General features: G+C 62.2%; 40 protein-coding genes and 1 pseudogene. 30 read left to right on the forward strand and 11 right to left on the reverse strand.

Features of this window, described 5'->3' with window-relative positions; translation table 11 throughout:
• Positions 1 to 110: 110 nt before the first annotated feature.
• Complete coding sequence (locus VFF99_RS02650; RefSeq protein WP_325014735.1) at positions 111 to 590, forward strand: TlpA disulfide reductase family protein; 480 nt, start codon at positions 111 to 113, stop codon at positions 588 to 590.
• A gap of 59 nt (positions 591 to 649) precedes the next feature.
• On the opposite strand, the gene VFF99_RS02655 is transcribed toward VFF99_RS02650, so the two are convergent.
• Positions 650 to 970, reverse strand: a complete 321-nt coding sequence (locus VFF99_RS02655) for a hypothetical protein (protein ID WP_325014737.1) — start codon at positions 968 to 970, stop codon at positions 650 to 652.
• A 229-nt stretch (positions 971 to 1,199) separates the two neighbouring features.
• Here VFF99_RS02655 and VFF99_RS02660 point away from each other — a divergent pair, with 229 nt between their 5' ends.
• The 3 genes from VFF99_RS02660 (at position 1,200) to VFF99_RS02670 (ending at position 4,622) form a co-directional block, all read left to right on the forward strand.
• Positions 1,200 to 2,345 carry a HAMP domain-containing sensor histidine kinase gene (locus VFF99_RS02660; RefSeq protein WP_325014739.1) on the forward strand — a complete coding sequence of 382 codons (1,146 nt, stop codon included), beginning with the start codon at positions 1,200 to 1,202 and terminating at the stop codon, positions 2,343 to 2,345.
• A gap of 133 nt (positions 2,346 to 2,478) precedes the next feature.
• On the forward strand, positions 2,479 to 3,987 hold the full coding sequence (locus tag VFF99_RS02665) for an ATP-binding protein (protein ID WP_325014741.1): 1,509 nt from the start codon (positions 2,479 to 2,481) through the stop codon (positions 3,985 to 3,987).
• Positions 3,988 to 4,175: 188 nt separating this feature from the next.
• A complete protein-coding gene (locus VFF99_RS02670) occupies positions 4,176 to 4,622 on the forward strand; it encodes a hypothetical protein (protein WP_325014743.1) in 447 nt (148 codons plus the stop codon).
• A 236-nt stretch (positions 4,623 to 4,858) separates the two neighbouring features.
• Here the strand turns inward: VFF99_RS02670 and VFF99_RS02675 are convergent, their stop codons facing one another.
• On the reverse strand, positions 4,859 to 5,290 hold the full coding sequence (locus VFF99_RS02675) for a helix-turn-helix domain-containing protein (RefSeq protein WP_325014745.1): 432 nt from the start codon (positions 5,288 to 5,290) through the stop codon (positions 4,859 to 4,861).
• Between the two features lie 85 nt (positions 5,291 to 5,375).
• Between VFF99_RS02675 and VFF99_RS02680 the strand changes: the two genes are divergently transcribed.
• From VFF99_RS02680 to VFF99_RS02695, 4 genes are read left to right on the forward strand one after another with little or no spacing between them, the layout of a single operon-like run.
• Complete coding sequence (locus VFF99_RS02680; protein WP_325014747.1) at positions 5,376 to 5,894, forward strand: DUF2938 domain-containing protein; 519 nt, start codon at positions 5,376 to 5,378, stop codon at positions 5,892 to 5,894.
• 49 nt (positions 5,895 to 5,943) lie between these two features.
• Positions 5,944 to 6,540, forward strand: a complete 597-nt coding sequence (locus VFF99_RS02685; RefSeq protein ID WP_325014748.1) for a flavodoxin family protein — start codon at positions 5,944 to 5,946, stop codon at positions 6,538 to 6,540.
• Complete coding sequence (locus VFF99_RS02690) at positions 6,537 to 6,764, forward strand: DUF2798 domain-containing protein (RefSeq protein ID WP_325014750.1); 228 nt, start codon at positions 6,537 to 6,539, stop codon at positions 6,762 to 6,764. The genes VFF99_RS02685 and VFF99_RS02690 overlap by 4 nt, the downstream gene beginning before the upstream one ends.
• A gap of 22 nt (positions 6,765 to 6,786) precedes the next feature.
• Complete coding sequence (locus tag VFF99_RS02695; RefSeq protein WP_325014752.1) at positions 6,787 to 6,975, forward strand: hypothetical protein; 189 nt, start codon at positions 6,787 to 6,789, stop codon at positions 6,973 to 6,975.
• Positions 6,976 to 7,003: 28 nt separating this feature from the next.
• Here the strand turns inward: VFF99_RS02695 and VFF99_RS02700 are convergent, their stop codons facing one another.
• Positions 7,004 to 8,083 (reverse strand): tartrate dehydrogenase, encoded by a 1,080-nt coding sequence (locus VFF99_RS02700; protein WP_325014754.1) that lies wholly within the window; start codon positions 8,081 to 8,083, stop codon positions 7,004 to 7,006.
• A gap of 108 nt (positions 8,084 to 8,191) precedes the next feature.
• On the opposite strand from VFF99_RS02700, the gene VFF99_RS02705 reads away from it, so the two are divergent.
• The 7 genes from VFF99_RS02705 to VFF99_RS02735 all read left to right on the forward strand — a co-directional run bounded on the left by VFF99_RS02705 (position 8,192) and on the right by VFF99_RS02735 (position 15,332).
• Positions 8,192 to 9,091, forward strand: coding sequence for a LysR substrate-binding domain-containing protein (locus tag VFF99_RS02705; RefSeq protein WP_325014756.1), 900 nt, complete (start codon positions 8,192 to 8,194; stop codon positions 9,089 to 9,091).
• A gap of 160 nt (positions 9,092 to 9,251) precedes the next feature.
• Entirely contained in the window at positions 9,252 to 10,115 is an 864-nt protein-coding gene (locus VFF99_RS02710) for an STAS domain-containing protein (RefSeq protein ID WP_325014758.1), read from the forward strand.
• 10 nt (positions 10,116 to 10,125) lie between these two features.
• Entirely contained in the window at positions 10,126 to 10,482 is a 357-nt protein-coding gene (locus VFF99_RS02715) for an STAS domain-containing protein (RefSeq protein WP_325014759.1), read from the forward strand.
• A gap of 126 nt (positions 10,483 to 10,608) precedes the next feature.
• The gene (locus VFF99_RS02720) at positions 10,609 to 11,010 is read left to right on the forward strand and encodes an anti-sigma regulatory factor (RefSeq protein WP_325014761.1); all 402 of its coding nucleotides are present in this window, start codon (positions 10,609 to 10,611) and stop codon (positions 11,008 to 11,010) included.
• Positions 10,995 to 12,020: an ATP-binding SpoIIE family protein phosphatase gene (locus VFF99_RS02725; RefSeq protein ID WP_325014763.1), complete on the forward strand. Its 1,026-nt coding sequence runs from the start codon at positions 10,995 to 10,997 to the stop codon at positions 12,018 to 12,020. Before VFF99_RS02720 ends, VFF99_RS02725 begins: the two co-directional genes overlap by 16 nt.
• A gap of 16 nt (positions 12,021 to 12,036) precedes the next feature.
• Positions 12,037 to 13,809, forward strand: coding sequence for an ATP-binding protein (locus VFF99_RS02730; RefSeq protein WP_325014766.1), 1,773 nt, complete (start codon positions 12,037 to 12,039; stop codon positions 13,807 to 13,809).
• A 17-nt stretch (positions 13,810 to 13,826) separates the two neighbouring features.
• Positions 13,827 to 15,332: a response regulator gene (locus VFF99_RS02735; protein ID WP_325014768.1), complete on the forward strand. Its 1,506-nt coding sequence runs from the start codon at positions 13,827 to 13,829 to the stop codon at positions 15,330 to 15,332.
• A 61-nt stretch (positions 15,333 to 15,393) separates the two neighbouring features.
• Here VFF99_RS02735 and VFF99_RS02740 read toward each other — a convergent pair whose 3' ends face one another.
• Positions 15,394 to 17,670: a DUF4214 domain-containing protein gene (locus VFF99_RS02740; RefSeq protein WP_325014770.1), complete on the reverse strand. Its 2,277-nt coding sequence runs from the start codon at positions 17,668 to 17,670 to the stop codon at positions 15,394 to 15,396.
• 323 nt (positions 17,671 to 17,993) lie between these two features.
• Between VFF99_RS02740 and VFF99_RS02745 the strand changes: the two genes are divergently transcribed.
• Both VFF99_RS02745 and VFF99_RS02750 read left to right on the forward strand, forming a co-directional pair.
• The gene (locus VFF99_RS02745; protein ID WP_325014771.1) at positions 17,994 to 19,949 is read left to right on the forward strand and encodes a hypothetical protein; all 1,956 of its coding nucleotides are present in this window, start codon (positions 17,994 to 17,996) and stop codon (positions 19,947 to 19,949) included.
• A 90-nt stretch (positions 19,950 to 20,039) separates the two neighbouring features.
• The gene (locus tag VFF99_RS02750; protein ID WP_325014773.1) at positions 20,040 to 20,435 is read left to right on the forward strand and encodes a VOC family protein; all 396 of its coding nucleotides are present in this window, start codon (positions 20,040 to 20,042) and stop codon (positions 20,433 to 20,435) included.
• Between the two features lie 13 nt (positions 20,436 to 20,448).
• Here the strand turns inward: VFF99_RS02750 and VFF99_RS02755 are convergent, their stop codons facing one another.
• Entirely contained in the window at positions 20,449 to 22,017 is a 1,569-nt protein-coding gene (locus VFF99_RS02755) for a winged helix-turn-helix domain-containing tetratricopeptide repeat protein (RefSeq protein ID WP_325014775.1), read from the reverse strand.
• Positions 22,018 to 22,168: 151 nt separating this feature from the next.
• Between VFF99_RS02755 and VFF99_RS02760 the strand changes: the two genes are divergently transcribed.
• The 5 genes from VFF99_RS02760 to VFF99_RS02780 are packed head-to-tail and all read left to right on the forward strand — an operon-like array spanning position 22,169 to position 27,199.
• Positions 22,169 to 22,927, forward strand: coding sequence for an SDR family oxidoreductase (locus VFF99_RS02760; protein ID WP_325014777.1), 759 nt, complete (start codon positions 22,169 to 22,171; stop codon positions 22,925 to 22,927).
• A gap of 4 nt (positions 22,928 to 22,931) precedes the next feature.
• Complete coding sequence (locus VFF99_RS02765; protein ID WP_325014779.1) at positions 22,932 to 24,416, forward strand: efflux transporter outer membrane subunit; 1,485 nt, start codon at positions 22,932 to 22,934, stop codon at positions 24,414 to 24,416.
• Positions 24,413 to 25,909: an MFS transporter gene (locus VFF99_RS02770; RefSeq protein WP_325014781.1), complete on the forward strand. Its 1,497-nt coding sequence runs from the start codon at positions 24,413 to 24,415 to the stop codon at positions 25,907 to 25,909. The genes VFF99_RS02765 and VFF99_RS02770 overlap by 4 nt, the downstream gene beginning before the upstream one ends.
• A gap of 6 nt (positions 25,910 to 25,915) precedes the next feature.
• Positions 25,916 to 26,950 (forward strand): HlyD family secretion protein, encoded by a 1,035-nt coding sequence (locus tag VFF99_RS02775; protein WP_325014783.1) that lies wholly within the window; start codon positions 25,916 to 25,918, stop codon positions 26,948 to 26,950.
• Positions 26,951 to 26,986: 36 nt separating this feature from the next.
• Complete coding sequence (locus VFF99_RS02780) at positions 26,987 to 27,199, forward strand: hypothetical protein (protein ID WP_325014785.1); 213 nt, start codon at positions 26,987 to 26,989, stop codon at positions 27,197 to 27,199.
• A gap of 49 nt (positions 27,200 to 27,248) precedes the next feature.
• Here the strand turns inward: VFF99_RS02780 and VFF99_RS02785 are convergent, their stop codons facing one another.
• On the reverse strand, positions 27,249 to 27,992 hold the full coding sequence (locus tag VFF99_RS02785) for a nidogen-like domain-containing protein (protein WP_325014787.1): 744 nt from the start codon (positions 27,990 to 27,992) through the stop codon (positions 27,249 to 27,251).
• 446 nt (positions 27,993 to 28,438) lie between these two features.
• On the opposite strand from VFF99_RS02785, the gene VFF99_RS02790 reads away from it, so the two are divergent.
• Positions 28,439 to 28,909 carry a nickel-binding protein gene (locus VFF99_RS02790; RefSeq protein WP_325014789.1) on the forward strand — a complete coding sequence of 157 codons (471 nt, stop codon included), beginning with the start codon at positions 28,439 to 28,441 and terminating at the stop codon, positions 28,907 to 28,909.
• Positions 28,910 to 28,969: 60 nt separating this feature from the next.
• Here VFF99_RS02790 and VFF99_RS02795 read toward each other — a convergent pair whose 3' ends face one another.
• Positions 28,970 to 29,407, reverse strand: a complete 438-nt coding sequence (locus VFF99_RS02795; protein ID WP_325014791.1) for an Ig domain-containing protein — start codon at positions 29,405 to 29,407, stop codon at positions 28,970 to 28,972.
• A gap of 61 nt (positions 29,408 to 29,468) precedes the next feature.
• Positions 29,469 to 30,104, reverse strand: a complete 636-nt coding sequence (locus tag VFF99_RS02800; RefSeq protein ID WP_325014793.1) for a cysteine hydrolase family protein — start codon at positions 30,102 to 30,104, stop codon at positions 29,469 to 29,471.
• A gap of 152 nt (positions 30,105 to 30,256) precedes the next feature.
• Here VFF99_RS02800 and VFF99_RS02805 point away from each other — a divergent pair, with 152 nt between their 5' ends.
• Positions 30,257 to 31,225: a GlxA family transcriptional regulator gene (locus tag VFF99_RS02805; RefSeq protein ID WP_414691494.1), complete on the forward strand. Its 969-nt coding sequence runs from the start codon at positions 30,257 to 30,259 to the stop codon at positions 31,223 to 31,225.
• A 4-nt stretch (positions 31,226 to 31,229) separates the two neighbouring features.
• Here VFF99_RS02805 and VFF99_RS02810 read toward each other — a convergent pair whose 3' ends face one another.
• Positions 31,230 to 32,027, reverse strand: coding sequence for an alpha/beta hydrolase (locus tag VFF99_RS02810; RefSeq protein ID WP_325014798.1), 798 nt, complete (start codon positions 32,025 to 32,027; stop codon positions 31,230 to 31,232).
• 160 nt (positions 32,028 to 32,187) lie between these two features.
• On the opposite strand from VFF99_RS02810, the gene VFF99_RS02815 reads away from it, so the two are divergent.
• The 6 genes from VFF99_RS02815 to VFF99_RS02840 all read left to right on the forward strand — a co-directional run bounded on the left by VFF99_RS02815 (position 32,188) and on the right by VFF99_RS02840 (position 40,436).
• Positions 32,188 to 32,694: an N-acetyltransferase gene (locus VFF99_RS02815; RefSeq protein WP_325014799.1), complete on the forward strand. Its 507-nt coding sequence runs from the start codon at positions 32,188 to 32,190 to the stop codon at positions 32,692 to 32,694.
• 76 nt (positions 32,695 to 32,770) lie between these two features.
• Positions 32,771 to 33,241: a (2Fe-2S)-binding protein gene (locus VFF99_RS02820; RefSeq protein ID WP_325014801.1), complete on the forward strand. Its 471-nt coding sequence runs from the start codon at positions 32,771 to 32,773 to the stop codon at positions 33,239 to 33,241.
• Positions 33,238 to 35,493, forward strand: a complete 2,256-nt coding sequence (locus VFF99_RS02825; protein ID WP_325014803.1) for a xanthine dehydrogenase family protein molybdopterin-binding subunit — start codon at positions 33,238 to 33,240, stop codon at positions 35,491 to 35,493. Before VFF99_RS02820 ends, VFF99_RS02825 begins: the two co-directional genes overlap by 4 nt.
• A gap of 287 nt (positions 35,494 to 35,780) precedes the next feature.
• Positions 35,781 to 37,019, forward strand: a complete 1,239-nt coding sequence (locus VFF99_RS02830; RefSeq protein WP_325014805.1) for an MFS transporter — start codon at positions 35,781 to 35,783, stop codon at positions 37,017 to 37,019.
• 373 nt (positions 37,020 to 37,392) lie between these two features.
• Positions 37,393 to 39,645, forward strand: coding sequence for a catecholate siderophore receptor Fiu (locus VFF99_RS02835; protein WP_325014807.1), 2,253 nt, complete (start codon positions 37,393 to 37,395; stop codon positions 39,643 to 39,645).
• Between the two features lie 110 nt (positions 39,646 to 39,755).
• The gene (locus VFF99_RS02840) at positions 39,756 to 40,436 is read left to right on the forward strand and encodes a Fe2+-dependent dioxygenase (protein ID WP_325014809.1); all 681 of its coding nucleotides are present in this window, start codon (positions 39,756 to 39,758) and stop codon (positions 40,434 to 40,436) included.
• Here VFF99_RS02840 and bfr read toward each other — a convergent pair.
• Positions 40,431 to 40,916 carry a bacterioferritin gene (gene bfr / locus VFF99_RS02845; RefSeq protein WP_325014811.1) on the reverse strand — a complete coding sequence of 162 codons (486 nt, stop codon included), beginning with the start codon at positions 40,914 to 40,916 and terminating at the stop codon, positions 40,431 to 40,433. The two genes, VFF99_RS02840 and bfr, sit on opposite strands and share 6 nt — an antisense overlap.
• A 117-nt stretch (positions 40,917 to 41,033) precedes the next feature.
• A pseudogene (locus VFF99_RS02850) lies at positions 41,034 to 41,346 on the reverse strand (iron permease); the annotation flags it as partial.

Raw genomic sequence — 41,346 nt, forward strand, 5'->3', positions numbered from 1 at the left:
CTGCGCTTTATCAAATCCGGTTTCTGCCGGGCATTCCACGGCAAGCCGGCAGGCAGACCGGGCGGGCAAGGCACATAATGGCGTCATGTCCCGACTCATCGATCATGCCCATGGAAAGATACTATCCCCCGGCGCCGGAACTGCAGGTTGCGGAATGGCTCAATGCGCCGGCCGACATCACGCTCGCCTCCCTGCGCGGCCGCGTGGTGCTGCTGCATGCATTCCAGATGCTATGTCCGGCCTGCGTGAGCCACGGTGTGCCGCAGGCGCAGCGCGCATGGGAAACCTTCGGGCAAAGGGATGTCGTGGTGCTCGGGCTGCATACGGTATTCGAGAATCACGCAGCGATGCACCCGGGTGCGCTGCGCATTTTCGTGCAGCAGAACAAGCTCGGTTTTCCGGTGGGGATCGACAGCCCGCGTCCTGCCGAATCCATCCCGGCCACCATGCATGCGTACCAGCTGCAGGGCACGCCGAGCACCGTTCTCATCGATGCTCGCGGACGCATCCGGCTGCATCACCTCGGTTACATCGATGATCTGCGGCTCGGCATGCTGATCGGCCGCCTCGTTGCGGAGATCGAGGTGTGAGCGAATGCACTCGCGTCAATTTTCATCAACGCTGATGCTTCGAATGGTGCACCTATGTGTTACTGAGGGATTCTCACTGTTCCGTGAACCGTTATCCCGGGCTCGACGACAACAGGCGGAGGTGCCGGCGCGTACACCGGCGCCTGCTCGTAGTACCCGTGGCGCGGGCCTTTGCATTTGCGCTCCTCCTTGTACTCGCCGCTCTTTTCCCACTTGCGTTCGACTTTGCAGTTGCCATCCCAATATTCTTCCTTGTACTCCCTGCGGTCGTGCTTGCGTCCTTTGCCGTGGCCGCTTTCATCTTTCCACGGGTCGGCCAGGACGGTGAGGGGCAAGGTCAGCAATATTGCTGGAAGCAAAAGTGTTCGGATGCTTTTCATTCGCATACCTCGGATTCATATCTCATTCTGAAATTTTACCGGCGAGCCCGCAGCCTTTTAGTTGAAAACCTGGAAAAGGTGTGAGAATTTGTTTCAGCGAAGATCTCAAGCCGGGAGATGCAAGAAGCAAGTACGGCCGCATCAATCCGGCGCCCCGGATGACTTGTCCACAAGGAGCAACTGCACTACGTTGTATGAGCGTCGCGGCACATCTTGAATCGGAGACCATATGACCTTGGCAAGTGACCAGAATCTCGACCCCGACAAGCTGTCGCCGATCAGCAGAAAGATGCTGGAGCTTCGGGATGCCGTCTTTTCCGAATGGGAAAGAAGAGTGCGCTCGTCGGTGAAGGGCGCCGGCACACTGTCCCATCCCATTCTTATCAACACGCTGCCGACCCTGTACGACAACCTCGCCGAAGCCCTGTCGCCGGATTACCCGCGGACCAGCGCTGCCACTGCCACGCCATCAGTTGCGCTGGAGCACGGTGGAGAGCGGGCGCGGGTGACCCATTACGAGGCACCCGCTGTCATCTGCGAATACCAGATTCTCAGATCCACCATCATTGACGTATTGCGGCAGCACCAGGTGCCGATAAGTGATGACGAGATGCACATCATCGGCTCTTCCATTGATGCGTCGATCAGAGAAGCCGTCACCGCATTTACCCTTGCCCAGTCTGCCTTCCGCGAACAGTTCATTGCCACGCTCGCGCATGATCTCCGCAGTCCGCTGGCTGCAGCCAGTACCTCGGCGCAGTTAATCCTGCGCATCCGGGATTTCGAAAAAATAGATGGGGTGGCCCAAAGGATCATCAACAACCTTGGCCGTATCGACCAGATGATCCAGGACTTGCTCGATACGGTCATGTTCCAGCAAGGGGAGCGGCTCTCGCTGCATCCAACCAACTTCGATATCGCGGAAGTGGTGGCGGAAGTCTGCGAGCAGGCTTCTACTGTCCATGGCCCCCGCTTCGAAACGGCCGGGACGTCCATCAAAGGCTGGTGGGGACGGGACGCCATCAAACGTGCGCTCGAAAACCTCATCAGCAACGCAGTCAAGTACGGCGCTCCTGATACGCCTATCCGTATCATGTTCAAGGAGTACCACGAGCGCATGCTCCTGTCCGTGCATAACCAGGGCAATCCGATTCCGCCCGATCAGGTGGAAACGGTGTTTCAGGCATTTCGGAGAGCGAAGGCGGCGAAAGCAGGCGATCAGCAGGGATGGGGAATCGGCCTGCCGTACGTGCGTAGCGTGGCGGAAAGCCATGGCGGCAGCATTGATGTCGACAGTGCAGAGGAAAGGGGGACGACGTTTGCCATCGACATCCCCGTCGATTCGCGTCCATTTCAGAACTCCCCCACCCTGTAGCCTTTGCCGGGAATTCCCGGATCAAAAACGCTTTTCGGGAGCGCAGGTCGGCAATCGGGCATAATCTTGTGGTTCTGCGGCAACCAGCGATGCCGCGCAGCACCGCTATGAGTACTCCCTAAAGGCCTCCGGCATGTCTTCCTCGATTCCCGATGTAAAAGAGATGGCACTGGCAATCGCCGAAAACTCGGCACAAGGCATCGTCGTCATGGACGAGGCCGGACACTGCCTGTTCGCCAACCGCGCCTGGACCGAGGTCACGGGCTTTACAGCCGAAGACATGAAAGGCAAACCGGTGCACGATTGGGTACACCATCAATACCCGGATGGCCGGATCTTCCCGATTGATGAGTGTCCGATCGGCTGCACCCTGGGCAATAGTGAGAGTGTGCGTAACCACCGCGACCTGTTTTTTCGCAAGAATGGCGCGCCCTTTCATGTGTCCTGCGCCGCCAGTCCGATCATCATCGACGGCATACCGGTTCTGAAAGTCCTCGAGATCCGCGACGTCTCCGATGAAGTCGAATTGGAGAAGCGCAAGGACGACTTCCTTGCAATGCTCGCCCACGAATTACGAAATCCCCTGGCGCCGATTTCGGCGGCTGCGGAGCTGCTGCAGGCCGGCCGTCTGGACGAGACAGGGATCCGGCAGTCCAGCAAGGTCATTGCGCGCCAGGTCAACCACATGGCCGGCCTGATCAACGACCTGCTCGACGTATCGCGCGTCACGAGGGGGCTCGTGGAGCTTGAGATGGAAGGCCAAGACCTCAAGTCCGTCATTGCCGAAGCGATCGAACAAGTCCGGCCATTGATCGAAACCCGCCGTCATTGGCTCGCCCTCAACACCGCGCCGGAAGAGGCGTGGGTACGGGGCGACCGCAAGCGCCTGGTGCAGGTCTTTGCGAACATCCTTGTCAATGCAGCGAAATATACGACGGACGGCGGCGAGATTACCGTCAGCATCGAACCAGGCCCGAGAGACTTGCAAGTCGCGATTGCCGATAACGGGATTGGCATGACAGCAGAAATGTGCGAGCACGCCTTTGACCTGTTCAGCCAGGCGCAGCGCTTGCCGGACCGTACGCAAGGCGGACTGGGAATCGGTCTTGCGCTGGTGCGCAGCCTGGTCACCTTGCACGACGGCATAGTGACGGCGCACAGCGAGGGGCTCGGCAAGGGCAGCACGGTGACGGTCAGCCTGCCGAGAATGAGTACCGGTCGCGCGATTGTCCCGAAAGACCTGGGCGATGACCCGATCAGTGTCACGACAACGCCGCTTCGCATCCTGATTGTGGAGGACGGCCGGGACACTGCAGAAACGCTGGCAATCCTGCTGAAGTCCCTTGGGCATGCGGTCCACGTCGAATACGACCCGCATACCGCATTGGACGCGGCCCATGGCGGCGCCTACGATGTGTTCCTGCTCGATCTCGGCCTGCCCGGCATGGATGGCCTGGAACTGGCGCGCCGGATCCGGCTGCAGCCTCAGCATGCGCAATCCCTGCTGATCGCAGTCACCGGCTATGGCCAGCCGCAGGACCGTCAAAGCGCCATAGACGCCGGCTTCAATCATCACCTGATCAAACCCCTCGATCTGCTTCAGCTCAATACCATCCTCGCCTTCCATGGAAGGGCGTCCTGAGCTCATCGGTTGTGCAATTCAACACCGTTTTGCAGCGATACAACAGCTCAGCATTTTTTTGCGTATCAATATTTTATTTATCCAGAGCTTGATGAAAGGGCTGGGCTAATCTGCGGCTCGACTGCTCGTCAACCGGGTAGTCGTTGCACGCGATTTCAGCCCTTTCTCCATTGACAACACCGACTGCAATGAAACTCAAACTCGCTCTGATCGCCGCAGCCGCCGTCCTGTCCGCATGCGGCGGCGGTGGTGGCGACACAACCGATACACCTGCGCAAGCTGCCCCGACCGTTGCCGTACCGGGCGACATGACCAAATATGCCGGAACATGGACCTCGTCGTGCATCGCCGAAGGCCCAGGCTCGGCACGAATGACACTTGTACTTGACGCCGGCGGCAATTCTGCAAGCGGCCGTCTTTATTCCGATGGATACAACGGGATCGGCTGCACCGGACCGTCCGTTCAAGTGAGCTTTCCCTTCACCGCGACCTACCTCGAAATGGACGGCAGCGCTGAAAAGCTGTCTGTCTCGGATGGCAGCGAAACCGGGACCATGCTTGCAACGTTCTCGGGAAATGACCGCATCGTAACGCTCAACGACGGCACTGAAACATTCACCTTCACCAAGCAGTAACGAGGGCGTCGCTGCTTGCTCAACACCAACTATAAAAAGCCGCGCAGCAGAAGACGCGCAAACAGGTCCTTCCTCAGAGGGAAGGAGACACTCCCGCCCGTATCATCGCCTCCTCGCAATAACACGACGCAACAGGCGAAACCCGCTTCCGCGCGACTGGGGATGCGGCGGATGTTCAAGGAATTGCCTTCAATGACGCCGGCTCGGTATCGGCAGGCGTTCGGGCGGTTGAGCAGCTATTTTCCGCTGCGCTGAAGATCCTTACCCTGCCGCCGGCTAGCGAGAGCACCGGAGGCCGCCGCCTTCAGCAAGCGCTGAAAGGTAGGACATTCGGCGTGACTCGGCGCCTTGCATTCCGCGGCATGCCGTAACCCCCGGCTGACCGCGCGCAGTTGCTTGATCGTCTCGTTGATCTCCTCGGCCTTGGTCGCGAGCAACTGGCGATCGATTCTTGAGCCGCCGTTAGGCGACAGCATCGAGCCGATTTCGTCGAGCGACAATCCGGCGGCCTGCCCGAGGGCAATCAGTGCCAGTTGATCCAGCACGGCCGGGGCAAAGCGGCGGCGGATGCCTTGCCGGTCTGTCGACGCGATCAAACCCTTCTTTTCGTAGTACCGCAGCGTGGAGGCGGGGACCCCCGTCCGCTTTGCGACTTCGGCGATATCCATGACAAATCAGTCCTTGACTTGAAGTTGACTTCAACTTCTATAGTGAGCTCATCAAGTTCATCAGTCAACCAAAAGGAGTGTAGTCATGACTTTCGTCGAAGCCATTACACAGACAATTCCACAGACAATTCCACAGACCGTTCTCATCGGGATCGGCGCTACTGCCGTCATGGATGCCTGGCTCATGTTGCTCAAGCGCATGGGTGTCCAGACGCTCAACTTTGCATTCATCGGGCGTTGGGCCGGACACCTTTTCCGCGGCACGTTCTTCCATCCATCCATCGGCAAGGCCGAGCCGATTCCCGGCGAACTCGCGCTTGGCTGGTTTACCCATTACGCGACCGGCATTGCGTTCGCAGGCTTGCTTGTCGGCCTGCAAGGCGCCGGCTGGATGCGGGATCCGTCTGTCCTGCCCGCCCTCGCGGTGGGTCTGTGCACGGTTGCAGCGCCCCTGCTGGTCATGCAGCCGGCCATGGGTCTCGGTGTTGCTGCCTCGAAGACACCGGCGCCATTGAAAAACTGCTTGCGCAGCATGACCAATCACACGGTCTTTGGTCTGGGCCTTTATCTGTCCGCAGTCGCCGTCGCGTGGATTTTTCACTGAACACACCGGCCTGCTCTATTGAAATCGAAACCTTGAAAGGAACTGAGAAATGAAGAAAATTGCCGTTGTTTACCATAGCGCTCACGGTCACACGGAGCACATTGCCGCGCATGTGCTCGAAGGAGCCAGGAGTGTCCCGAACACTGAAGTGCATCTGCTGAAGGCCGAGGAACTGGCCAAGGCACCCGAAGCGCTATGCGATTTCGATGGTTATCTGTTCGGATCGCCCACCTATCTCGGCGGCGTGACCGGTCAGTTCAAGTCATTCATGGATGCCACCGGCCGCATGTGGCGCAATCAGCAGCTCAAGGGCAAACTCGCCGCCGGATTCACGGTATCTTCGCTGCCGGCGGGAGACAAGCAGTCGACGCTGTTGTCGATGTTCGTGTTCTGCATGCAGCACGGCATGCTTTGGGTGGGCAACCCGGTCCTCCCCGAGCAGCACTCGGGTGTGCCCTACGATGAAGCGGCCAACCGGCTTGGCTCGTGGTCCGGGTTGATGGCGCAGGCGGCGCACGGTGCTCCCGCCGGCGCTTTCCCGGCAGGCGATATCAAGACGGCGCGGATGTTTGGAAAGCATTTTGCGCAGACGTTGCATCGGGTTGGACATGCGAGCGTGCTCGCGGACCAGGAGGTCGCGGCATGATCTCGCCCAAATATGGTCCGATACTGTTTAGCGCCATTCTCTCCGGACTCATGTCGCTGCTGGTTTCCGGCATCTCGACATACCGCGCCCTCGGCCTGGCGGACGGCTTCCTGAGCGACTGGGCCGGCGCCTGGCTCGCCGCGTGGCCGGTTGCGTTCCCGGTCGTCGTGCTGGTCGCTCCGCTTGCCAGGAAGGTCGTGCAATCCCTGGTGGCGGCAGACTGAGGGTTGAACCAAGGAGGTCGTGATGCAGCAACTGATTCCTGCCCTGTTTGACCATGAGCGCCTCGCCCTGCGCGAGGCACTGCGCCGCGATGAATGCAGAGAGCTCAAGCGCGCCGCAACCGATCCTGAGTGGGCCGATTGGCACAAACAGAATGCGCGCTTTTCCAGGCGCCTCCTGGGGCTCGTCGAATCGGCCGGTGAACCTGAGTGACCAGGAAAACAGCCGGCCGATCTCGTCATCAGCCGATGTATTCGCTGATTGCCCGCCCGACGTCGCTTGTACTGGCATTGCCACCGAGATCGGGCGTGCGCGGCCCGTCCACCAGAGATCTTTCCACCGCGGCGACCATGGCGTCGTGCGCGGCGGTGTAGCGGCTGTCACCCTGTCCCAGGAAGTCCAGCATCATCGCGCCTGACCAGATCATCCCGATCGGATTGGCGATGTTCTTGCCATAGATGTCAGGGGCAGAGCCATGGACAGGCTCGAACAGCGACGGGAACTTGCGTTCCGGATTCAAGTTTGCTGAGGGGGCGATGCCGATGGTGCCGGCGCAGGCGGGCCCGAGGTCCGAGAGGATGTCGCCGAACAGGTTGGAGGCCACGACCACGTCGAAGCGCTCCGGCGACAGCACGAACCGGGCAGCGAGGATGTCGACGTGGTACTTGTCCCATTTCACTTCCGGATAAGCCTCGCCCATCGCTGCCACCCGCTCGTCCCAGTAGGGCATGGAAATGGCGATGCCGTTGGACTTGGTGGCGGCGGTCAGGTGTTTCTTCGGCCGCCGCTGCGCCAGCTCGAATGCGTACTTGAGGATGCGGTCGACGCCATGCCGGGTAAACACCGCCTCCTGCAGCACCAGCTCGCGCTCCGTGCCTTCGAACATGCGGCCGCCGACCGAGGAATACTCCCCTTCGGTGTTTTCGCGCACCACATAGAAATCGATGTCGCCCGGCTTCTTGTTGGCCAGGGGGCAGGGGATGCCGGGCATCAGCCGTACCGGGCGCAGGTTGACGTACTGGTCGAAATCGCGCCGGAACTTGAGCAGCGAGCCCCAGAGCGAGATATGGTCGGGCACGGTATCGGGCCAGCCGACGGCGCCGAAATAAATGGCCTCGAAACCCTCCAGCTGCTCGCGCCAGTCGTCGGGCATCATCTGGCCATGCTGCAGGTAATAGTCGCAGTTGGCCCACTCGAAGGTGGTCAGCTCCAGCGGGATGTTGAAGCGCCTTGCCGCCGCTTCGACTGCGCGTATGCCTTCCGGCATCACTTCCTTGCCGATGCCGTCGCCTGCGATCACGGCAATCTTGTGTGCGTTCATGGTTTTGCCTTTCAACTCTGCTATGGGGGAAGCACCTCAAGTGCAAAAGATAACCTGTGCAAGCAGTGTTTATAATCCCCCGGAATGTGATTTCGAAAGACACGGATCGTGAATAATCTGGAGAACGCGGACCTGCGGGTATTCGTCGCTGCAGCGCGCCGTTCAAGCTTTGCCGCCGCGGCGGAGGAATTGGGGATGTCGCCGGCGTATGTCAGCAAGCGGATCGGGATACTCGAGGACGCCCTTGGCGTGCGGCTGTTCCAGCGTACGACCCGGCGTGTGGTCATTACCGAGGATGGTGAACGGGTCTATGCGCACGCGCAGGCGATCCTGGAAGACCTCGACAATTTGTTCGACGAGGTTTCCGAGCGGCGCCGCGAGCCCAGCGGGCGGGTGCGCATCAGCAGCAGTTTTGGATTCGGCAGGAATATTGCGGCGCCGGCCATGGCAAAACTGGCCGAGGCTTACCCGGGCCTGCAGATCCGCTTCGAAGTATTCGACCGCGTGGTCGACATCGTCGCCGAGGGCTTCGACCTCGATGTGAGGGTGGGCGACGAGATCGCCCCGCATCTCATCGCGCGGCGGCTCATGTCCAACCACCGGATCTTGTGCGCCTCGCCCGATTACCTGGCGCGCCGCGGCGCGCCGAAGAGCCTGCAGGATCTCGCCAATCACAACTGCCTCGCCATCAAGGAGCGCGACCATCCGTTCGGCGTATGGCGGCTCCGAAGCCGGAACGGCGACGAGACGGTCAAGGTCTCGGGCTCGCTGTCGACCAACCACGGCGAGATTGCGCTGCGCTGGGCGCGCGACGGCATCGGCATCGTGCTCCGCTCGCTGTGGGACGTGCAGCCGCATATCGACGCAGGCGAGCTGGTCCAGGTGCTTCCCGATTACACCCAGGAGGCCAACGTCTGGGCCGTTTATCCCCAGCGGCTGGCTGGATCGGGCAAGGTCAGGGTATGCGTCGAGTTTCTGCAGGCGCACCTTGCCGGCATGTCGTTCTGATATCCCTGTTGATAAAAATCAATGACCGCTCTGGTCGTTGCATGAATGCAATTACTTCCGGTTAAACTGCCTCGCTTTGCAGAGTGAGCGTAGCCGCTCCGTGAAGAGAGGCTGTTTCTATCTCGCTTGCCAGGATCGGATTGCATATAAGGGGATTCAAATGACAAAGGAAGCGACGGGCAATCTGGCCCAAGTGATCAAGGAAAACCAGGAAGTCTTGCTCAATGGCTGGCTGGAGGGCATGTTTTCCCGGATTGTCCGGCGCGACCGCGCTGCCGAAGCGGAAATGCGCGATCATGCCGCCCGCTTCCTGCCCCTGGTGGCCGAAGCCGTCGAACAAGGCGGCAGCTATGACGTGGCCCTCGCCTCCTGGAACGAAGTGCGACGCCTGCTCAGCGAAATTTCGCAGTCGCGCCTGCGCCAGGGCTTCACGCCGGTCGAGACGGCCACCTTTGTCTTTTCGCTCAAGGAACCGCTCTTTCGCTTGCTGCGCACGCGCATGGCAAGTGACACGATAGCGCTTGCCGAAGAAATGGCCGAAACCGGCGCATTGTTCGACAAGCTCGGCTTGTTCACCGTCGATGAACACCTGAAGGGGCGCGAGCAGGTCATCCTGCGGCAGCAACAGGAGTTGCTGGAACTCTCGACGCCGGTGGTCCAGCTGTGGAAGGACATCCTTGCCGTGCCGCTGATCGGCACGCTGGACAGCGCGCGCACCCAGGTGGTGATGGAAAACCTGCTGCAAAAGATCATCGACACGGGGGCCTCGATCGCCATCGTCGACATCACCGGCGTGCCGACGGTCGATACGCTGGTCGCCCAGCATCTCCTCAAGACCGTCTCCGCTGCGCGGCTGATGGGCGCCGACTGCATCATCAGCGGCATCCGTCCGCAGATCGCGCAGACCATCGTGCACCTTGGCGTCAACCTCGAAGACGTGATCACCAAGGCTACCCTGGCCGACGCATTCCAGGTCGCCCTCAAGCGGACCGGGGCAGGCGTGGCGGCCCTGCTGCCGGCCTGATGGTGCGACGATGGAGCGCATCCCTATCCTCAAGATGGGCAATCTCCTGCTGGTAACCATCCAGGTGGACATGCACGACCGGCTGGCCATGACGCTGCAGGACGACCTCACCACGCGCATCGTCAAGGAACGGGCCAAGGGCGTGCTGATCGACATCTCCGCACTCGACATCGTCGATTCCTTCATCGGGCGGATGATCAGCAACACCGCGGCCATGGCCAAGATCCTCGATGCCAGGACCGTCCTCGTCGGCATGCAGCCGGCCGTCGCCATCACGCTGGTCGAACTCGGGCTCGCGCTCGAAGGCGTCAAGACCGCGCTGAATGTCGAGCGCGGCGTACAACTGCTGCAGTCGGCCGCCCACTGAATTGAACGGATAAAGGACTGTAGGGTGGGTAGAGCGCAGCGAAACCCGCCGCATGGTTCCCGACTCCTCCGCCCCGCATGTGAACCTCATGTATTTTGAAAGGCAGCCGTCTTGAGTACGAAGGACATGGACATCGTCGTAGTGCCTTTGCGCTCGGATGAAGACGTGGTCCGCCTGCGCCAGGCCGTCAGGAACTCCCTGGTCTCGATCGGCTTCAGCCTGGTGGACCAGACCAAGCTCATTACCGCGGCCAGCGAACTGGCGCGCAACACCGTGAAATACGGCGGCGGCGGAGAGGCGCACCTGGCCAGGGTAGCCAATGGCATGCGCACCGGCGTCAGCCTGGTCTTCGTCGACCAGGGGCCGGGAATCGCCAATATCGAAGAAGCCATGGCCGACGGCTTTACCAGCGGCGGGGGTCTCGGGTTGGGGCTGGGCGGCGCCAAGCGCCTGTCCGACGAGTTCGACATGCAGTCCGCGGTCGGCAAGGGCACAACCGTCAGGATAACGAAATGGAAACCGTTCTAAGCGCGGCCTGGCGCCAGGTCGCCATCGAGATCGGCGACGCCAGTGCGGTGGGCGCCGCCCGGCGGCTGGCATCGGAACTCGCCAGGAATATCGGACTGGACGAAACCAGGACAGGCGAAGCGGCGCTGGCGGCGACCGAAGCGGCAACCAATATCCTCAAGCATGCGGGACGCGGCGAAATGCTGTTTCGCCCGCTCCAGGACGCCGCCGGCGTTGGCATCGAGATCCTCGCCATCGATCGCGGCCCCGGCATGTCTGATGTGGCGCACAGCATGCAGGACGGCACGACCACTGCCGGAAGTTATGGAATCGGCCTTGGCGCCATGCGCCGGCTGGCCGATGTATTTGACCTCTACACCACCCCGGGCAAGGGAACCGTGGTCGCCATGACCCTCCACGCCAAGGGAAGGCCGCCATCAACGAGCGCGGTACAGGTAGGCGCGGTCTGCCTGCCGATGCCGGGAGAAACCGTCTGCGGCGACGCCTGGGCGATTGCCGCGGGCTCGACCCTGGTGACGGTGATGGCGGCCGACGGCCTCGGCCACGGCATCCATGCCGCCGCGGCATCCGAAGCGGCCGCGGACGTCATCGCCGAGAGGCCGGACCGCATGCCCGCCGAGGCCGTGCAGGATATCCACCTCGCCTTGCGGGCGACGCGTGGCGCTGCCGTTGCCGTAGCCCGCCTGGACTTCCTGGCCGAGGACCTTCGTTTTGCCGGCGTGGGCAACATCATGGCCAGCGTGTACGAAAATGGATCGCGACGCCAACTGGTTTCGCACAACGGCATCGTCGGCAACAACCTGCACAAGGTCCAGGAATTCGCCCAAGCCTGGAAGGCGGGTAGCATCCTGCTCCTCTGTTCGGATGGCATCGGCACGCGCTGGGACCTGGGCCAGTATCCCGGACTTGCCCTGCACGATGCCAACGTCATCGCGGCCGTGCTGTATCGGGATTTCGTGCGCGGGCGCGACGACGCCACCGTACTGGTCATCCGCGAACACCGGGACTGAAAGGCAGGCTGACACCATGCGGATCTTGAGCGTCGCAATCCGGAACGAACTCGATGTGGTCGCCGCCCGCCAGCGGGCGCGCCAGGTGGCCGCACTGTGCAGCTTTGCGGCGCAGGAGCAGACGCGCATCGCCACTGCCGTTTCCGAGCTGGCGCGCAACGTCTATAACTACGCCGCGTCCGGCAAAATCGAATTCTCCCTCGAAGGCAGCACGGCGCCGCAGGTGCTCGTCGTCAAGATCGAAGACCAGGGCCCCGGCATTGCACATCTCGACCTGATCCTGTCCGGCCGCTATCAATCGCAGACCGGAATGGGCCTGGGCATCATCGGCGCCAAGCGCTTGATGGACCAGTTCGACATCCATACCGTCGCCGGGCAGGGAACCACCATCGTGCTGAAGAAGTTGCTGCCCGCCCAGGCGCCCTTGTTCACGCCCAGGAGCATCGGTGAAATCGGTACGCAGCTCGCGTCGGCGCCGGGATCGGACCTGGCCCTCTCGGAGCTGCAGAAGCAAAACCAGGAGTTGCTGCAAGCGTTGGCGGAGTTGCGGGCGCGTCAGGAAGAGCTGCTGCAACTGACCAGGGAGCTGGAAGATACGAACCGCGGCGTCGTCGCGCTCTACGCGGAGCTGGACGAAAAGGCGGACCATTTGCGGCGGGCCGACGAAATGAAATCGCGCTTCCTGTCCAACATGAGCCACGAATTCCGCACGCCGCTCAGCTCCATCCGCGCACTCTCCAAACTGCTGCTCGACCGCATCGATGGCGAACTGACCACCGAGCAGGAAAAGCAGGTCGGTTTCATCCTCAGGCAGGCTGAATCGCTGAACGAACTGGTCAACGACTTGCTCGACCTTGCCAAGATCGAGGCCGGCAAGATCGAGGTTCGCCCGGCGAAGTTTGACGTCGCCGAAATGTTCAGCGCGCTGCGCGGCATGTTGCGCCCGCTCCTGGTCAGTGAAAGAGTCGATCTCGTCTTCGACGAGCCGGGTGAAAATCTTTTGATGGACACCGACGAAGCCAAGGTCTCCCAGATCCTCAGGAACTTCATTTCCAACGCGCTGAAGTTCACAGAGGCAGGCGAAGTGCGGGTGACCGCAAAGGCCGAGCCGGACAAGCCGGCAATCCGGTTCTCGGTGCGCGACACCGGGCTGGGCATCGCCCCGCAGAATCAGGAGACCATCTTCGAAGAGTTCGGCCAGGTCGAAAACCGGCTCCAGAAAAAGGTCAAGGGCACCGGGCTGGGCTTACCGCTGTGCCGCAAGCTCGCCTCCTTGCTGGGAGGGCATATCGAGCTGCAAAGCGCCTTGGGACATGGCTCGACGTTTTCGGTAGTCATCCCGGTTCGATATCGCATGCCCCGCGAGGCGGAGAACCATGCCAGCGCACTGCAAGCCGACGACCGACGCACGCCGGTCCTGATCGTCGAAGACGATCCGCAGACCCAGATGCTCTACGAAAAATACCTTGCCGGCACCGGTTTCCGGCCGATGTGCGCCCGCAGTACCTGGGAAGCGGACCGGCTCATCGAGCAGACCCGGCCGGCGGCCGTGCTGCTCGACGTCCATCTCGGCAGCGAGGATACCTGGGCCTGGTTGAGCCGGATAAAGAGCGATTCCGGCCGTCGTTCCATCCCGGTCATCCTTGTGACCGAAATCGACGACAAGGAGAAGGGCTTGACTCTCGGTGCGGATGCCTACTTCGTCAAACCCGTTTTTCGCCAAGAGCTGGTTTCGGCGCTCCTGCGGTTCGCTTCGGAAAGCGGCACCGGCCATACGGCGGGCAGGTAACCATGACGGCGGACGCTATGAGCAACTTGATCCTGAATGTCGACGATACCGAAGCGGCAAGGTATGCAAAGACCCGCATTCTGGTCCGGGCCGGGTTCGAGGTCATCGAGGCCGAAACCGGCGCCGATGCACTGGAACTGGCGGAGTCGCGCAGGCCGGCGCTGGTACTGCTCGATGTGAAGCTGCCCGACATCAACGGCTTCGAAGTCTGCCGCCGATTGAAGGAAAACAACGCGACCGAAACCATCCTGGTACTGCAGACTTCCGCGTCCTACGTGGGCACCAGCGACAAGATCCGCGCGCTGGAAGGCGGCGCGGACAACTACCTGTTCGAGCCCATCGAGCCTGAAGAACTGGTGGCCAATGTCAAGGCCCTGCTGCGCCTGAGCACGGTCGAGCGGAAGCTGCGCGAGATGGATCGCCGCAAGAATGAATTCCTCGCCATGCTCGCGCATGAACTGCGCAATCCGCTCGGACCTATCCGCAGTTCGGTCGAGCTGTTGTGCATCCTGGAGCCGAATGCCTCGAAGGTGCAGGAAAACGCCCGCGCCACCATCCTGCGCCAGACCGACCACATGGTCCGCCTGATCGACGACTTGCTCGACGTGGCCCGCATCTCGCAGGGAAAAATCAACCTGCGCCAGGAAGAGGTGAGGCTCAAGTCGGTCGTCCATACCGCGATCGAATCCGCCAAGCCGATCATCGACCGCTACGGCCACCAGCTGGTCGTCGACCTGCCGGAACAGGACAGCGTACTGACCGGAGACAGCGTCCGCCTGGCACAGGTGGTCAGCAATCTCATCACGAATGCCGCCAAGTTCACGCCGCAGGGCGGCAGGGTGGATGTGACCGCCTGGCAGGACCAGGGCGAGTTCGTGATTCAGATACAGGACAACGGCATCGGCTTGTCGCAGGAAGAATCCAGGTCTATCTTCGAACTGTTCAATCAGGCGCAACACCTGCCGGGACGTGCGCGGGAAGGGCTGGGCATCGGACTGGCGCTGGTCAAGGCACTGACCGAAATGCACCTTGGAAGCATTGCCGTCACGAGCGCCGGCGCCAATGCGGGCAGCACCTTCGAAGTCCGGCTTCCGGCCAGCGCGAGCGCATCGGTGCGGGAAGCAGCGGGCGAAGGTCCGGCTGTCGCCATCGAACCGCGACGCATCCTCATCGTTGACGACAACCGGGACGCGGCCGACATGTTAAGTTCGCTGTTCGAGGCCCAAGGGCACCAGGTGCGCACGCTCTATGATGGCAGGGCCGCCGTCGACGCAGCAGGGCAGTTCCGTCCCCACGTCGTCATTCTCGACCTCGCACTACCCGACATGTCCGGCTACGACGTCGCCAAGGACCTGCGCGGCATGCCGGAACTGGCGGCCGTGCTCATTCTCGCGGTATCCGGCTACGGCCAGGAGGCCGACAAGCAGCGGACGCTGGATGGCGGCTTCGACGGGCACTTTACGAAGCCGGTGCCATTCGGTTCGTTGAGCGAGTTGATACAGCAGCACCGCCCGCACGGGTAGGCTGGGATGCAATCCCAGCTACCGGCAACTGGCTCGAACCATGCTGGGATTGCATCCCAGCCTACGCACTTTCGATTTGCACGCCGATCAACTTGATTGCCTCGTCCGTATCAGTCGGGGTAATTGCTGACGCAATAGCCATGCCGCGCTGGATCGCGGTCGCCGCGTCGTTGTCCACCAGACCGCCTGTAATCGAATATAACTTTCCTACCGATATCTTGTTATCGAGCAGATCGGCTACATACCCGTACTGCGCGTCGCCTTTGAACGTGTGTGCGGATGCGAGAATCGTGCTGACAAGGGAGGCACGTGTCTCGCTTCCCTTCACCAGGGCTTCTGCCCAATACGACAAGCCGCCTTCATCCACGGTGTCTCGGCCGAGGACGTTCTTGTAAACGATCTTCACGAACGCTTCATTGGACATGTCTGCGGCATAGCCGGTCAGGCTCGCATACTGCACCGCCGCGCCATAAAAGCTGTCGCTGATTGACTTGAGCGACGTGCCGTTCCTGAGCTCACTAATCCAATACGCCATTCCGTCGGCGTCCGGCACGCGATTGAAGTAGGCGATGTAAAGCTCTATGAGCGAATCGAGTTGTCGAGGCACGAGGGCTTCTGCCGCGGCGCTGACCGTCAGGTTCATGCTCACGTCAGCAAACGACAGCCGTTCAACGTTGACGATGGTGTCGGAGAGTCCTTGTCCGGAGACGCGTACTGAACCATCAGCGCTGCGCCCGATGCGATACGAAGCAGCTTCTTTCGAATAAGTTGCGACGTCGTTGCCAAGCCCGCCGTCGATGTGTGCGCTGCCCGCCGCATTGATGTCGGCAATGGTGTCGTCGCCAGCCCAAGTACGCATCCGGCCGCTATTGTTGCGGTCTGCGATCGTTACGCCCTGGGTGAAGTCGGTGCTTGCGCTGAACTGCACCGGCACATTGACGAACATGTACTGATTGGCCCAGAGGCCGGGAGCAGCCCAGCGGCCCAGCTCCAGCTGAGCGAGGTAGTTGAGCGTGCCGTCCGCCGTCTGGTAGGCGATGAACTTGGGGATGCCGACAGATTCAAGATCGTTGCCGATGTAATAGCTTTGGTTCGTGCCATCGTACTGCGGCTGTACTTGCTTCAGAAATTGCACAACCTGATTGCCCAGGCCGGCGAAGTCCTCGTGCAGGGCGTCGTAGAGTTTGCCGGTGCCATCGTTCAGCAACAAGTAATTCTGCGAACGGCTGTTATCGAATGTGAGCTTGCCGTCGACGAAGTTACCGGCTGATACGCTCGCAAGGAGGTAGCTGTCAATGCCGCTACCGTCCAGGTCAACCATCTGCATCTGGTAGTCCAACTCCACGCCATTTTGATTGATCACGCTCGCCAGTTGATCCGTCTTGTCGGTGAACTGGTTGTTGCCTTGATTCTGGATCATCTGCAGGGCAGTGGGGTAGCTGCTGCCTTGCACCCACATTGACTGCGCGGCCAGCAAGTCCGCTTTGCCGTCGTGGTTGAAGTCGTCCGTGAACATGCGGTAGGTATGTGCGGTGCCGGCGCCGTAGTGCGAGGTGAAGCCGGGATGCTTGGCCGCCAGGTACGGCGTGATGGTGGCCAGTGGCGTAGTGGAAGTGATGTCGCCGTTGGCGTAGCCATAGACCTTTATCTTGAAATTTTCGCCCGGGGTATTGCTGTAGACGTCGCCCATGGCGACGGCGTACGATCCATCCGCGCCAAAATTTCCGATGACCGCGCTCTGGTGAAAGACCTGCGAAAGGTTCGTGCCGGTCGTCTGTCTCAAGGCGCCGTTGTTCCAGGTGTAGATCGGGTTCGTGTCGCCGGGGGTGAATGTGGAGGCAATGACGGTCGGCACATTGTTGACGAGGCTGAGCTGCGCGTCGTGCGCCATCACCGCATCATTCATCACGATCTTGTTGAATCCCCCCTTGTCGTTGGCGAGGTAGAGCGTGCTCGGGGTTGCGACGAATGGGCTTTCGTTATGAGCGGGAAGGAAGACGTCCTCCTTGCCATCCTTGTTGAAGTCGGCGACAGCGGCAGCATTCGCGCCGTTGGTCAGATCGGAATCAAGAAACTCCGAAGTCGCAAGTTGCAATGTGCCGTCCGCCAGCGGCTTTAACACCGCGATGTGCACGGGTTCGGGGGTCGAGATCGTTGCGTTCGATCCGAAATCGCCGGTCCACCCCCATCCCGATATGAAGAGCCCGTTGCCGCCACCGAAACTGACATGGGCAATCGTGGTCTGAGCGAGGCCGCCATAGTTCTTGTTGGGAACAAGATAGGCCTGGTCGATCGGGGTCCAGATGCCGGCGAGCGTGAGGGAAGGCGTGCGATTCATGTTGATACTATCGAAAGTTTCAATTCGGAAAAAGCGATTATCATCCCCGTCTGGCGTGTGAACAAGAAACTTCGGACCAAATGAAGGTAAATCACTATGCAAGGCCGCATCCCATATTCCTGGTATGTCACCGCCAATATCCTCATGGCAGCATAGCTCCATGGGCTACCCACGCCGATACCTCCAGATAGTCAATGTCTCAATTCATTTCTTCCTGTGCTGCCGGTCTGTTCAAGGCAGTATCAACCAGCATCCTATGTGTATCTCTACTGTCATGCGGCGGACGTGATCCGGCATCTCTTCAACATGCTATTCAGGAGCCGATGGCGCCCGTATTCAAGGGTGAACTCAGGCTGGTAGCGGGGGACCTTGGCGGGCCAGGAAACCTTGATGGCGTTGGAGCCGATGCCCGTTTGGACGCACCAGGCGGAATGGCATTCAACGCAGCAGGTGACTTGCATGTCGCGGACACCGGTAGCGGCCTGATCAGGAAGGTCACCCCGAATGGGGCTGTCACAACACTTGCGAAGCTTCCGCTGCCGGTGGATCTTGCCATCGACGCCTCTGGAAGCACATTTGTCTTGAGTGGCCCTTTTGGCAAGTATGGGGAAACCGAAATGGTGATCATCAAGGTCACCGCAGACGGAAAGCAAGAGCAGTTTGCTGAATTTCCGCTACTGAGGGACCGAATGGATACCTCCCATGATTGCGCAAACTCCCCTTGCGAATTCTTTCCACTGGTCGGGATCGGGATTGATCCGGCTGGGAACGTCTACACCACTCAAGGCAGGCGAGTAATAAAGCTGAGCACTGCCGGTCAGATTTCGACACTGGGCGTTCTCCCCAAGGTGGCAAAGAGCATCGTCGTTGCTAGATCAGGAAGCTTGTACGCCCACATTGGCGATGCCAATGAAATCGTCAGAATGGATGCGGCAGGGAAGGTCGTACAGTTGCCTGACATTCTCGACGCACACACGATCATTCGTCTCGTCCTCGATCAGAACGATGATCTGTTCGTCCTGGACCAGGTTGCCGGCGGTGCCTCACGTCTTCTCAAGGCAGATCCGAACGGAACTGCTACCCATGCGCGCGACATAGCGCTTCAAGCAAACGTCGAAGGGCATACCCTGGGCAAAGGGCTGGCCATTGATAAGGACAGCAATGTATTTTTGACCTGGAATAACACACTCCAAAAGTGCGATCAGCATTCCAGGGTGAGCACCTTCGCCGGAATGCAGGCCTCATACGGGCATCAAGATGGCATCGGTACGTCTGCAGCATTCTCTTCGCAGGACCTGCCGGTGGCCGTCGACGGCAATGGCACGATATGGATCGCAGAACCGGAAAGCTATTCGCTACGCAAAGTCAGCCAGAATGGGCAAACACTCACTATTGGAAACAAGGTACGAGGAAGTTCAAACGGCACCAGTCCAATCGGCGCCGATGCAAGCTTCTTTGCGCCCAAAAGCATTGCGGTTGGCGGTACGGGCAAGGTGTACGTCAGCGATTTGAAGTACCGGGACGCAGGTCCATTCCCGTCTTCGATATCCGCCAACGATGTCTATACAGGCAAACCTGTTCCCCTGACAACCATCAGGAATGTGTCCGCCAGCGGAGGCGTAAGTACGGTGCTCGAGTCTACTGGCATGACTTGGGGACTGGACATGCACAATCTCGTGTGGTCGAACGAATCACTGAACCTTGCCCCTTATGTCATTGCCTCGGACAACGCAGGGAACATCTATGTCGCTGAAACCGGTTGGGGAAGTATTCGAAAATACAGCGCGGGTGGAGGCGAATCGATCGTGGGCTCCGTATCGAGGGAGTGGTACGGAACAGGACAGGCGGTGTTCAGCACCCTGACTGCAATGGTTGTTGACGCCAACGAGAATATTTATCTTCTCTACGACACCCCTGAAGAAGTCAGCTACCTGACTACTGAGACGCATCGCATTGAAAAGGTTTCACCTGGGAAGATGCCGGTAATTTTCGCAGGCGGGAAGACCGGATACGCTGACGGCAAGGGAGCCGAAGCGAAATTCAATAGGCCCAGAGGCATGACGATCGATGATGCAGGCAATTTGTACGTCGCCGATATGGGCAACCATAGCATCAGGAAAGTGACTCCGGATGCAACCGTTACTACCCTGATCGGAGGAGGTCCGAAGGGGAAGCGCACGGGGATGAATCCGAGTCTGGAGAATCCCACCGGTATCGCTTATTCGGCTCCTGGCACCTTGGTGATTACCACTCCCGGCGCTGTCTTCACGTATCAATAGCCGGTAGGCTGGGATGAAATCCCAGCTCTCATCGCAATGCACTGAACAATGCTGGGATTGCATCCCAGCCTACGACCCTAAGGCCCCGTCATGTTCTCCCACATTTTCGTTGGTGTTCGCGACTTCGATCGCGCGCTGTCGTTCTACCAGCCTTTGATGAAGACCCTCGGAATCGAGCAGCGATTCTGTGACAGGAGCCGCCCGTGGGCCGGATGGCAGACGACGGACGGCCCACGGCCATTGTTCCTCGTCGGGACGCCTTTCGACGGACGGGTTCACGCAGCAGGCAACGGACAGATGGTTGCGTTCCTGGCGAAGGATCGGGCGATGGTACGCCGCGCGCATGCAACGGCCCTGGCGCAGGGCGGTACCTGCGAGGGCCCGCCGGGCCTGCGCCCGGAATATCATGAACATTATTACGGCGCGTATTTCCGCGACCCGGACGGCAACAAGCTGTGCGTCGCCTGTCACGAACCGGAATCTTGACTGCACCGCTCCCTTATTCCGGCAGCCCTGCCTTGCGCAGGCCATCCACGAAGGTAGCCAGATTCTCCGTCCGGTGAATGGGAAGCCAATCCCCGACCTTGGAGAGACGCAGCCCGGGGTCGAGCCGGCGTACATCAGCCATTGCGCGCTGTGCCTCCGCAATCCGCCCCGCCAGCGCATGGCTGGCCGCAAGGACGGCGATGGCCAGCAGAAAGCTCGGCAGGTCCCGGAACGCTTTCTCGGCCCACGCCGTTGCGGCATCGTGGCGCCCGGCAAAGAGGTGCGCGACCGCCATGCCGGCCTGCATGCGATACAGTTCCGGGTCGAGCGGGCTGAGGCGCATGGCGTGCTCAAGGTGTTCGATGGCTGCCTCGGTCTGGCCATCCCATAGCCGGAGGAAGCCGCCAAGGAAGCGCGCTGTCGCGAGGTTGGGGTTGAGCACGAGCGCCTTGTCCAGCAATGCGATGCCGCCGTGGAGGTCGCCGCCGAGGTAGCCCAGCGCATGACCGCTCCTGGCCAGCGCCACGGCGTCTCCCTTGTCCAGGTCCACTGCCCGCCGGGCCAGCCGCACGCCCTCGGCCAACTCCTGCGCGACATCGCCCATCCAGCCGTTGGCCTTGCGCCAGCAATAACACCAGGCGGCCACCGCATAGGCAGAGGCGAAGTCCGGATCGATCTCTGTCGCCTTGTGCAGGCAGTGCAGCGCCTGGTCGATGGTCGCCCGGGTTCCCTGGTGCAGCTCGGCCACGCCGCGCAGGTAGTAATCGTAGGCGTCGAGGCTTTCGGTCGGCTTGTGCCTCGCACGTTCGATTTCCGCCCGCTCGAGCTGCGGCGCGATCGCGCCGGCCACGCTCTCGGTGATCTGGTCCTGCAGTTCGAAGATGTCGTCGAGCACGCCCTCGAAGCGGCTCGCCCAGTGGTGCGCACCGGTGGCCGCGTCGATCAGCTGGCCGGTGATGCGCACGCGGTTTTGCGCCGTGCGCCAGCTGCCTTCCAGCACATACCGGACACCCAATTCGCGGCCGACCTGCTTCACGTCAACGGTACGGCCCTTGTAGGTAAAGCTCGAGTTGCGGGCGACGACGAACAGCCAGCGGTTCTGCGACAGTGCCGCGATGATGTCTTCCACCACGCCGTCGGCCAGGTAGTCTTGCGCCGGGTCCCCGCTCAGGTTCACGAAGGGCAGGACGGCAATCGACGGTTTTGCAGGCAGGGCAGGGGCAGGGACCTGGACTGCTTGGGCGGAGTCGATTCCGGAAGTGCCGGCATCGTCCGGCGATTTGACCTCGCCGATGAAACGAAACCCCTTGCGCGCAACTGTCTGGATCAGACGCTGCTGCTGGCCGCTGTCGCCGATGGCCTTGCGCACGGCATTGATGTGGCTGGCCAGCGTCGATTCCGAAACGACCCGGCCAGACCAGATCGCATCGACCAGTTCGTCCCTGCTGACGACGCGCTCGCGCCGCTGCACCAGGTAGACCAGCAGGTCGAAGACCTGGGGCGCGGTGGCAACGACCTGGGATGCCCGGACGAGTTGCCGCCGGTCCAGATCGAGCACGCAGTCGTCAAACAGGAATGGCATTCTCGGCTCCCGGTCCCGTACTCAAGAAATTCCCAAGGCAAATTCAATGAAAACCCAAGGCATAGCCAAAGCGTCCTGCGCGGCCGGGAAGGATACTGCAGCCATCGATCGAGGCAGCAAAGACGGTCGACATTGAATCGAGGAGCGGATCATGAAAATTGTCGTTATTGGCGGAAGCGGCCTTATCGGGTCGAACATTGTAAACCGGCTACGTCTGAACGGGCACGAGACAGTTGCGGCGTCGCCCGGCACGGGCGTCAACACCATCACCGGCGAGGGCCTGGCCGAAGCGCTGGCCGGGGCGCAGGTCGTGGTCGACGTGGCAAACTCGCCTTCCTTCGAAGACCGCGCCGTCCTGGAATTCTTCGAAACCTCCGGACGCAACCTCCTGGCCGCCGAGGCTGAAGCCGGCGTGGAGCACCATCTCGCGCTGTCCATCGTTGGCACCGATCGCCTTCCGGACAACGGTTACTTCCGGGCAAAGCTCGCTCAGGAAGCGCTGATCAAGGCATCGAAGATTCCCTACACCATCCTGCGTGCGACCCAGTTCTACGAGTTTATCGAAGGCATCGTCAACGCGGGCGACGATGGCAGCGGCACGATTCGCCTTTCGCCCGCACTGATTCAGCCCATTGCAGCGGATGACGTCTCTGCCGTGCTGGCCGACCTCGCCGTCGGTGCGCCGCTAAACGGCACCGTCGAGGTGGGCGGCCCCGACCGTTTCCCGCTCGACGAACTCGGACGCAAGTTCCTCGCGGCGCGCAGCGACAAGAGGGAAGTGATCGCCGATGTGCATGCACGCTACTTCGGCAGCGAGCTCGATGACCGCTCTCTCGTCACCGGTGATGGGGCGCGCATCGGCCCGACACGTTTCCATAACTGGCTCAGCCGCGTGCTGGCGCGAGGATAAGGCGATGTCACGACGGGTGCTTTCACCACTCCGGCGGCGCGCAGGCGTAGCGCTGTGCGCGTTTGCGCTGGCCGGCTGCGCGGCCGGGCCCGATTTCGTGAAGCCGGAAAGCGGGCTTCACGAAGCGGCGCTGGCGCCGAGGCAAGACTACGACGGCGTTGCCCCGGCTTCCGCCGCCGCGGTTCCCCCGCAGTGGTGGCTGTTGCTCAACGATGCATTGCTCGCCGAACTGCAATCGCGCGCACAGGCTCAAAGCCTCGACTTGCAAATGGCGTCCGAACGCATCGAGCAAAGCCGGGCGCAACTGGGCATCACGTCCTCGGAGCAGCTGCCCAGCGTCGCGGCGAGCGCGAGCTACGCACGCGAGGCGCTCAGCGAACATGGAAAGTTTGCCGCCCTGGGCGCGCCATCCCGCCCCAGCGATTTCTGGCAGCTCGGCTTCGATGCCAGCTGGGAGGTCGACCTGTGGGGCCGGGCGCGTCGCGCACGCGAGGGCGCCGCGTCGTCGCTGGAGGCCACGGTCTATGACCGCGAAGCGTCGCGTGTGGCGCTGTCGGCCGAGTTGGCCCGCACCTATCTGCAGTTGCGCGGTACGCAGGCGCAACTGGACACCGCGCGGCAGAACCAGGCGATCGCCGAACGCACCCTCGGTCTGGCCGAAAGCCGCGAGCGCAACGGTGTCGCGACGCGCTTCGAAACCGCTTCCGCGCAGGCGCAGCTGGCCACGATCAAGGCCACGGTGCCTGAGCTGACCCAGCGCCGCAACAGTCTGATGAATGCGCTTGCCTTGCTGCTGGGCGAACAGCCGCGCGCACTCGATGCGCAACTGCGTGAAGCCATGCCCCTCCCTTCGCTGCCGGCGGCCGTACCGGTCGGCGTCCCTTCCGAACTGGCACGCAGGCGCCCCGACATCCTGCGCGCCGAAGCGCAGCTCCATGCCGCCACCGCCGCCATCGGCGTGGCCAAGGCCGATTTCTACCCGCGTGTCGGCCTGCGCGGGCGGATCGGCGTGGAAGCCTTCGAAAGCGGCGATCTCGCGAGCTGGGACTCGCGCTTCTTTTCCGTCGGTCCCACCGTGTACCTCCCGATCTTCCAGGGCGGCCGGCTGACGCAGCGCCTGGCCCTGAACGAATCACGGCAAAAGGCCGCCGCCATCGCTTACCGGCAAACAGTGCTGCGGGCCTGGCATGAAGTGGACAACGCGCTGGATGCCTGGGCGGCCCAGCAGCGCCAGCACGCCGAACTATCGGTTTCCTACGCGCAGAACAAGCAGGCCCTGCATGCCGCCGAGCGCGGCTACCAGGAAGGCGCTGCGGACTACCTGAGTGTTTTGACCGCGCAGCGCAACCTGCTTGCCAGCCAGACCAGCCTCAATGCCAGCGCAACCAACGCCACGCTTACCCTGGTCAATCTGTACAAAGCCTTGGGCGGCGGCTGGGAGCCGGATGCCGTCACAGCACCGGCGGCACTTTCGAGGAATGGAAAATGAGCAAGCGCCCCTTGGCAGGACTGCTCGGCATTTTCCTCGCCGCCATGATGGCGGGGTTGAACAACCGCGTCGGCGCATTGGCGCTGGCCGACGTACGCGGCGCGCTCGGCTTCGGCCTCGACGATGCCTCATGGCTCGTCACAGCCTACAGCGCCGGGGAATTGATCGCGATGCCGTTTTCGGCGTGGTTTGCGATCACGCTCTCGGTCCGCCGCTTCGAACTGTGGATGCTCGGCACGTGTACCGGGCTGGCGGTGATCCTGCCCTTCCTCCACAACCTGGACCTTCTGCTGGCCCTGCGTTTCGTGCAAGGCGTTGCGGGCGGCACCATGATCCCCTTGCTGATGATGGCGGCGCTGAAATTCCTGCCGCCGCCCGTGCGGCTGCACGGGCTGGCGCTGTATGCGATGACCGCGACCTTCGCGCCGAATCTCTCCCTCTGGCTGGCCGGCCACTGGACGGACGGACTGTTCGACTGGCGCTGGGTGTACTGGCAAAGCGTGCCCCTCGCCATCGCCGCCGGCGTGCTGATGGGGTGGGGACTGCCGCGCGAGCCGGTCCAGACCGGGCGCTTCCGGGAAGCCAATTGGTTCGGCATGGCCTGCGGCGTACCGGCCCTCGGCCTGATTGCCATTGCGCTCGACCAGGGCACGCGGCTGGACTGGTTCCATTCCCCTTTGATCACGCTATCCCTGGCGGCCGGGCTTGCGCTGCTGGCCGTCTACCTGCTCACCGAGTGGTACCACCCGTCGCCGTTCATCAAGTTGCAGATCCTCGGGCGCCGCAACCTGGCGCTGGGTTTCATCCTGTTTGTCTGCCTGCTGGTGGTGCTGATGTCCGGCTCGCTGCTGCCGGCCAGCGCCCTCGGGCCGCTCCAGGGTTACCGCCCCCGGCAGATGGCGCCGATCGGCCTCACCGTCGCCTTGCCGCAACTCGTCCTGGGGCCTGTGGTGGCACTGCTGCTGTACCAGCGCTGGGCCGATGCGCGCATTGTTCTCGCCTCGGGGCTGTCCTTGATCGCACTCGCCTGTCTTTCCGGCGCGCAGCTGACCGCCGAATGGAACCGCGACCAGTTCATCGTGGTGCAAGCGCTGCACGCCCTTGGCCAGCCGATGGCGGTGGTAGCGATGCTGTTCCTCGCCACCAGCGTCGTGCAGCCGCATGAAGGGCCCTATGTGTCCGGCACGGTCAACACGCTGCGCGCCTTCGGGTCGCTGCTTGGCGCCGCGGTAGTCGGGCAGCTCATGACGCTGCGCTCGCGCTTCCATGCAGAAATGCTGCTGGACCATGCCGCCCGGGCAGGCAATGCCCTTCCGGTTCTGCCCGAGCCATCCCAACTGACGGGCATCGTCGGCCAGCAGGCGCTGGTGCTCTCGGTCGCCGACGCCTATCGCGTGCTCGGCATCCTGGCACTGCTCTTGATTCCGCTCGCGCTGCGCCTTGCCTACGTTCCGGCGCCCGCGTCATCTCTTTCATCTTCCTCACAGGGATAACCCATCATGGCATTACCAAAGCAAGCCAAGATCATCAGCGCCGTGCTGCTGCTCGCCGTGGCGGCAGGCGGCGTTCTCTATCTCGACCGCCCTGAATCCAGCGCATCGGCCCAGTCCACCGACGATGCCTACGTGCAGGCCGACTTCACCACCATCGCGCCACAGGTGTCGGGAACGGTTGACAGGGTACTGGTCGCAGATAACCAGCAGGTGAAGGCGGGCGATCTGCTCGCCACCATCGACGACCGCGATTTCGTCGTCGCCGTGAACGCGGCGAAAGCCCAGGTGGCCAGTGCCCGGGCCGGTATCGCCAGCCTGGAAGCGCAACTGATCCGGCAGGACACCGCAATCCGGCAGGCGCAAGCCGCAGTTGCCGCGGACGAGGCGGGACTGACGCTGGCCAGGGCCAATCACGCGCGCTACCGCAACCTGGCCGGCGACGGGTCGGGAACGCTGCAAGCCTTGCAGCAGGCCGAGGCGCAGCTGAGCATCCTGCTGGCGAGCAGGGAGAAAAACCAGGCCGGCCTGCAGGCGGCGCGCCATCAAGTAAACATCCTGCGAGCGGACCTCGAAAAAGCCCGGGCGGCCCTCGAACAGGCGCAAGCTGCGCAGGCAAGCGCGGAACTGAAGCTTTCCTATACCCGCATCACCGCGCCGGCGGGCGGCATGGTCGGACAGAAATCGGTTCGTGCCGGCGCCTACGTCAACGCCGGGAAACCCTTGCTGGTGATCGTTCCGCTCGATGCGGTCTACATCTCGGCCAACTTCCGGGAGACGCAACTGGCGCGCGTCGAGAAGGGGCAGGCCGTGGATATCAAGGTGGATGCCTTGCCCGGTGAAGCGCTGAAGGGAACGGTCGATAGCCTGGCGCCGGCCAGCGGAGTGAGCTTCTCAAGCATTGCGCCACACAATGCCACGGGCAATTTCACCAAGATCGTCCAGCGCCTGCCTGTGCGCATTCGCATCGATCCCGGCCAGCCGGCCGCCGCGAAACTGCGCGTGGGCATGTCCGTCACACCGACGATCCGCACCGGCCAATGAGGTAGATATGGAGATGACAGTGAAACGGAGGCCGTCATGAACCCAATGGGAGCGAAGCTGTTTCCGCATGAGCTGCAAGCCCTCCTGGATGCCCTGCACAGGGATCTGCGGATGGAGATGTCGCGCGCGGAAGCGGATGCCGAGTGGGCGTCCTACCACTACCGCAACGTCCGTCTCAACGTGCGCCTGATCGAACTGCTTGCGCCGGGGACGGCGCTCCACGAAGTGCACGCAGGACCGGTTCCGTAAGAGTGGGCGCCATCAAAAAAGGCCGGAAGTCTCCTCCGGCCTTTCTTGTTTACGCTGCGTTCTTGCGTCGGCGCAGGAAGGCAAGTCCGGAGATGCCCAGGCCCAGAAGGGCCATGCTGCCCGGCTCGGGAACATCGACCGGGTCGGGGCGGCCGTTTTCCAGGTTGTACCAGCGAGGACCGTTGTTGCTCAGCTGGGTGCCGGGCACCAGCGAAGCGAATGCCACCTCACCCGGGTTGACCGAGCTCAGGCCATCGCCGAAGCCTGCCGACGTCGTGCTCGGATCGGTGATTTCGCCGTAGAAGAAACCGATCTGTCCCTCGCCGGGGCCGATCAGCGACTGGTCGGAACGGATCACCAGCTGGAACAGGCTGCGCACCGAGTAGTTCTGCGAATAGTGGCCGACCCGGTCCCAGGTGGCGATGATCTGACCGGGAGTGGAGGTGTTCACGAACACATTGGAAATGTCGTCGCCGCGCGAATCCAGGTCGGTGTACGAGCCCGCGATCATCGGTGCAACCGTCTGGGTATTGAGGGGATTGGTGGTGTAGTTGGTCGCCCCGTTGCCGAAGGTGACGTAGCCGTTCGATCCCACGTACAGCCCGGTGTACGTAGTCCCGAAGAAGTTGATGCTATGGCCTGCGCCAAAGCTCCACACGCCGGAATAGCAGTCATCGCAGTCGCTGGGTTGGCCGGGATTCGATCCGGCATTCGTTCCGTAACTGTTCGTATACAAGGCCGCCTGGCTGCTTGCCGCCGCGAACGCGAGCGATGCTGCGGCAAGGACTTTCATCAATTTCTTCACACTGAACTCCTGTTGGATTTGGATTTGGTTTGGGTTGAACAGGACGCGATTCCTTACGCCGGCCGGCACCAGCCGGATGGCAGCCCCCTCCCGGGGCGGAATGCAGATCCCGCGGAGCCCGGAAACCGATCGGTTCCGGCGCCGCAGGAGGAACAGCAAAGCTTGTGCCTGAATGAAAAAGGCCGCCGAATCAATGACTTGGGACAAATGGAATTATCCACTGTCAAGTTTTTCGACGGCAACGCGGGGTGTGCGGCGCCGAAGAACAAGGTCAGTTTCGCCGGGCACCGTAGGCCGGTGGTATGCCTCCGGACTGTTCACCGCACTCGTTCGGATCATACGGCCGGTAGTTCCGCATGGCCTCGCACAGGTTGCGGGCAGCCCTCTGCTCGGGCCCGGGAACATCGAATCCCAGGCTGGAGCAAGCGGGCAGCATGATCGTCACGATCACAATGGCGAGGCTTTTCATTCCGATCTCCTTCCACTCACATGGTGGAGCAGAAGGCCGGCGCCCGCTGCGTCTTTTGGACCGAGACTGCTTCAGGATTGCGCGAACTCAAACCTTCTTGCGCGGGATGAACAAGCATGAAATCCGGGAGCGTGAAGGGGATATGCGACAGGAGCAGCATGCCATGACAACCTATGCCGTACAAAGACACTTGACCGGGATCTCGATGGAACAACTGTCAGCAGCGCAACAGGCAGCAATAAGAGCCAGTGCAGAGTCATCGGAAAGAGGCACGCCGGTTACCTACATCCGCAGCAACTTCTACCCGGCCGACCAGCGCTGTACTTGCTTGTTTGACGGCCCCAGCAAGGAGGCGGTCGAGGACGTGAACAAGGCGGCATCCTTGCCTTTCGATTGCGTCGAAGAGGTGCTGGACCTTCCGCCAACCCAGCACTAAGCACTTCGCCAAGCCACAGCCCGCCCGCGGGCGGGCTGACTGCCTTTCTCGGGCAACGATCTAGCTGACAAAAAAGACCGCATTGGTCGTCACAGCGCCGGTAAAGCATTCCGCGGTCACGCGCACCGTGTAGGAGAAACTTCCGGGAGACCTGCCGACGATTCCGGAAATCTGCCCGGTGCTCGGGTTGAGCGACAGCCCGCCCGGCAGCGAGCCGCCGATCAGGTCGAATCGGAGTATCGCGTTATCCAAGCCGTTGCCTGACGTCACGTCAATCATCGGGAAGACGCTGACAGGCGCCCCGACAGGAGCCGAACGATTCGGGTAGAAAACCTTCTCGACGGGGAGCGGCGGGTGTGTCTCGCATGCGGCCGGCGCTGCATCGCCGCTTCCGCCACAACCCGCCAGAATGATCGCTGCCAGCACGCCGGCCAGCACGATACCAAGTCTGCTTGCGCAAGCTCCGCGGGTCTTGTCTCCCACTTCAATCGCAATCATTTCCCGGCTCCTGCGCTGAACGTCACTTCACTGTAGACCTTCCCTGCGCGGGAAGGTCCCGTCAGGCCGCTTCTTTCCTCACCTTCGTGCGCTGGTTGGACAGATAGACGTTGTCCTGCTCGATGGCCCGGCCTTCCTTCATCGCGGCAATCCAGTTTTTAGTGCTCGTGACAGCCGCAAAGCTGGAATGAAAAACCGTGGAGAAGACCCGGTGGATTTCTTCGGCGCTCGCCTTGCCCGCCGCGTTTTCGTAGGGCAACGAGCCCGTGGCGTCGTCCAGCACCTCCACCTTGATGCCCGCGTGGGAGGCATGATAGATCGTCGCCGCATCGCAGTTGTGCGTCATGTAGCCGACGACGGTGAGCGTGTCGATGCCTTTTGCCGCAAGCCACTGCGCAAGGTCCGTTCCGGTAAAAGAACTGGCCATTGACTTGACGATGTGATGGTCGGCCGGCCGCCTGGCGATTTCCGGATGAAGCTGCCACCCGTGCGAACCTCTGACGAAGATCGGTGCGCCTTCAGGCGTCTCGTGCTGGACAACGATGACCGGAACCCCGGCGGCGGATGCCTCGTCCATGGCCAAAACGATATTGCCGAGAGAGAGCGTTGTCGGCGGATATTCGATCTGGAAGTTGCCGGTGAAATATTCGTTCTGAACGTCGATGACAAGCAGTGCGCGCCGAGGTGAAGCCGGCATAGTGTTCTCCTGATTGAAAGTTGAGGGCAGGGCGGGAAAGATGCGCCCGGTGAACGGAATTGTCGGGCAGTTCCGGTCGCGGCAACAGTGGCCCGGAGGCCGTTATCCGATATAATCGGGCCATGCCACCTTCAAATCCGCTCGCCAGGAAGATCAAGATTGCCGTCATCGCATTCGACGGGATTACGCCATTTCATCTGTCGGTCCCGTCACTGGTGTTCGGCAACGTTGCTGCCAACGGCGAAACCCCCGGATTCGACGTTCAGGTGTGCTCTGTCGACAAGGGCACGATCCGCACGTCGGCCGGCTTTGGCATTGTGGTCGACAACGATCTTCGGGCACTGAAGACGGCTGACATCGTGATCATGCCGTCGTGGTACGAAGACTGCCGTGCCGCGCCTCCTGCCCTGCTCGATGCGCTGCGCCGTGCCTACAAGCGCGGAGTGCGCGTGGTTGGCTTGTGCCTGGGATCCTTCCCCTTGGCCGAGGCCGGCCTGCTGGACGGCAGGACCGCCACCACACACTGGGAAGCGGCAGACCGGATGGCACAACGTTTTCCCGAAGTGAAGGTCGACCGGGACGTGCTGTACGTGGCGGATGAAGACGTGCTGACCTCCGCGGGGGTGGCCGCCGGCCTCGACTGTTGTCTGCAACTGCTGCGCGAAACCTGTGGCGCCGAGATGGCCAATCGCGTGGCAAGACGGCTTGTCATTGCCCCGCATCGCCAGGGCGGGCAGGCGCAGTTCATTGAACGGCCGGTCCCGGTATCGCACAGCGATAACCGCTTTTCTCAAGTGCTTGAATGGGTCACCGGGCACCTGGAGAAGGAGCACAGTATCGATTCGCTCGCCGAACGCGCCGCCATGAGCCGGCGCAATTTCACGCGCCACTTCCGGCAGGCGACCGGCACGTCGTTCAAGCAGTGGTTGTTGAGCCAGCGGCTGGCACATGCACAACGGATGCTGGAAAGCGGCGACGCGTCCATCGAGGTGGTGGCGATGGAAGCCGGGTTCGGAACCTCACTCTCGCTGCGGCAGCATTTCCGCTCCGCCTTTCGAACATCCCCCTCCGCCTACCGGGCCTTGTTCCGGGACAGCCTGGCCGCCGAAGCCCGACCCTGAGGGCTCAAGTCTGCTCGAGGAAGCGCTTGACCTCGGCATTGACCACGTCCGGATGCGTGATCGGCCCCATGTGCCCAAGATCCTCGAACGCCACCGCCTGCACCTTCGGCAGTGCGGGAATCAGGATGTCTGCAACCGCGTGCGCCGAGGCCGTCGAACGCTTGCCCACCATGTACAGGACCGGCACATCGATCCGCCGGAATGCCTCAATGCCCGCAGGTTCCGTGAGCAGCGCATGCGCCCATCGCCGTACATTAACCACTGACTCCGCGATCGGCGGCTTGCGCTGCGCAGGCATGTTTGCCCAGGTACCGGCGCCCATCCAGTAGTCGATAAACGCTTGCGCGGCCTGCTGCGTATCGCCGGCATCGAGAAAAGCGGCAGCAGCCTGGACGGTATTGCGAATGCCATCCGCCCCGTTGGGAGGTGGATGCGATGCATCGACGAGTGCAAACAGGGTAGGCTCGTACAGCGCCATCGCACGGACTCGGGACGGGAGCATGAGAGCGGCCTTGAGTGCCACGGCGGCGCCATAGGAATGGCCGACCAGCGTGACCGGCGACTGCGACCGGGTCAATAGCGGCTCGATGAGGGTGACCTCATCCTCAAGAGAGATGAAGCGGTCGGACCGCCAGTCCGGACTTTTGCCCGCACCATAAGAATCGGGCGCCAGGACATGGTACTCAGATGCGAGGAGATCCATCATCGCGCGCCACTGGCTGGAACTGCTGGCGTTGGAGTGGATGCAGACGACCGGCGCGCCGGAGCCGGATTCGCGGACAAAAGGCAAGGGAGGGTTCATGGGCACTCCACCGGGTACGTGTACGTCGATCTGGATATGCGCAGGGGCATGCCGATTTCCACTGATAACATGAAGCCCTGGAAACGCACCGCCCTGGCTCGAACCATATCGCATCCAGTATAGGTGCGCACCGGCGCGGACAGAAGCAGGAGCGACGAAAATGACGATCACAATCAGAACCGAACAGCCGGCCGACATCGACGCGATTTTCGAATTGACCAGACTTGCCTTTCTGTCCGCGGCGCACACCAGCCATACGGAGCAATTTATCGTCAATGCGCTGCGCCGCAGCGGGCATCTTGCGCTGTCCCTGGTTGCCGTGGAGGAGCAAAGGCTGGTGGGACACGTCGCCTTTTCACCGGTGACGGTGTCGAGCGGCGACACGAGCTGGTACGGCGTCGGCCCGCTTTCGGTGTTGCCGGAGCGGCAGCGACAAGGAATCGGCAGCCGCTTGATGCAAGAGGGCATGGCGATGCTGATCACTGGCGGCGCGCGGGGATGCGTGCTGCTTGGCGACCCGGCCTATTATTCGCGTCTGGGCTTTTCCCCCTGCAAGGGCTTGGTGCTGCCAGGGGTGCCGCCCGAATACTTCCTGTGCAAAAGCTTCGGCGGCGCTCTGCCGGAAGGCGAGGTCGCGTACGCTCCGGCTTTCGGGGCAACCGTCTAATTCGCACGCGACTTGTTCCGGCACTTCCCCCTGTTGCCGGTGTCATCCGTAAGCATCCCCTTCCAAGGAGGCTTCGATGCGTAAACTGAACATTAACGGCAAGGAAGTCCAGCTCGATGTGCCGGACGACATGCCCTTGCTCTGGGCGCTGCGCGATATCGCGGGTTTGACCGGCACCAAGTTCGGCTGCGGTATCGCCGCCTGCGGCGCGTGCACGGTGCATGTGGATGGCAAGGCGGTGCGTTCCTGCGTTACGCCTGTCGCCGCAGTGGCCGGCAAGAATGTCACCACCATCGAGGCGGTCGAACACGATCCGGTCGGCCGGCGGGTACAGCATGCCTGGCAGCAGATCGACGTCGTGCAGTGCGGCTACTGCCAGTCAGGCCAGATCATGGCCGCCACCGCATTGCTCAAGGAGACGCCGCGTCCGAGCGACCAGCAGATCGATGCCGCGATGGCCGGCAACATCTGCCGCTGCGGGACCTACGCGCGCATTCGCGCCGCCATCCACCAGGCGGCCGCCAACGGCAGCAAGGAGCCGTCATGAGAATCGATCTACCGGAAGACCGCGAGGCGGCAAGTGAACCGGAACAAGCGTCCCGGCGCCAGTTCCTTCGGACCGGCACGGCGCTGGGGGCAGGACTGATCATCGGCATGCACCTGCCCACGCGGGCGCAGGAACGCAGCCGTAACGAGAAACCGCCGGAGGCGGCCGTCGGACAGGCCGCATCGACGGTGGCCGGGCGCGAACCCGGCCTTGCGCACAATGCCTTCATCCGCATCGACCGCGACGGCCTGGTGACGCTCATCATGCACAAGGTGGAGATGGGACAGGGTACGTTCACCTCCATTCCCATGCTGATCGCCGAGGAACTGGAAGTCGACCTCTCCAGGGTCAGGCTGGAGCAGGCGCCGGCGAATAACCAGCTCTATGCGGACCCGCTGCTTGGCGGGCAGGTGACGGGCGGCTCCACCTCTGTTCGCGGCGCCTTCGAGCCGTTGCGCAAGGCAGGCGCCAAAGCGCGGGTGGTGCTTATTACCGCTGCGGCCAGACAGTGGAATGTCGATCCGGCTACATGCATAGCCGAAAACGGCACGGTGCGCCACCCGCCGTCCGGCCGGGCCCTTGGATATGGCGACCTGGTCGAGAGCGCTGCCGCGCTGCCCATGCCGGACAACGTTCCGCTCAAGCCGGCGTCCCGGTTCAAGCTGATCGGCCGCCCGGTCAAGCGGCTCGATACCGCCGAAAAGATCAACGGTAAGGCCCTGTTCGGCATCGACGTGCGGCTGCCCGACATGCTGGTGGCGACAGTGGCGGCGAGCCCGGTCGTCGGGGGACGGCTGAAGTCGTATGACGCGCGCAAGGCCATGGCCGTCAAAGGCGTGCGCCAAGTGCTGCGCATCGAGAATGCCGTGGCGGTGGTGGGCGACCATTTCTGGGCGGCGCGGCAAGGCCTGATGGCCGTATCGCCGGTGTGGGAAGACGGCAAGAACGGCAAGGCCACCACACGGAGCGTCGTGTCCGAAATGGCAGCGGCAGCGGCGCGCAAGCCGGGTGCTGTCGCGCGCAACGACGGGGACGCCAACGCAAAAATCCGGACGGCAGCCCGCAAGCTCGCCGTCACCTATGAAGTGCCGTTTCTTGCGCATGCCACCATGGAACCGATGAACTGCACGGTCAAGGTGCAGGACGACGGTTGCGAAATCTGGGCCGGCACGCAGGTCCCGACGATTGCGCAGGGCGCGGCCGCCAAGCTTACCGGCCTGCCGGTCGAAAAAGTGCAGGTCCACAATTTCTATATCGGCGGCGGCTTCGGACGCCGGCTGGAGGCGGATTATGTCGAGCAGGCGGTCCGGTTCGCCAGGCAGATGAAGGGGCGCTCCATCAAGTTCATCTGGACGCGCGAGGAAGACATCCGGCACGACATGTACCGCCCCTACTACCACGACAGGATCGCCGCCGCCCTCGACGAGCAGGGCAGGCCGGTCGCCTGGTCGCACAAGGTCACCGGGTCGTCGATCATGGCGAGGTTCGCGCCGTCGGCAATAAAGGACGGGGTCGACCCGGACGCGGTGGAAGGCGCGAAGGACATGCCCTACGACATCGGGAATGTGCGCGTCGAATACCTGCGGCATGAGCCGCCGCTTCCGACCGCGTTCTGGCGCGGGGTCGGGCCGACGCACAACATCTTTGTCGTTGAAAGCTTCATCGACGAACTGGCCGCGGCAGCCAAAGCCGATCCGGTCGCCTATCGCGGCGAATTGCTCGGCAAGTCGCTGCGCCTCAAGGCTGTGCTGGAGCTGGCGGCGGAGAAGGCAGGCTGGCAGGCGCCGTTGCAGTCCGTCCCCGGACGGAAGACCGGCCGGGGCGTCTCGGCGCAGTTCGCCTTCGGCAGTTATCTCGCGCAGGTCATGGAAGTGTCGGTCGGACCGGAAGGCGATGTGCAGGTCCATCGCGTGGTATGTGCGGTGGATTGCGGGCAGGTCGTCAACCCGGATACCGTCGTGGCGCAGATCGAAAGCGGCGTGAACTTCGCGATTCCCGCCACACTGTGGAGCGAAATCACACTTGACAAGGGGCGCGTCCAGCAAAGCAACTTCAACGACTATCGGGTGCTGCGCATCAACGAGGCGCCGCGTATCGAGGTGCATATCGTCAAGAGCAACGACGCCCCGGGCGGCATCGGCGAACCCGGAACGTCCGCGGCAGCGCCGGCGCTTGTCAATGCCGTTTTTGCGGCGACGGGAAAGCGGATCAGGAAACTGCCGATCGGCGACCAACTGAAGGGGACGACGTAGGCTTATGCACGCGCTTCTTCGAGCAAGCAGTCGCGGCATTCCGGCGCACTCGGGCTCGTCGGCGGGGTGACCTTGATTTCGGGGGCGGTGTATTCGTAGATGAGCGGTGGGTTTCGCTGCGCTCTACCCACCCTACCGTCCTTTATAAGGAACCGACCCGCCACAGCCCATAAAGAACCGTAGGGTGGGTAGAGCGCAGCGAAACCCGCCACATCCCACGGACCCGGTGTGCTAGGCTCGCGTCTGCATAGACCCGGACGCAGGTCTGCTTTTCACCGAGGAATCTCTTGTCAACCGCCGAAGCCACACCATTGAACAACGCCTCCCCTGTACTGTCCGAGCGCGACCAGCGCGGCAACATCATCCGGCTCACCCTGGCGCAGGCGCTGGCCGGCGCGAATTCGGTGGTGGTCTACGCCACCGGCGCGATCGTCGGCCACGTGCTGGCACCGGACAAGACGCTGGCGACCTTGCCGATCTCGATTTTCGTGGTGGGCATGGCGGCCTGCATTCTCCCCGCGGGCGTCATCGCCCGGCGTCATGGGCGGCGCGCGGCCTTCCTCGCCGGCACCGGCTGCGGCGTGCTGGTCGGCTTGCTCGCAGCAGCTGCGGTCGTGCTCGGCTCCTTCTGGCTGTTCTGCCTCGCCACCTTCTTTGGCGGAGCGTATGCGGCCGTGGTGCTTTCGTTCCGCTTTGCCGCCGCCGACGGCGTCGACGCGCCGCGGCGTGCACGTGCGCTTTCGTTCGTGATGGGGGGAGGGGTGCTGGCCGGCGTCATCGGGCCGCAACTGGTTACGTACACCATGCACCTTTGGCCGCCGCACATGTTCGCAGCGACGTTCCTTGTGCAAGCAGCGGTGTCGGCCATGTCGGCCGTCGTGCTGCTGGGTGTCCGCCTGCCGATGCCGAGCGCGGAAGAGGTTGCCGGCGGGCGCCCGATCGGAACCATCGCGCGCCAGCCGCTTTTCATCACCGCCGTGACCTGCGGCGCGGTGTCTTACATGCTCATGAACTTCTTGATGACGGCGGCGCCGCTGGCGATGAAGCTCTGCGGGCATTCGCAGGAAAGCGCCAATCTGGGCCTGCAATGGCATGTCATCGCCATGTACGCGCCGAGCTTCTTTACTGGCAGGCTGATTGCGCGCTTCGGGGCCGGACGCATGGTGGCGGCGGGATTGCTGCTCACCGGCATCTCCGCGGTAGTGGGACTGAACGGTACCGACATTGCCCATTTCTGGCTCACCCTGGTTCTGCTCGGTCTCGGCTGGAACTTCGGCTTTGTCGGCGCTTCCGCAATGGTGCTGGAGTGCCATCGCCCCGAGGAAAAGACGCAAGTGCAGTCACTCAACGACTTTATCGTCTTCGGTACGATGGCGGTCGGTTCATTTGCCTCGGGCGGCCTGCTTGCCGCGTACGACTGGGATACGGTCCTGTGGGTGTCGTTCGTCCCCCTTGTCATGGCCGTGGCCGCGCTGGCGCTGGCTGCCGTGACCAGGGAACGGGCCGCCGCCTACGGCAAGCAGTAATGACGCAGGCATCGCGTTGAACGGGGAGGGCAGCACATTGGTGCCGGTAAGAAGTGCGGCCGCCCCTGCCAATGTGAGCCAGCAAAGTGACAACTTATGCGGGAAGGTGTCACTGACCGCTTTTGGCCCGGTTGCTGTCATCTCAGTTCAGAGATGAACAGTACTCGACAGCCGTTTCCACCGCCGGCGCAAGTACCCACATGTGTCGAAAGTTGTCAAAATATTGCGAATCTAAATGAGAAGGATTATCATTCACATGATTTAGGTCAAGCCAGCCATCTGTCTCCAATTGCGTCGAATGTTCGACGAGCACAGACCCGCCAGCCAGTTCTGTCGCTCGTTTTTCCCATTCGATCTCATTTGGAGTCTTCAATTGGCACACATCCGAAGCCGTAAACACGCAACAACCATTTCCCCCTTGCTCAGCCAGTCGCTGGTCGCGCTGGCTGCCCTCGCGACGCCCTTGGCTGGCCAGGCAGAGCAGAAGGGGCCTGCCGAACATTCACTGCCTGAAGTGAAAGTGAAATCCGCCGCGCAGGTGCCCTTCAAGGCAGATGCGGTGTCGTCGCCCAAGCTCACGCAACCGCTGGTCGATACCCCGCAAACAATCTCCGTGATCAAGAAGGAGATCATTCAGGAGCAGGGTGTGACTACGCTGGTCGAGGCGCTGCGCAACACGCCCGGCATCACTCTGCAGCTCGGCGAGAACGGCAACACTTCGGTCGGCGACACCTTCCAGATGCGCGGCTTTGCCACCGATACCTCGATCTTCGTGGACGGCATCCGCGACCTCAGTGCAATCACCCGCGATACGTTCAACATCGAGCAGGTCGAAGTGGTGAAGGGCCCCGCGGGTGCGGACATTGGCCGCGGTGCCGCGTCCGGCTACATCAACCTGGTGTCGAAACTGCCGGCGGCGGACAATTTCACGGACGGTTCAGTCAGCATCAATGATGCAGGCAACTCCCGCGTGACCGCCGACCTGAACCGCAAGCTCGGAGAGACCAGTGCGTTTCGTGTGAACGTGATGGGACAGGGCGGCGACGTCGCCGGCCGCGACGTGGTCGAGAACAAGAGCATCGGCATCGCGCCCTCGCTGGCCTTCGGCCTCGGCACGCCGACGCGTTTCTATCTGTATTCCCAGCACATCCGCCAGGACAATGTGCCGGACGGCGGCGTGCCGACCATCGGCCTGCGGGGCTTTTTCAATGCCGATGCGCGCCTGCGCGCCGGCGCTCGCGTCAACGAAGAAAACTTCTACGGCAGCACCGACGACGATGAAAAGATCCACACCGACATGGTGACGGCGAAGATCGAGCACGATCTCGGCCAGGGCATGGTGCTGCGGAACATCTCGCGCTACGGCAAGGCGACTGTGGACCGTGTGCTGACCGGCGTCAATGCACCGGCTGCGCCATCGGCCGATCCGGCGACATGGACCGTGGCGCGCACCCGCCAGCGCGTCGACCGTGAAAACGAGATTCTCGCCAACCAGACCAACCTGACGGCGGAATTTGCCACCGGCGGCATCAAGCACGCGCTGTCGACCGGCCTCGAACTGATGTACGAGAAGCAGTCGCTGCCGACCTTCCCCGCGCCTGATGCCGCCACCATTACGCCGGCGAACCTGTACAACCCGAATCCGAATGTCCGCCTGCCGATTCCGGCCCCTAACGGCGCTTTCACCAACGGCCATACCAGCACTGTCGCCCTGTATGCGTTCGACACCCTCAAGCTGACCGACCGCTGGCAGCTGAACGGCGGCCTGCGTTTCGAGCGATACAACACCGAAACCAATGCCGCCACCCAGACAGGCACAACGCTGGTGCCGTCTTCCCTGAAGAAATCGGACAACCTGCTGAGCTGGAAGATCGGGGCGCTGTTCAAGCCTGCCGCCAACGGCAGCATTTATGCCGCCTTGGCCAATTCGTTCACGCCGCCGGGCGCCTCCAACTTTGCACTGAGCGCCACCACGACCGGGAGCACCGCCGTCAATAACCCGTCCCTGGATCCGCAGAAGACCACCAACATGGAAATCGGCACCAAGTGGGATCTGCTGCAGAAGCGACTGGCACTGACGGCGGCGGTGTACCGGACCGACCACAAGAACGAGATTGCCCAGATCGACCCGTTGACCAATACCTTCGCCCAGTTCGGCAAGCGCCGCGTCGAAGGTGTGGAGCTTGGCGTAGTCGGCCAGATCACGCCGGCCTGGCAGCTCTCGGCCGGTATCGCGTCCATGGATACCAAGGTGCTCGAAGGCGCAACCGGCAACAACTCCGCCGGCGCTGCGTCGCGCTGGTCGCCCGACCTGACGGCCACCCTGTGGAGCAGCTACAAACTGACCGGCAAGTGGACCGTGGGCGGCGGTGCGCGCTACGTCTCTGAACAGAAGCGCGTCGTGGACCCGAGCTTGAATGCGGCCAGCCAGAACATGCCGCGCATTCCGTCCTACTGGGTGGCGGACGCGATGGTCAGCTACCAGGCCACGAAGAACGTGTCGCTGCAGTGGAACGTGGCCAACCTGTTCGACAAGGACTACGTCAGCACGCTGAACAACAGCGGAGCACGCTATACGCCCGGAGCTCCCCGCACCGTGCTGCTGACCGCGAACATGATGTACTGAGCACGGGAGCCAACCAAGCCAATCCCTTCCCCTGCAAGCGGGGGAAGGGATTTTTCCTATTTTCCTATCCTGTTCGGCAGCCGAACAAATACAGAGAAAGGCGCACAAGCATGATGCTGCATATTCCGGGAGTGCTGACGCGCGAGCAGGTCAGCGAGATGAGACAGGCACTCGACGCGGAGGCGTGGACGGATGGCCTCGATACGGCCGGCGCACAGGCCGTCCAGAGCAAACGCAACCTGCAACTGCCGCCCGCATCGCCGCTAAGCCAGCGCCTCGGGCAGATCGTCGCCGACGCGCTGAGCAGGCAGGCGCTGTTTGTCTCCGCGGCGCTGCCGCATCGCATCCTGCCGCCGATGTTCAACCGCTACGAAGGGGGAGGACATTACGGCAACCATGTGGACGGCGCGGTGCATCGTCATCCGCTGTCGGGCGAACAGGTGCGGACCGATGTGTCGACCACGGTGTTCCTGTCCGATCCGGATGAATACGACGGCGGCGAACTGGTCGTTGAGGATGTGTATGGCACGCACGAAGTGAAACTGCCAGCGGGCGATGCCATCGTCTATCCGGCCACCAGCCTGCATCGCGTCGAACCGGTGACACGGGGGGCGCGCGTTGCCTCGTTCCTGTGGACGCAAAGCATGGTCAAGGACGACTGGCGGCGCAGCATGTTGTTCGATCTCGACATGGCGATCATGAACCTGCGCCGCCAGCTAGGCGACACCCGGGAGATCGTGTCGCTGACCAGCCACTATCACAACCTGCTGCGCCAGTGGGCAGACCTATGAACGGGGCGCTTCGCCCATCTGGCTCTGCTGGTAGTTCTGCAAGCCCACGAGCCCGATCAGGCGCAGCTGCTGCTCCAGCCAGTAGGCGTGGTCCATCTCGGTATCTTCCAGCTGCCTGACGAGCATGTCGCGCGTCACGTAATCCCTGGCCGCTTCGCAGGCGGCAATGGCCTTCTTCAGATCACCGACGACCTGGTATTCCACATCCAGGTCCGCCTGCAGCATTTCCGGAACCGTATTGCCCACCTTCAGGGGATGCCGCTTGCTCAGGTCGGGCACGCCGCCGAGGAAAAGAATGCGCTGGATCAGCAGGCGCGCATGTTCGCGCTCGTGCTCGGATTCATGCAGGCTGTGCTCGGCCAGGTGCGCAAAGCCGAAGTCGGCGTACATCTCGCCGTGGATCAGGTACTGGTCGACGGCGGTCAGTTCGCCGGCAAGCAGGCCGTTCAGGATGTCAATGATTGCCGTATCGCCTTTCATGGCGGCTCCTGTTGAATTCATGCAAGCCCGAAGGGTGGCATGCGGCAGGAGCACGGTCAAGCCGCGCCATGCATTTTGTTAGCGATTCTCATTCTGCATGGCGCGCGGTAACAGGCTCTACCTGATCTTCCGGTTGCCGTAGGCGTTCAGGAACATGCTGCCGGCGACCACCAGCAACACCACGATCTGGGCAAGCACCGTCTGCATCGACGGATAAATGCCGAGCAGGTCGACGCTGGGCAGGTCCAGCGGCGTCACGTCGAGCATGCCCGCCTCCTGCAGCGCCGCCACGCCCTTGCCCATCAACACCACGGCCAGCACCGCGATCAGTGCGGAGCTGACCGCAAAGAACTGACCGATAGGAAGGCGCGCCGAGGTACGCAGCATGACGAATGCGATGACCGCGAGGATCACGATGCCAACGCCGAGC

This window comes from Noviherbaspirillum sp. (genome assembly GCF_035654295.1).
Classification (GTDB): Bacteria; Pseudomonadota; Gammaproteobacteria; order Burkholderiales; family Burkholderiaceae_D; genus Noviherbaspirillum.

What these genes read in the sequence shown, in the direction of transcription:
- VFF99_RS02800 (WP_325014793.1), bottom strand. Translation starts at nt 30,104, where the DNA reads ATGCCGGCTTCACCTCGGCGCGCACTGCTTGTCATCGACGTTCAGAAC.
- VFF99_RS02775 (WP_325014783.1), top strand. Translation starts at nt 25,916, where the DNA reads ATGGCATTACCAAAGCAAGCCAAGATCATCAGCGCCGTGCTGCTGCTC.
- VFF99_RS02745 (WP_325014771.1), top strand. Translation starts at nt 17,994, where the DNA reads ATGGCGCCCGTATTCAAGGGTGAACTCAGGCTGGTAGCGGGGGACCTT.
- VFF99_RS02815 (WP_325014799.1), top strand. Translation starts at nt 32,188, where the DNA reads ATGACGATCACAATCAGAACCGAACAGCCGGCCGACATCGACGCGATT.
- VFF99_RS02735 (WP_325014768.1), top strand. Translation starts at nt 13,827, where the DNA reads ATGAGCAACTTGATCCTGAATGTCGACGATACCGAAGCGGCAAGGTAT.
- VFF99_RS02770 (WP_325014781.1), top strand. Translation starts at nt 24,413, where the DNA reads ATGAGCAAGCGCCCCTTGGCAGGACTGCTCGGCATTTTCCTCGCCGCC.
- VFF99_RS02840 (WP_325014809.1), top strand. Translation starts at nt 39,756, where the DNA reads ATGATGCTGCATATTCCGGGAGTGCTGACGCGCGAGCAGGTCAGCGAG.
- VFF99_RS02765 (WP_325014779.1), top strand. Translation starts at nt 22,932, where the DNA reads ATGTCACGACGGGTGCTTTCACCACTCCGGCGGCGCGCAGGCGTAGCG.
- VFF99_RS02810 (WP_325014798.1), bottom strand. Translation starts at nt 32,027, where the DNA reads ATGAACCCTCCCTTGCCTTTTGTCCGCGAATCCGGCTCCGGCGCGCCG.
- VFF99_RS02760 (WP_325014777.1), top strand. Translation starts at nt 22,169, where the DNA reads ATGAAAATTGTCGTTATTGGCGGAAGCGGCCTTATCGGGTCGAACATT.
- VFF99_RS02700 (WP_325014754.1), bottom strand. Translation starts at nt 8,083, where the DNA reads ATGAACGCACACAAGATTGCCGTGATCGCAGGCGACGGCATCGGCAAG.
- VFF99_RS02675 (WP_325014745.1), bottom strand. Translation starts at nt 5,290, where the DNA reads ATGGATATCGCCGAAGTCGCAAAGCGGACGGGGGTCCCCGCCTCCACG.
- VFF99_RS02690 (WP_325014750.1), top strand. Translation starts at nt 6,537, where the DNA reads ATGATCTCGCCCAAATATGGTCCGATACTGTTTAGCGCCATTCTCTCC.
- VFF99_RS02780 (WP_325014785.1), top strand. Translation starts at nt 26,987, where the DNA reads ATGAACCCAATGGGAGCGAAGCTGTTTCCGCATGAGCTGCAAGCCCTC.
- VFF99_RS02665 (WP_325014741.1), top strand. Translation starts at nt 2,479, where the DNA reads ATGTCTTCCTCGATTCCCGATGTAAAAGAGATGGCACTGGCAATCGCC.
- VFF99_RS02725 (WP_325014763.1), top strand. Translation starts at nt 10,995, where the DNA reads ATGGAAACCGTTCTAAGCGCGGCCTGGCGCCAGGTCGCCATCGAGATC.
- VFF99_RS02825 (WP_325014803.1), top strand. Translation starts at nt 33,238, where the DNA reads ATGAGAATCGATCTACCGGAAGACCGCGAGGCGGCAAGTGAACCGGAA.
- VFF99_RS02740 (WP_325014770.1), bottom strand. Translation starts at nt 17,670, where the DNA reads ATGAATCGCACGCCTTCCCTCACGCTCGCCGGCATCTGGACCCCGATC.
- VFF99_RS02695 (WP_325014752.1), top strand. Translation starts at nt 6,787, where the DNA reads ATGCAGCAACTGATTCCTGCCCTGTTTGACCATGAGCGCCTCGCCCTG.
- VFF99_RS02820 (WP_325014801.1), top strand. Translation starts at nt 32,771, where the DNA reads ATGCGTAAACTGAACATTAACGGCAAGGAAGTCCAGCTCGATGTGCCG.
- VFF99_RS02655 (WP_325014737.1), bottom strand. Translation starts at nt 970, where the DNA reads ATGAAAAGCATCCGAACACTTTTGCTTCCAGCAATATTGCTGACCTTG.
- VFF99_RS02680 (WP_325014747.1), top strand. Translation starts at nt 5,376, where the DNA reads ATGACTTTCGTCGAAGCCATTACACAGACAATTCCACAGACAATTCCA.
- VFF99_RS02785 (WP_325014787.1), bottom strand. Translation starts at nt 27,992, where the DNA reads ATGAAAGTCCTTGCCGCAGCATCGCTCGCGTTCGCGGCGGCAAGCAGC.
- VFF99_RS02795 (WP_325014791.1), bottom strand. Translation starts at nt 29,407, where the DNA reads ATGATTGCGATTGAAGTGGGAGACAAGACCCGCGGAGCTTGCGCAAGC.
- bfr (WP_325014811.1), bottom strand. Translation starts at nt 40,916, where the DNA reads ATGAAAGGCGATACGGCAATCATTGACATCCTGAACGGCCTGCTTGCC.
- VFF99_RS02750 (WP_325014773.1), top strand. Translation starts at nt 20,040, where the DNA reads ATGTTCTCCCACATTTTCGTTGGTGTTCGCGACTTCGATCGCGCGCTG.
- VFF99_RS02715 (WP_325014759.1), top strand. Translation starts at nt 10,126, where the DNA reads ATGGAGCGCATCCCTATCCTCAAGATGGGCAATCTCCTGCTGGTAACC.
- VFF99_RS02710 (WP_325014758.1), top strand. Translation starts at nt 9,252, where the DNA reads ATGACAAAGGAAGCGACGGGCAATCTGGCCCAAGTGATCAAGGAAAAC.
- VFF99_RS02685 (WP_325014748.1), top strand. Translation starts at nt 5,944, where the DNA reads ATGAAGAAAATTGCCGTTGTTTACCATAGCGCTCACGGTCACACGGAG.
- VFF99_RS02720 (WP_325014761.1), top strand. Translation starts at nt 10,609, where the DNA reads ATGGACATCGTCGTAGTGCCTTTGCGCTCGGATGAAGACGTGGTCCGC.
- VFF99_RS02730 (WP_325014766.1), top strand. Translation starts at nt 12,037, where the DNA reads ATGCGGATCTTGAGCGTCGCAATCCGGAACGAACTCGATGTGGTCGCC.
- VFF99_RS02790 (WP_325014789.1), top strand. Translation starts at nt 28,439, where the DNA reads ATGATCGTCACGATCACAATGGCGAGGCTTTTCATTCCGATCTCCTTC.
- VFF99_RS02670 (WP_325014743.1), top strand. Translation starts at nt 4,176, where the DNA reads ATGAAACTCAAACTCGCTCTGATCGCCGCAGCCGCCGTCCTGTCCGCA.
- VFF99_RS02650 (WP_325014735.1), top strand. Translation starts at nt 111, where the DNA reads ATGGAAAGATACTATCCCCCGGCGCCGGAACTGCAGGTTGCGGAATGG.
- VFF99_RS02755 (WP_325014775.1), bottom strand. Translation starts at nt 22,017, where the DNA reads ATGCCATTCCTGTTTGACGACTGCGTGCTCGATCTGGACCGGCGGCAA.
- VFF99_RS02660 (WP_325014739.1), top strand. Translation starts at nt 1,200, where the DNA reads ATGACCTTGGCAAGTGACCAGAATCTCGACCCCGACAAGCTGTCGCCG.